The sequence below is a fragment of the Catellatospora coxensis genome (assembly GCF_016862635.1).
In the GTDB taxonomy this organism is placed as follows: domain Bacteria; phylum Actinomycetota; class Actinomycetes; order Mycobacteriales; family Micromonosporaceae; genus Catellatospora; species Catellatospora coxensis.
The window spans coordinates 1-54,480 of sequence record NZ_BONI01000016.1 but is presented as its reverse complement, the minus strand read 5'-3'; the positions used below and the strand labels follow the sequence as shown (position 1 = coordinate 54,480).

Genomic DNA, 54,480 nt, shown 5'->3' with positions numbered 1-54,480 from the left:
TGCGATGAGGGTCGCGACACCGGCGATGTCGAGGTAGGTGACGGCGCTGAGGTCGACGGTGATCCGTACCGGGCTGAGCCGGGTCAGGGCGAGGTCGACGGCGGTGGTGACCTGACCGACGGTGCTGGCGTCGATCCTGCCCTCGGCGGTCAGGTACAGGCCGAGCGGGCTGGAGTACAGCCGCAGCCGCAACTGCCCACTCACCGGCGACACCGGCCCGCGCTCGCCTCGAACTTGATCACTGCTGGCCTCCTCGCCTCGGGTGGGTCAGACGATCTGCGCCGGGTGTGGCGGAAGTTCCGCGAACCCGTGACAGTTGTGTGACAAATCGCCAGATCGGCAGCTCAGCCCTGTCGTGGACACGGACGTCGGGGCATGATTCCGCGGTGGTTGCGGTACTGCTGATCGAAGACGATGACCGGATCCGCCTGTCGCTGAGCCTGGCGCTGGAGGACGAGGGCTACACGGTGCACACCGCCGCGACGGCGGAGGAGGGGCTGCTGCGTCAGCGGCGTGAACCCGCCGATACGGTGCTGGTCGACCTGATGCTGCCCGGTATCGACGGGTTTCAGGCCATCCGTGAGCTGCGCCGCGACGATGACGTGCCGATCGTGGTCGTCAGCGCCCGTGACGACACCCACGACATCGTCGCAGCGCTCGAGGCCGGGGCCGACGACTACGTGGTCAAGCCCGTCGCGGTCAAGGAGCTGTCGGCGCGGCTGCGGGCGCTGCGCCGACGCGGCCGCAGCGGACCGTCCGCAGCGCCGCAGGCGCAGCTGGACCTCGGCGACCTGCAGGTGCGCGCCCAGGCCGGCGAGGTGCTGCTGCACGGGCAGCCGCTCGCGCTGACCCGCACCGAGTTCCGGCTGCTGTGCGAGCTGGCCGAACACGCAGGCCAGGTCCTGTCGCGCCAGCAGCTGCTGGCACGGGTCTGGGAGTACGACTTCGGCGACGAACGCCTCGTCGACGTGCACGTCGGCCGCCTGCGCCAGAAGATCGAAGACGACCCGGGCTCCCCGCGGCGGCTGGTGACCGTACGCGGCCTCGGCTACAAGATGCCGCGATGAAGCGCCCCGGTCTGCGCGCCCGGGTCACCGCCGGGTTCGCCGTCGGCGCCCTGCTGGTGTCGGCGGCGATGGCGCTGCTGTCCTACCAGCTGACCGAACGGTTCCTGCTCGACGAACGCGAACGCACCGCCAAGCGGGCCGTGATGTCCGACGCCCGGATCGTACGCGCCGGCCTCGACGTCGACGATCCCGAAGTGCTGCCCGTGCTGCGCTCACTGGACACCGGGGCGAACCGCCGCGCGCTGCTGTGGCACGACGGCGACTTCTACTCCCGCACCGTGGTCGACAACACCCTCACCGACAGCCTGCCCGACAGCGTCATGACCATGGTCAGCCAAGGCAAGGCCGGTGTGCAGCGAGTGCGTATCGGCGACCGTCCCGCGATGGTGTTCGGCGTCCCGCTCGGCCCCGACACGGCCCTGTACGAGATCGACTACATGGGCGAACTCGACGGCAACCTCAAAGTCCTCGGCCTGGTTTTGACCCTCGTCGCCGCAGGCACCGCGGTTGCCGGAGCGCTGATGGGTATGTACGCCAGCCGCCGCGTGATGCGCCCGTTGGCCACTGTCGCCGACGCCGCCCGCGACATCGCCGCCGGCAACCTCGCCGCACGCCTGGACCCCGCGACCGAACCCGACCTGGCCCGGCTGGCGACCTCGTTCAACCACATGGTCGACCAGCTGTCGGCCCGGATGGAACGCGACCGCAGATTCGCCGCCGACGTCAGCCACGAACTGCGCTCCCCGCTGCAGACCCTGTCCGCCGCCGCCAGCGTCCTGGAACGCCGCCGTGACCAGTTCGACCCGCGCACCGCCCAAGCCACCGGCCTGGTCGTCGAAGAGGTGCAGCGTTTCCAGGAACTCGTCACCGACCTGCTCGAACTCGCCCGCAGCGACCAGCCTGCCGACAGCTCCCCCGTCGACGTCGCCGCCATCGCCCGGCAGCTGTGCCGCCAGCGCGGACTACCCACGTCGCTGGTCACCGTCGAAGCCGACACCAGCCCGGTGTGGCACGTCGACCGGCGCCGCATCGAACAGGTCCTGGCCAACCTCATCGACAACGCCCAAGCCCATGGCGGCGGCGCCGTCGCCGTCCGGCTGACCCGCCACCACAGCCTGCAGGTCCTCGAAGTCGACGACGAAGGCCCCGGCGTCAGCCCCGACGACCGCGACGCGATCTTCGACCGGTTCGTCCGCGGCCGCTCCGCCGGAGCCCGCGGCGACAACGACGGCACCGGACTCGGCCTGGCCCTGGTCGCCCAGCACGTCACCGCCCACGCCGGCACCGTCCAGGTCCTCGACCGGCCCGGCGGCGGCGCCCGCTTCCGCATCGAACTACCCCCGGAGCGCACGTGAGACGCCACCGCATCGCAGCAGCCGTCGCAGGCCTGACCCTGCTCGCGCTTGTCGCCGGATGCGGTGTGCCCGTCGAGGACACCGCCCGCGAAGTCGAACAGACCGGTAACAACGCCCCCACGGCCGCCCCGACACCCGCGGTCGCGGCATCCGGGCCGATCACCGAGACGCTGTACCTGCTCAACGACGGCCACCTCGTCGCCGTCGAACGCAAGGCACCCACCCCACCCGACGCCCAGCAACTACTCGCCGACCTGCTCGCCGGGCCGATCCCCGCCGAGCAGGAAGCCGGGCTCACCAGCGCCCTGACCGGCACCACCGCGATCAACTCCGCCACCGACGCCGCCGGATCGGCCACCGTCGAGCTGTCCACCGCGCTGGAAGGCACCGGCCGCAGCGACGACGTCCTGGCCTTCGGGCAGCTGGTGTGCACCCTGTCCAGCCGCCCCGACATCAACCAGGTCGTCTTCACCCGCCAAGGGCAACGGGTAGGCGTGCCGCGCGGCAACGGCGCTCTCACCGAAGACCCGCTGACCTGCGCCGACTACGCCAACCTCGTCACGCAGTGAACCCACCCGACAAACAGCTACGAGAAGAACGCGACACCGCTGCGACGTCACGGCTGGTGGCGGGCTCCGGCAGACGAGAGAACGTCGCACGCCGAAGCCCGCCACCCGCTACCGCGGCAGGTACGTCGTTCCCAGGGACACATCGAGCTTGTTGACGACATAGTCGAGGGCCTCGGCCAGCGCTTCCTTGATGTCATCGGCATCGACGTCGGCGTAGGTGTCGGCGCTGACGCTGACATGCACTACCAGACTCTTGGTCGGGTCGAAGGCGGCGGCGACCCCGTAGCGGAAGGACTCACTGTTCTCCCAGCCGGCGATCCCGACCCGGTAGTCGGTGACGCTGCCGTACTGCCTGCTGTCGTAGTTGTCCAGCTCGACGATGTCTCCGTCGGCGCGGTGCTCGCATCGTGCCGTGCTGCCCGCCAGGTAGGTGAACAGGTCCCGTACGGCCGCCTTGTGTTCGGGCTTGATGTAGGCCACCTGCACCGACACGGCGTAGACACCGTCGCGGTCGTAGCGGCCGTAGGCGGCGGCGTGGGTCCAGGCCGCCCACGACTGGGGCCGTTCGTCGGCGATGCACGGCGTGCCGGCGAACGTGAGCTGTCCGCCGTTCGCCGGCCCGGCCGAGGGGCCGTATCCACGCCGGAATCCGCCGGACCCCGGCGTGGGCAGCGCCCGGTACAGGGCGTCCACCGCCGGGTCCTGCAGAGTCATCGCCAGTGTGAACGTCGTCCGGCCGCTGCGCGCCGCCAGCATCGTCGCCACTATCTGGGTCAGCGCCGGGGCGTTCTCGATGATCGCGACCACCCGGCGCACGGCGGTCCGCAGGGCCTCCTGCAGTGCCTGGTCCTCGTTGTACACCTGGTGCTGGAACTTGGCGTAGACCGACACCGCCCGCACGATGAGCTCGGTCGACATGCACGCCGCGGCTGAGTACGACAGCTCCCGTGCCAGCTGACCGGCGCTCATACCGCTGATCCGCTTGGCGATGCCCTCGCTCTGGTCCATCACACACGCGACCGCGTCGGCGAATTCCTGGGCCTCGCCCATCGCCTTGATGACCTCGTCGTTCCACTCGTATCCGGTGACCAAGCGGATGATCGCTACGCCGGTGTCCAGCACGACGCCGGTCAGGTCCAGCGCACCGGAGATCCGGGCATCCTTGGGCAGGTCGAGCGCGTTGACCGTCAGCACCAGTTCGCCTCCGCCGGGGAGGACCGCCATGCCGTGGCGGGCCCCTACATAGGCCAGCAGCTGCGAGATCGGGTTGGCCGCCTGCGGCGTCACCGCGTGCGCAGTGACGCCGCGGGGCAGCCGCATCATCACCGGGAACCCGCGAAGGTTGCTCAGATGCAGCCGGTAGGTGTGCCGCTCCCTGTCGTCGGGCAGGAACTTCGGGCAGGCGATCGCGTCGTCGACGAACGACGACAGATCAATCTGCAGCGTCAGCGCCGGGTAGCGGCATTCGGTGATCGGAGGGTTGACCGCGAACTTGCCCACGGAGCCCAGAATCCACCACCCGCCGCTGCTGAGCAGGTTCCGGGAGCCGGCCAGGAAGTCGGCAGCGGCCTGCTCGACGTCCCAGGTGCTCAGGCTCCAGAGGGAGAACGCATTTGTGGTGACCTTCACCTGGCGCCGGTCTATGTCGATCTGCTGCGGCACGATCGCGCCCCAGGCCTTGCCGTCGTGGCGCATCACCCGCAGCTCGGGCAGTTGCGCCGCGCCGACCTCCGGGGGGATCGGTAAGGTGATGGTGACGTAATCCTTGAGCCTGCCCGCGATGTGGGTCACCTTGCCCACCTGCCGGAAGCCTGGCGGCATCGACGGCGGGTCCGCCGCCTCCGAGATCTTGAGGTCGCCCCCGCGGGCCCGGTTAGGCCCTGAGACGACGACTCCGGTAGCGGTACCCGACTCCGCGAAGTCGCCGTCGTCGGAACATGCGGCCGCAATTGCGGTGACGAGAGCCACGACCAGGGTCGCAGCGACGGCACGGTGACGGGTCACCAGCCCTCCTAGGTTAGTGTCCGATGTCCATTTCGGATGCGATCTGCGCATCCGAGATCGGTGCGGTACACAGCAGATCACCCGCAGTGGCGATGGCAACATCCGCCCATATGGCAGAGCGGATTTCCGACAGCTCCGGTCCCGCCTGAGCACCCGCATCACGTCTGGCTTCGGCGAGCGATCGGAGGTGCCGCACTGTTAGCGCGCCGGCATGTGGCAGCCACCAGAGTGCCGGCGCCGAGAAGTCCGCACCGGCTGATCCAGACTCCGGCGTGCGCGGCACCGTGCCTGTCGCCACCGCAGCGGGCCAGCCGATCGCACGGCTGCCGCCAGCATGCCGCTGCCGCTGGCATCGATCATGGCGCGGACCGCGCTGCTGGGCCGGAGCACGCGCAGCGGCACGCCCAATCGGCTCGCCGCGGCGTGAAAGAGCGTGAGAACGCCCACCCCGGCCACGCTGATGGAGTCCAAGCCGCCGACGTCGACGATGATCGCCGTGCGGCAGTCGTGGCGAAGCCGTTCGCCGAGCAGTCGGGCCAACGTCCCAGCCGTGGTGGCGTCCAGCCGTCCCGTCACGGTCAGGACCGTGCCCGCCGGTCCGTGTCGAGACCAGACCCTCAGCAACTCGGCTCCACTATGAAGCACTCCCGTCGACTCCGACCGCTACGGCGAGGATGTCGGGCTGACCCGGCGAACACGCAGCAGAACCATGACAGTTCCGTGACAGCCCAACGCCCCGCGTTACGCCGGAGCGGTGAGAACGGCCAGTGCGAACCCCGGTGCGATTAATGTCCATCATTTATGTCGAGGTCATGAAAAATACGCACAAGGTTTCCATGATCGGTCTCATCAGGATACGGTGCTGCGGTCTGATGATCAAATGGGCGACGGCGCCCTGATCGCACCACCCCCCGAAACGGAGCAACACCGTTGCGCGCACTGCAACGCGTGCTCGCCACCACGGTCAGTGCCTGCCTGGCACTGGCCGCCGCCGTGGCGATCGCGTCCCCCGCACAGGCCGATCCGACCTTCCCGCTGTACGGCCCGTACCCGGCCACCACGGCGATCGACGGCCGCGGCAGCATGGACCCGAACAACCGCACCGCGACCGATCTGTACACCACGGGTGAGCAGGTCTATGTACGCTGCCAGGACACCGGCCTGTCCGCCGGCGGCAGCACCATCTGGGACTACACCCGCGAGGGCTACTGGATCCCCGACGCCTACATCCGCACCGGCACCAGCGGCTTCGTCGCCGGCGTGCCACGCTGCCTGTCCATCGGCATCAACGGCACCCCGACGACCGGCGGCTCCAACTCCGGGCCGTACCCGGTGAAGTTCGCCATCGACGGCCGCGGCAGCGCCGACCCGGCCGACCGCATCCGCGTCGACGCCTACCCCGACGGCAGCTCCCTGTACGTGCGCTGCCAGGACTACGGTGTCAGCACCGGCGGCTCCACGCTGTGGATCTACACCACCGACGGGTACTGGGTGCCCGACGCCTACGTCACCACCGGCACCAGCGGCCGCATCAGCGGGGTGCCGCTGTGTTCGTCGCTGGGCATCAGCGGCGGCAGCGGCACCAACCACAGCGGCGGCACCCAGTTCAAGGTCCGCACGACCCTCAACGGCTACTTCGAGAAGAGCCTGACCTCGGGCAGCGTCACCGACAAGTACCGCGAGGGCTCTTACGTCACCGTCATGTGCCAGGCTTACGGGCAGGTCAACTACGGCGGCTCGGCGGTCTGGGACCTGACCAGCGACGGGCTGTGGATCGCCGACTTCTACGTCATCACCGGATCGTCCGGCCTGGTGATGCGCCAGTGCGACAGCGACGGGCCCTCCGGCGGCGGCGGCAACCGCTTCCTGGCCAAGACGACCCTCAACGGCTACTACGGCAAGAGCCTGTCCTCCGGCAGCGTCGCCGACAAGTACGCCGGTGGCAGCTACATCACCATCACCTGCCAGGCCTACGGCGAGTTCAACTACGGCGGCTCGGCGGTCTGGGACAAGACCAGCGACGGGCTGTGGGTCGCGGACTTCTACGTCTCGACCGGCTCGGTGGACATCATCCTGCCGCGCTGCGACAGCGACCCCAAGCCGACCGGCGGGCCGGGCAACCCGACCGTGCCGTCCACGCCGAACCCGGGCAGCGTCGCCTCGGCGAACATCCGCTCGGCGATCGTCAACGCCGCCTACAGCCAGCTCGGCACCGACGAGTGGGGCGACAACTGCAACCCGTACGGCTACCACGGCGCCGTCAAGTGCGGCGACCCGTGGTGCTCGATGTTCGCGTCGTGGACCTGGCAGCAGGCGGGCATCGACGTGTACTTCCCGTACTCGGGCAGCTTCGAAACCTGGGGCCGCAACAAGGGCCTGCTGCGCTCCAAGACCAACATCCGTCCCGGTGACGTCGTGCTGTACGGCTACGACTACTACTCCAGCAAGCACATCGGCGTCGTCGTCGACGTGCTGCCCGACGGCCGGATCACCACCATCGAGGGCAACTACGGCAACACCGTCAAGAAGGTCGGCCCGTTCAACCCGTCCAGCCCCGCCGGCGTGCACACCTACGACAACATCTACGCCGTCGTCGCGCCGGTCGCCGACCCGACCACGGACAAGAAATGGGGCACCAACCTCGTCTCCGACCAGGACGCCGAGAACGACGGCCTGGACACCGACGAGGAGATCTGCGCCGTGTCGTCGTACCCGGGCGTGGTCTACACCGGCTGCCTGGAGTACTCCGGCAGCACCGTCAAGCCGCACCTGTACACGCAGCCGCTGAGCACCTCCGCCGTCATCCGGGGCAAACTCACGATGATCGACGCGACCGGCACGCTGACGCTGCAGACATGCCAGGCCGCGTACTACGCCGGCGACAGATCCTGCGACGGGCCGGGATTCGTCTCGACCAGCGGCCGGGTCGCTACGCTGCGCACCGACATCGAGATCAACGGCGGCTGGAGGCACACCCTGCGGCTGGCCACCATGAACGTCGACGGTGAGGAGCAGCAGACCGGCACCTGGTGCGGCCCGACCGCGACCCAGGCCATCCTCAAGTCGCTGGGCAAGAGCCCGCTGGGCAGCCAGGCCGACTACGCCGCGAAGCTCGGCACCGACTCGCTGGGCACCAACCCGTGGGACGTGCGTGACGTGCTCAACGCCGAACTGGCCGGGAAGTCCGGGGTCTTGGACTACGTCTACCACGACTATGCGGCCGAAGGCGCGGGCAGCGACAAGTGGAAGCTGGTCATGAACAAGCTCGCCGGGTCGGTCGACCGGGGCCAGCCCGCCGCGATCGTCGTGCAGGCCAAGGACATCCCGTGGTGGGACAACGACGACACGTACACCATGCACTACCTGGTAGTGCAGGGCTACGCCGGCATCGACAACGGCAACGGCGTCTACAGCATCGACAAGTTCGTGCTGTGGGACCCCGCCCGTGACGACCACTACCTGGCCACCGCGAGCGAGATGTACAGCATGACGAACATGGACGGCATCCCCGGCCAAGGCCACATGATCGTCGTCGCGGAGTGACCCGCGCCGGGGCCCTGCACACGGGGGTAGGGCCCCGCCGCGGCAGCGCTGCGCACGTGACCGAGCGCCGAGACGTGAGTTCTGCCGCTTCACGCGCTAGCATCGGGCTGACCCTGGTGAACCGAATCCCTCGCGCCCGTGCCCAGGGCAGGAGCCCAGACTGATGACACTCTGGCCGCGATACGCGCACGTGAGGTGGACGCCCTCCGGCGTCGGCTGCAGACACGGCGCAGCGGCGATGGCTGCGGTCACCATCCTGGCTGCCGTGGTCACCGACGACACCACGGCGCAGCTGGTCGTGATCGCGGTGGCCGTCGCCGCGTTCGCCGCCGTCGTCGCCGACACCCGCACGAGCGCGTTCACCACGACAATCGGCTTCGTGCTGTTCGAGGCGCTGCTCGCCGACCGGCACGGCTTCCCGATGCTCGACGGCACCACCACCGGCTGGCACCTTTCGGTGCTGCTGGCAGCGTTCGGCCTGGGGCTGGGTCAGCGGTGGCTGCGCCACGTACGCGACGACGCGGCACTGGACCGCGAGATCGAGGACCTGCTCCACCGCCCCGGACGACCCGCCTCTCCCGACGAGTGACCGGACACCGGCCAACCCGGCCCGTTGCCGTGCTCAGGCACGGAAGAGCCGGCCACCGGGGCCTATCGGACGTGGTCGTCACGCACGGCGTAGACGTCGGGGATGCCATCGTGATCGGCGTCGGCTGCTTCCGCCTCGGCGATACGGCGATAGGCGCGGTCGCGGAACCGCAACACGACCGCGGCGAGCACCGCGGCGCAGACCGATCCGGCCAGTACGGCGATGGTGGCCTGGGTGGCGGTCTCGGTGCCGGGGCCGAACGACAGCTCACCGATGAGCAGCGACACGGTGAAGCCGATGCCCGCGAGCATGGCCAGGCCGAGCACATCTGTCCAGGCGAGCCCTTCGTCGAGCCTGGCGGCGGTGAACCGGGCGACCAGCACCGTTGCCAGCAGTACGCCGATGGTCTTGCCGAGCACCAGCCCGGCGGTGATCCCGACCGCGACCGGTGAGGACAGGGCGGTGGTCAGGCCGCTGAGCCCGCCGATCGTGACTCCGGCGGTGAGCAGGGCGAAGACCGGAACGGCGAATCCGGCCGACACCGGGCGGAGGCGGTGCTCGAAGTGCCCGGCCAGGCCGGGATCGTCGGCGTCGGGTTCGCCGTTGCGGGGCCGCACGGGCACCGTGAAGGCCAGCAGCACTCCGGCCACGGTGGCATGGACGCCCGAGGAGTGCACGAGCGTCCACGTGGTGAAGGCCAGTGGCACCAGCAGCCATGGCGTGCGGCATCGGCGCTGCACGAGGACGCCGAACAGCGCCAGCGGCACCAGCGCGGCCAGCAGCGGCAGCACCAGCAACTGCTGGGTGTACACGATGGCGATGATGACGATGGCGATGAGGTCGTCGACGACGGCGAGGGTGAGCAGGAACGTGCGCAGCGCCGATGGCAGGTTGCGGCCGACGACGGCCAGCACCGCCAGCGCGAAGGCGATGTCGGTTGCGGTGGGGATCGCCCAGCCCCGCAACGCGGCGGGATCGCCGCGGTTGACCATCGTGTAGATGAGCGCCGGGAGGAGCACGCCGCCGGCGGCGGCCGCTATCGGGACCACCGCGCGGCTCGGCTCGCGCAGGTCACCGGCGACGAACTCTCGCTTCAGTTCGAGCCCGGCGACGAAGAAGAAGATCGCCAAGAGCCCGTCGGCGGCCCACACGCCCAGCGGAAGGTGCAGGTGCAGGCCGGCCGGGCCGACCTCGTAGGCACGCACCGCCTCATATGACGCGGCCCAGGGAGAGTTGGCCCAGATCAGCGCCACGACGGCCGCGGCCAGCAGCAGGGCGCCGCCCACGGTCTCCAGCCGCAGAATGTCCGCCAGCCGGCGGCGCTCGGACCAGGAGCCCCTTCCGAAGATCACAACCTTGCGGGTCGACGGGTCCATGCGATTCCTTCCGTTCGTCACCGATGTCCGCCGACCAGGCTTCCCGGCACTCCACCACCACCGTACCCAAGAAATCCCCGGTGCCGGGCCGCAGATCCGTACCCTGAGCTGCGCTAACCTGGCGGCTAAGCTACGCGGCTTGGAGGGGGCACCCCATGCGCGCACGTGATCTGGCCACCGCCTGCCCGACCGTCACACTGGCCACACCGGTGATCGAGGTCATCACACGTGTCGCCGAACGCGGGTTGCTGGGCGTCGTCATCGTCGACGACGCCGGACGCCCCCTACGGGTTCTGCCCGGAGCACGGGTGCTCCAGCTGGCGGTGCCGCCCTACTGCCTGGAAGACCCGATCCTGGCGCAGATAGCCGCGGACACTCCCGCCGCGCTCGCCGACGTGCTCACCTGCAGAAACGTCGGGCAGTGCCTGGGCGAGACCGCACCCCGCCTGGTCGCCGTCACCTCCGACGCCACCGCGCTGGAGATCGCGTCATTGATGGCGTCCACCGGCAGCGAACTGGTCGCGGTCATCGACGACGGAGTCCTGCACGGTGCGGTGAGCCTGCACGCGGTCATGCGAGACCTCGTGCACGCCTGACACCGTGCCGGCATCCCGCGACGCCGCGGCTCAGAAGAAGCGCAGCCACAGGTACGGAATGCAGATCGCCACCGTGATCACGGTGACGACCAGGCCGTACTTCGTGAACTCCCAGAAGCTGATCTTCTTGCCGGCGCGTTCGGCGATGCCGAGCACGACGACGTTGGCCGACGCGCCGATCGCGGTCGCGTTGCCGCCCAGATCGGCGCCGAGGGCTAGGGCCCACCACAGTACGTTGCCCTGCGGCGTGCCGTCGGCCTTGACCAGGTCGGCGACGATCGGGCTCATCGTGGCGACGTACGGGATGTTGTCGACGATCGCCGACAGCACGGCCGAGGCCCCGACCAGCAGCACCGTCGCGCCCCACAGCTTGCCCTCGACCGCCTCCGTCGCGGCCTGGGACAGCTGCCCGATGACCCCCGTGTGCACGAGCGCGCCGACCATGATGAACAGCCCGGCGAAGAAGACGAGGGTGTGCCACTCGACGTCCTTGGCGACCTCGTCCGGGTCGAGCCGCGAGGCGGCCAGCAGCATCAGGCCGCCGACCATCGCCACCACCGACGGCTCCAGATGAAGCGCCGAGTGCAGCATGAACGCACCCAGCACCGCCGCGAGGAACACCAGACTGATCATCAGCAGCCGCGGGTCGCGGATCGCCTCCCGTTCACGCATCGCCATCACCGCGGCGACCTTGGCACTGTCGTGGCGGAACGCGTCACGGAACAGCCACCGGCACAACCCGAGGAACACCACCAGCAGGACCAGCACGATCGGGCCCATGACGTTGAGGAAGTCGTTGAACGTCAAACCGGACTTGCTCGCGATGATGATGTTCGGCGGGTCGCCGATCAGCGTGGCCGCGCCGCCGATGTTGGACGCCATCACCTCGGCGATCAGGAACGGCGCCGCCGGCAGCCCGAGCTTGTCGCACACGAACAGCGTCACCGGCGCGACCAGCAGCACCGTCGTCACGTTGTCCAGGCCCGCCGACGCCACGGCGGTGATCAGCACCAGGATCACCATCACCGGGTACGGCCGCCCGCCGGCCCGCTTGACCGACCAGATCGCCAGATACTCGAACAGGCCCGTACGGCGCAGCACCGCCACGATCAGCATCATGCCGATCAGCAGGAAGATGACGTTCCAGTCGATGCCCGACTCTTCGGAGAAGAACGCGTGCTCGGCGTCGGTCGCGCCGATCAGCAGCATCGCCACCGCACCGCCGAGCGCGACGGCGACCCGGTGGATCCACTCGGTCGCGATGAACACGTACGCGACAGCGAACACCGCCACCGCCAGCCACGCCTGCACGCTCATGCGGGCATCACCCGGTCGAGCAGGCCGTGCAGGGTCACCGCGCCCAGCAGCCGACCGTCTTCCATGACGGCGACCAGCGGGCTGCGGGTGCGCGCCATCAACGCCGCGATCTCCAGCGCCGTCGCGTCGGACGCCACCACGGGCAGCTCCGACGGCTGCGGCGCAAGCAGCTCCCGCACGGTGCGGTCACCGAGTTCGCGGATGAACACGTCGGCGGCGGCCTCGTCGACCATCCGCGCCAGCAGCGGGTCGTCCTGGCAGTAGGACGGCACCGCCAGGCGCAGCACCTGGGTGCCGGGCAGCACCGCGAACGGAGCCCCCTGTCCGTTGACGACGATCAGGCCAGGCAGATCGGCGTCGGCAAGGGTTTTGGCGGCCTCGATGGCAGGGGTGTCGAGGGTGACACTGGGCCAGGGCACGAGAAGATCGGCAGCACGCACGGGAGGGTCCGTTTCCGAGGTCGACGATGTTGTTGCCGACCAGACTTCCCGGCGCTCCTGGCCCAGACCCTATCCGAGATGACACTGCGAGATCAAACCTCGGTCGCGTACCGCATCGCGGTCCGCTACGGCCAGGCGTGGCACCATCCGCGGTCTCATGCCCGTTCCTCAGGTGCGGGTTTGGGAGTGGCCATCGCCTTGAGTGCACCGCGCCAGCCGCCTCCGGCACGTTCGAAAGTCCTGGCGACCAGGATGTCGGTGGAGGAGTGCGCCAGGACCGACAGCACGATGGTGAGGGCCACCAGGTGGAAGACGTCGTCGGCGCCGGGGATGGCGGCTTCCAGGACGAGCAGGCCGTAGACGACCGAGGCGAATCCCTTCGGGCCGAACCACATCGCTGCGGCCTGCTCCCGCAGGGACAGCCCCGAGCGCAGGAACGACAGCCACAGCGCGACCGGCCTGGCGGCGACCAGCGCCAGCACCGCGAAGACCCACCCCGTCCAGGGGATCTCGCCGAGGAACTGCACCGAGATCAAGGCACCGAACACCAGCAGCGCGGCAAGTTTCAGCAGCTCGGAGATGAGCTCGCCGAAGTGCTCGAACGCCTCGCGCTGCCGGGGTCCGAAGGTGGCCACGGTGATGCCTGCGGCGAACGCGGCCAGGAACAGGTTGGCGTGGGTGGCGTAGCCCAGCGCCAGGACGAGCAGGCCGATAGCGATCGCGTTGAGCGGCTCGTACTGGGTGGAGGCGGAGAAGAAGCGGCGCCGTTCCAGCCACAGCGCCAGCCACGGCACGGCCACGCCGATCGCCACGCCCAGAGCGAGTTCGGTGCCGAGCTCGCCCAGATGCAGGTCGTCGGATCCCGCGGCGACGGCCAGGAACAGGATCACGAAGGGTAGCGCCAGGCCGTCGTTGACACCGGACTCGACGTTGAGCAGGTGGCGTAGCCGGGCAGGGACCTTGTCGTTGCCGACCAGGGCGGCGGCGAACACCGGGTCGGTCGGGGCAAGGATCGCGCCTAACAGCAGCGCTTGCGGCCACGCCAGCCCGGCGACGTAGTGGGCCAGCAGCGCGGTGATCAGCAGGGTCAAGGGCAGACCCCAGCCCAGCGCACGGCCGGGCAGCTTCCACGCGCTGCGCAGGTCGGCCCAGCCGACGCGCATGCCGTCGGAGAACAGCACCGCGAACAGCGCCAGCTCCGCCAAAGTCGCCACGATCGGCGACTCGGCGGTCAGGTCGAGCACGCCGAGGGCGCCGGGGCCGAGCACGAACCCCGCGACCAGGAACAGCACCGCTGTGGACAGGATGGTGCGGTGGGCCAGGCTGGACAGCAGCACCGCTGCCAGCAACACGGCGGCGAAGCACAGCAGCAACATGTGGAACTCCTGACAATCGGGCTGGTGCCGGCGAGGCTGCGAGCGGGCCGCTGCGATGCTGCCGCTGCTGCCGGACTGGGGCTTGCCGCCGGGTGGGTGGAGGGCGTTCAGGCGCTTTCGGGCCTGCTACGGGGCGATCTACGCCTATGTGGCTGGGCTGGCACGTGTGCTCGGGCATCAGGTGACGGGCGTACATCCGTCTTGCACTGGACCGTGCCGGGACGCGGGCTCCTCGGCCGCGAACGACCCGGCCGGTGACCCTGGCCGGGCTTCGAGCTGCTCGCGAAGTTGTGCGACCTCATGCCTGAGGTTGCCTATTTCAGCGAGCACCTGGGCGATGTCGTCCTTGGTCGCGTCGCGGGCGGTGTTCTCGGCGACCGCGATCCGTTCGACGATCCAGCTGGCCAGTGAGCCGGTGACGAAACCGATGAGGCCAATACCGCTGATCATGAGGATCAGTGCCACGAGCTGGCCGGTCGGAGTCACCGGGTAGTGATCTCCGTAGCCGACGGTGGTGATGGTGACCACCGCCCACCACAGCGCGTCGGGGTAGGTGTCGATGTTCGTGGCGGGATGGGCGCGCTCGGCGTCGAGCGGGCAGTGTACTCCTTGAGCGGCACGTCGGCGATCATGCGCATGATGAGCTGTGCCTGGCGGCGGCTCGGTGCCTGTACGTTGCGGCTGGGCGGGACGTTGCGGTCGAGCACTACGAGACGGATCGCCTGGCCGCCCTCGACGAGCAAGCGCGGAATTGGGCTGGCCCCGACTTCGACGCCTGCGGCGAGCTGTCGGGGGATGAGGTGCTGCTGGAAAGGATTAATGATCTGCAGGTGGGTAGGCGTCACCCGGACCGACGCGGACAGGGTCGCCAGATACAGCAGCGAGAGGCCAGCTGCGGCCCAAACCAGCAGGGCCACGACGTGAGCGGTGCCATCGGAGCGCCTCGCAGAAGCCGCCACGGTCATGCCGACGACCCACAGCACGGCCAGCGCGACGTGGACGGGCTCAAGCCGGCGCAGGACCGCAGAGGTCGTAGGCATCCGTGCACCGTACCTGATCATTGCTGGGATCTCCGCAGGTCGCGCAGCCGGGTCAGGCGCTGGGATACTCCGGATCGGCGGGCCAGCCGAGCAGCCGCGCGCCGAGTACAGCGGTGTGCAGCGTGAACCGCTGGGTGGGCTCCCCGGGGTGGTATCCAGTGAGCGCGTGGATGCGGTCGAGGCGGTAGGTGACCGCGCGGACGCTGATGTGCAGCTGCCGAGCGGTGGCGGTGTGGTTGCCCTCGTTGTCGAACAGGGCAGCCAGCGTGTCCAGGTAGTGCTCGGCGCCGCCGCGGGCGCCGGTCAACGGCCCCAGCACCGTGGTGACCAGGTCGGTGATCGCGTCGCGGTCACGCAGCAGCACGGGAAACACCAGCAGGTCCGAGGCGTGCAGCACCGGCGCGGAAAACCCCAGACGGTCTGCCAGGTGCAGGGCGTTGCGTGCTTCGTCCAGTGACGTGGCCAGGCCGGACAGGCCGTGGTGGGTGCGGCCGACCGCGACCTGCCACCCGGTGCTGAAATGGGACTGCAGGTGCCGGGCCAGTTCGGCGGGCACACCGCGCAGCCCGCCGGCGCAGACGCAGATCAGCTCGCCGTCGCGGGCGGTGGTGAGGATGTTGGCGCCGCCGAATCGTGCCGCCAAGGTCTCATCGAGGATGTGTACGAGGTTTCCGACAGAGGCCGGCACGCGGGCGACGATGACGGTGTGCCGGCCGGACAGGCGGATGCCGTAGCGCTGGGCGCCGGCGGCGAGCCGTCCAGGGTCGGTGTGCGGCGCGAGCAGGTCGTCGACGAACGCGGCGCGGTCGGAGTCGCGCTGGTTGGCTTCGTCGTGGGCGCTGCGGTGGTAGCCGTCGAGGACGGCTGCGGTGACCTTCCGAAGCCGGGTGAGCAGGTCGAGCCCTGCCGCTGAGGTTTCCGGCGCAGCCGTGGCGAGCCAGTGGGCGGCCGCGGCCTGCAGGAGCGCGTCCACGGTGTCGGCGACCGTCAGCGAACCCGCAGCCGCTGCCGTGCCCAGCGCCGAGGCGTCGGCGTGAACCTCGTCGGAGCGGGCGCCGGAGCTGACCACGCGTTCGCAGGCTTCGGTCAGCCAGGTGGGAGGTGTGGGTGGCATCGCGTGTCCTGTCGGCTGGAGGTCGAGCCGACCGGTAGGGGCAGGGCCGCCCCTACCGGTCCGCTTCAGACGCCTACGTCGCGGCGGTCGAACATGACGATTCCGGCTGCCGCTCCGACGACGCCGACCGCCACCAGCGCGAGCAGGTGGGCCGGGTGCCAGCCGGTGTGCAGGGGGTCGGTGCCGATGAAGTAGTGGAACGGCGACAGCCACTTCAGCCAGTCGCCGCCGTCGATGATCCCGGAGATGCCACGCAGGATGTATCCGGTCACCGCGAGGCCGCCGCCGACGGCGAGAGCCAGGCCGCGCCGGCCGGTGGCCGCGCCGACGGCGAAGGTGATGCCCAGGTAGCACCAGGCCAGCCCGACCAGCCCGACCGATGCCGAAGCGATGTTGCCGGCGGGCACGTCGATGCCGACGCCGGGCGCGATCGCCAGCACCAGCACACCGGGGATGGCGGCCAGCGCAGTGACACCGATGAACGTGGCCAGCAGCCGCTGAGCGGCGAACGCCCGCCGGGACAGCGGGTTGACCATCAGCAGTTCGATGCCACCGTCCTCTTCGGGCCGGGGAATGGTGCGCACCGTGAGGACCAGCGCGGCCATCACGACCAGCAGCGGCCCGACGAGGCTGTAGACGGTCGCCTGCAGGTATCCGGCAGGGGAGGTCATGTCCTGCACGGACAGGAAGTTCTTCATGCCCTCGGGCAGCGCGTCGTCCTTGAGCTGCGCGGCGCCGGCGAAGCTGGCGTAGAACGAGGTGTAGATGGTCGTGAACGCGGCGATGCCCAGCGCCCAGCCGATGATGGCGCGGCGGTCGTCGCGCCAGGTCTTACGCACCAGCGGCGACATCGCCTGCTCCTTCGGAGTGGTAGTAGAAGCTGAGGAACGTCTCTTCGAGGTCGGGTTCGGCCGAGAGCAGGTCTACGACGTCGTGCCGGGCGGCTGCCTTGATCAGCGGGTCGAGGCGGCCGTCGACGGTGCAGCGCAGCACCGGCCCGGACGCGGTCACGTCGCTGACGCCGGGCAGCGCCGCGAACTCGGCGGCGTCGACCGGCCCGTCGAAGTGGATCTCGACGGTGCGCACGGCGCGCCGACCCAGCGACTCGACCCGCTCGACGGCCGCGAGGTGCCCGTCGCGGACGATCGCCACCCTGTCGGCGGTCTGCTGTACCTCGGCGAGCACGTGCGAGGACATGAACACCGTCTGGCCGGCGGCGCGGGCCTCGCGGACCAGTGCCAGGAACTCCTGCTGCATGAGGGGGTCCAGGCCGCTGGTGGGCTCGTCGAGGATCAGCAGCGCGGGGGAGTGCATGAACGCCTGGACCAGGCCGACCTTCTGCTTGTTGCCCTTGGACAGGGTGTGGATCGGCCGCGACAGGTCCAGCTCCAGGCGCTCCGCCAGGCCGGTGACGGTCTGCCAGGCGACCCCGCCTCGGGAGTCGGCGAAGAACTTCAGCAGGTCGGCGGCCTTCTCCCGACCGGGGAACGCCAGCTCGCCGGGCAAGTAGCCGATTTGGGCGTGCAGGGTCGCTTTGTCACGGCGGGGGTCCATGCCGAGCACGGTGGCGTGGCCGCGGGTGGGGCGCAGGAAGTCCAGCAGCAGCCGGATGGTGGTGGTCTTGCCGGCCCCGTTGGGGCCCAGGAAGCCCATCACCTCCCCGGTGCGGACCTCGAGGTCGAGGCCTTCGATGCCGCGTCGGGTGCCGTAGAACTTGGTCAAGTCCTCGGCTCGTACGGCGATGTCGTCTGTCATGCTCCACAGCATCTGCTTGCTCCCGGTGTGGGTTCCAGGTCGAGACTCGGCCGACTTCGGCGGGGCCACACTGCCGGATGTCGGCAACGTGGCCGTTGCGCTGCTGCTCAGGAGGTGAGCAGCAGCGGCAGGGTCAGGGCGTAGACGGCGAGCAGGACGGTGCCGTCGGGCCGGGTCAGGCGCAGTCCTCGGCGTAGCAGCGCCCAGGCCAGCAGGGCGGTGAACACCATCGCGGTCAGCAGCACCACCGACGCGTGTGCGACGTTGTCGGAGCCGGCGGCGAAGCCGATGAACGCGCCGCCGGCGAGGCTGTTGAACAGGTTGCTGCCGAACAGGTTGCCGACGACCAGGTCGGTCTCGCCCCGCCGTTGCGCCTGGATGGTGGTGACCAGCTCCGGCAGTGACGTGCCGAGCGCGACGAGGGTGAACCCGATGATGATCTGGGGGACGCCGAGCTGCTCGGCGATCGCGGAGGCGTTGGCGACCAGCAGTTGCGCGCCGCCCAGGACGCCGGCCAGGCCCAGTACGGTGCGCACCGGCTCGAACCAGGCCGGGGCCTGCTTGGCAGGCGCGACTACCACGGCGCCGCCTTCGGCCTCGAACTCGGCGACCTCGGCGGTCAGTTCCTGATTGCCGCTGCCCCTGGCCCAGCGGACGAGGACGAACAGCGCAGCTGCGGCGCAGACGGCCAGCAGGATCGCGGTCTGCGGCGACAGTCCTGCGTAGGCCAGAACGGCGAAAACGAGCACTGATCCGACCGCGAGCGGCACCTCGCGCCGAATGACCTTCGAGTCGACCGCGAACGGTGTGATCAGCGCCGCGATGCCGAGGATCAGCGTCAGGTTCAGGATGTTCGACCCGACGATGTTGCCGACCGCGATGCCGGTGTCGCCACGTGCGGCGGCCAGCGCCGAAACCAGGAACTCCGGTGCGCTGGTGCCCAGGCCGATGACCACGACGCCGACGACGACCGGGCTGATGCGCAGCCGGGTGGCCAGCCGCGACGAGCCGAGCACGAGATGGTCGGCAGCGAAGGTCAGCAGCACCAGGCCGGCGACGGCAAGCAGGATCTGCATGGGCATGGGGTGGGCTCCTCGGCCTGGTAGACGACGTGGGACCTGCTCGCCGACCAGACTTCCCGGCACACCGGCCCACACCGTAGCGCACGCCCGCCGCCCGGCGAACAGGCGTCACCGGCAGATCCTGTGGCGGGGAGGGCCCGGCTGTCGAGGCTCGGGCGTCGAGCAGGCCTGCGCGGTGGCGACCTGTTCGTCTTCTGGGAACCCGGCGTGTCGGTCGGAGGGGCGCAGGTCACGGCTGTCGGCGCCGACGGGTCCGCGCTTGCCGGCCGGAACGCGCCGGCCGAGCACCGGCCGTGAGATGGCGGGACAAGTTTTCGCCGCCGTCGCATACGGGACGTGCCAGGTGCGGCTCATGGCCATACGTCGGTGTGCAGCCGCCCGGGAAGGTGGGGATTGTCCGAGGCGACGAAGGCGGGTTCGGTGCCTGCGCGCAGGCTGTCTTCGAAGTCGTGCAACAGGCCGAACGCCCACCGGCCGAGCAGCACGATTGCGGTGAGGTTGACCAGCGCCATGAGTGCCATGGCGACGTCGGCGAAGTCCCACACCGCCTGCAGCGCCAGCACCGAACCCAAGGCCACCGCCGCCAGCACTACGACCCGGAACGCGATCTCCAATCCGCGGCCCGCTCGTAGGAAGTCGAGGTTGACCAGGGCGTAGGAGGTGTTGCCGAGGATCGACGAGAACGCGAACACGGTCACCAGCCCGGCCATCAGCCAGGTGCTCCAGCCGCCGAACTGTGCCGACACGGCGGCCTGGGTCAGCGACGCGCCGGTGTCGGCTGAGGGCTGGCCGGGCCGGTAGACGTCGTCGCCACCCAGCATGATCATGAACGCGGTGGCGGTGCAGATGACGATGGTGTCGACGAAGACGCCCAGCGACTGGATCAGACCCTGCCGGGCTGGGTGGCTGGTGGTCGCGGTGGCGGCGGCGTTGGGTGCGCTGCCCATGCCGGCCTCGTTGGAGAACAGTCCCCGTTTCGCGCCGTTGAGCAGCGCGGCGCTGAGCCCGCCGGCCAATCCGGCGGCAGCCGGGTCCAGGCCGGACGCCGACCTGACGATCGTGGCCAGCATGCCTGGCACCTCGCCGAGGTTGAGCAGCACGACGGCAAGGGCGAGCAGGATGTAGACCGCGGCCATCACCGGCACGACGTATTCGGCGACGCGGGCGATGCGGCGGATGCCGCCGAAGATCACCGGGGCGGTGAGCACAACCAGGACCAGCGCGACGAGCTCCGGCCCGCCGCCGGAGCGCAGGCTGGCGACCACGTCGACGATCGTGTTGGCCTGGACCATGTTGAACGCGATCCCGAACGTGAAGATCAGCAGGACGGCGAACACCGCGCCCCAGCCGCGAGAGCCCAGGCCGCGCTGGATGTAGGTTGCCGGTCCGCCCCGGAACGCACCGTCGGGCCCGCGCACCTTGTACAGCTGCGCCAGCGACGACTCCACGAACGCGGTCGCCATCCCCACCAGCCCGACGACCCACATCCAGAAGATCGCGCCCGGCCCGCCCAGGGTCAGGGCGATCGCGACGCCGGCGATGTTTCCCGTGCCGACGCGTGAGGCCAGCCCGACGCAGAACGCCTGGAACGGCGACACGCCGGACCGCTCGTCGCGCGAACCGCGCACCGCCGTGATCATCTGGCCGAACATCCGGAACTGCACGAACCGGGTGCGGACTGTGAAATAGAGCCCGGCCCCGATGAGCACGTAGATGAGCACGTAGTTCCACAGGAACCGGCTGAGCGGGTCGATCAGTGACTGCTGGATGAAGTCCACGGCGCCGCCTCCGGCCGTTCGAGATCAGCTCGATTATCGGCCACCAGCGTTAGAACATGTCCAGAGATGAGTAATTTGCCGTGGTGGCCGATCCGGAGGCGGATAGGCCGGCCGGTCAAGGGCGCGTTCGCTGCCCCCGCTGTTGTCTGGCAAGAGGGCGGCTTGGCGGCCGCAGGCCACCGAAGCTGAAGGACGTCCTTGCGCGAGGACCTCGTCTTCGCCGCTGTGAACCCGGAGAAGCCGGCGAAGTGCCAGCACGCTCGAACAGGTCCGCAAGCATCACCCTGGATAGATTGACCAGCTGGAAGTCGATACCCTGATCGCCGGCCCGGCGTCCGCAATCCGCGATGGCCGCAACACCTTCGTCATCGACGGATGTCACACCTTTGAGATCGACGACCAGTTGCGCAATGCGCCGCGTCAGCAGGACGGCCTGCGCGACACGCCGCAGCGTGTCACCGGCAAGGTGATCGACATCGCCGTGCAGGATCAAACGCCACGACCCGCCGTCAACGCTCAGCCGGATATGAAGATCATCACTCATCTGTCGACTCTCAGCCAGCGGCGGCGTACAAGCACCATCGTCTCCTGACGATCGCAAGTTCCCATCCCGCCGACCAGACTTCCCGGCACGCCGAGGCCACGATAAGACCAAGGTGAACTCGACGGCAACAGGCCCTGCCGCCGCGCCACACCGTCACCAAGGCCAAGTGCCGGTCCGCCCCACGGCGTCGGTCGATGGCCGAACAACTGCGGTTCTGGCCACCTCCAGCCCGCTGCTCGGTGATGATGACGCAGGTGGAGGTCACCGAAGTGCTTCTTCCCGGGGTCGGGGTGCGTTACGACTTCACCACCGCCCGCGGCGAGCGGTTCGCCGTCGTCACCCGCCGCAGCGGCGACGTCGAGTTCATGGACTACGGCGACGACCCCGACGCGCCGAGACCGCTGTGGCGCCTGGACGCGGAGGAGGCCGAGGTCGTCGCCGAGGTGCTCGGCGCACCACGCATCGCCGAACGCTTCGCCGACCTGACCAAGGAGATTCCCGGCCTCGGCGCAGGGCAGGTGCCCGTCACCGCAGCCTCGCCGTACGCCGGACGGGCCCTGGGCGACACCCGTGCCCGCACCCTGACCGGCGCGTCGATCGTCGCCGTCGTCCGCGACGACACCGTCGTGGCTTCGCCGCGCCCGGACGAGGTCCTGCAGCCCGGCGACATCCTGGTGGTCATCGGCACCCACGAAGGCATCGCCGGGGTCCAGTCCATCATCAGCGGCTGACCGATGCACGGATCCTCGGCCCTGCTGATCGAACTGGGCATCGTCCTGGCAGCGCTCGCCACACTGGGCGCGCTGGCCCGCCGCTTCGGCTACTCCCCGGTCCCGCTGTACCTGCTCGCCGGACTCGCGCTCGGCCCGGGCGGCATCGCCCCGGTGCCTGCCGCGGGCGCGTTCGTGACCACAGGCGCGTCCATCGGCGTCATCCTGCTGCTGCTGACCCTCGGCCTGGAGTTCACCGTCGGTGAGTTCACCGCCAGCGCCCGCCGCCACGTCCCGTCGGCCTGCGTCGACTTCGCGCTCAACGCCGCACCGGGTGCGGTCGCCGGTTGGCTGCTCGGGCTCGGCTGGATCGGTGCCCTGGCCATGGGCGGCATCACCTGGGTCTCCTCGTCGGGGATCGTCGCACGGCTGCTCGAGGACCTGCGGCGGCTTGCCAACAGGGAGACACCCGCGGTGTTGTCGGTGCTGGTTCTCGAGGACGTCGCGATGGCGGCCTTCCTGCCGCTGCTGGCAGTGCTGGCCGCCGGTGGCGCCTGGTGGCAGGCCGCACTCAGCGTCGCGGCGGCCGTCGGCGCGCTCAGCCTCGCCTTCGCCGCCACCCACCGCCTCGGCGGGCCCCTGGCCAGGATCGTCGACACCGACGATCCCGAACTTCTTCTGCTGCGGGTGCTCAGCCTCACCCTGCTCGTCGCCGGGATCACCGAACTGATGCAGGCCTCCGCCGCGGTGGGTGCGTTCCTGGTTGGCCTGGCGCTCACCGGCCAGGTCGCCGACCGCACCCGTCGTGTCGTCGCACCGCTGCGCGACCTGTTCGCCGCCGTGTTCTTCCTGGCCATCGGCCTGGCCATCAATCCACGTGACATAGTCCCGGTCCTGCCCGCCGTACTCGCGCTGGCCGCCGTGACCGCCGCAACGAAGGTCGTCACAGGTTGGTACGCCGCCGCCCGCGACGGAGCCGCGCGCCGCGGACGGCTTCGCGCCGGCACCGTGCTGATCGCCCGCGGGGAGTTCTCACTGGTCATAGCCAGCCTCCTCGCCACAGCGCAGCCGGGCCAGCTCAGCGCTTTCGCCGCGGCCTATGTCATCGTGCTGGCTGTCGTCGGACCGCTGGCGACGCGCCTGGCCGACCGCGTCCCGGCGCCGAGGCCGGCCGCGGCGACCCGGGCCGAGTCCGGTGGGCGGGCGAGTGGTTGAGCCACCACCGTCGGCCGCGTATCCGAACGATTCGGCGATGCGACGAGCCGCCGACTCGGCCGGGTCGTGTAGGTCAGGGGAGTGCGTACCCGGGGTGCAAGCCGTCCAGCGTGTTCGGGCACGGGCAGGTGCGCTCTGTGGGTAGGTTCGCGATCGCGGCGAGCAGCAGGGTGCGCATTAGCTCGGTGTTGTCCTTGAAGACGCGGAAGACCTCCTCCTGGGTGACGCCGTGCTCGCCTTCGACGCCGGCGTCGAGGTCGGTGACCAGGGCGACGGTGGTGTAGCACAGCGCCAGTTCGCGGGCCAGCGCTGCTTCGGGGGCGCCGGTCATGTTGATGACGGTGCCGCCGGCGGCGGCGTACCAGCGGGACTCGGCGCGGGTGGAGAAGCGGGGCCCGTCGACGACGACCATGGTCCCGGTCGGGATGAGCGCCAGCCCGGTAGCCCCGGCGGTGGCGCGCACGGTGTCGCGTCCGGCGGGGCAGTAGGGGTCGGCGAAGTTGACGTGCACCGCGCCGGAGTCGACATAGGTGCGCTCGCGTCCGCTGGTGCGGTCGATGAGCTGGTCGGGCAGGACGAAAGTGCCGGCGCCGAGGTCGGGACGCAGGCCGCCGACGGCGCAGGGTGCGAGGATCTGCCGGGCTCCGAGCGCCCGCAGTGCCCACAGGTTGGCGCGGTAGGGGATCAGGTGGGGTGGGTGGCGGTGGTCGCGGCCGTGGCGGGGCAGGAACGCGACTCGGCGTCCGGCGACCTCGCCGACCGTGATCGGGTCGGAGGGCGGGCCGTAGGGGGTGTCGAGCTGTGCCTCGTGCGCGTCGTCGAGCAGGCTGTAGAGGCCGGAGCCGCCGATGACGGCGACGTCTGCGGTGCTGTTCATGTCTCCTCCTGATGCTGGGTTGCGGATGTGCGGCGGCTGCGGGCGGCACGCAGGGCGAGCAGCGTGGCGGTGGTGAGCCAGATGGCGGCGACGGCGATGAGGTAGCCGCGGTGGTAGTCGCGGGGCAGGGCCGAGGGGTCGTCGGGGCGGCGGCCGTACCCGAGTACGAGCGGCAGCGCGACGGCGGTGAGCGTCGCGGTGACCAGCAGCGCGCCCTGCACGGCGGGCCGCGCCCACTGCGGCAGCCACCGGGTGGCGAGCAGGCCGATCAGGATTGCCAGCGGCATGACGAGCAGGTCGTGCCCGAGCAGGACGGTCAGGGTGTAGCGCAGGTATGGCTGTTTGGCGACGCTGGGGTCGGTGACCAGGCCGGCGACGCCGTAGCCGGCGGCCAGCACGCCACCGGCGACGAGCAGGCGCTGCAGCCAGGTCGTGGTCCGAGAGGTGGTGCCGTGGCCGGTCACGTCAGCACCTGCACTCGGGAGACCCACTTGGTCTGCAGTACGCCGGGCCGGTTCGGGGCGATCAGACGGCACGGGTGGCCGTGGTCGAGGTCCAGCGGTTCGCCGTTTACGGTCAGGGCGAGCAGGGTGAGGGGGTCGTCGGCGTGCGGTGGGGGCAGCGTCGACGTGCTGTAGGGGCTGCCCCGTTCGAGCGATTCGACGCGTACGCTCGCGCCGGGCTGTCCGCCGACGGCCGCGGCCAGGTCCCGGATGCGCACCCCGGTCCAGGTCGCGGTGGCGCTCCAGCCCTCCACACAGGTGATGGGCAGTTGTGCCGTGTGCTGGGGGAGCGCGGCGAGGTCGCCCAGGCTCAGACGCAGGATGCCGCTGGGGCCGACGACCTCGAGCCGGTAGCCGGGGCCGGCGGCCGCGGTGGTGACACCCGCGCCGGCCGCGGTCTTGTTGACGGGCAGGCCCTGCGGCCCGACCCGCGGATCGCGCGGGCCCAGCACTGAGATCCCGGCCAGTGGCCGCAGCGTCTGCCCGACGGTGGCGACGGTGATCACACCGATGGCGGAGGCGACCGCGGTCAGCAGCCCGCGCCTGCTCAAGCCGGCAGCTTCGGTCGGGCGCCGGCTGGGGGCGGCGAGCGCGCGGCGCACGACCGGCAGCTTGACGCCGATGTGGATCAGCAATGCGCCGGCCAGGATCCACGCGGTCCAGTAGTGGGCGGTGGTGAAGAAGAAGCTCATCGGGGAGTACCACAGGGCGATGTTGAGGATGCCGGTGGTGACCTGGAACAGTGCCGCGGCGACGAGCAGGAACAGGCTGAGCCGCTCGACGGCGTGGGCGGCGTCGCGAAACGGCGGCCAGCGGAACAGCTTGGGGTAGACCGACCACAGCTTGACGGCCAGCAGCGGCACGATCGCGAGGCCGGTGGCCACGTGCAGGCCCTGGGTGATCCGGTAAAGGTTCACCGGCCTGGACGGCCAGTAGAACCAGGCGGGCGGGTGCTGGATGGCGTGGCTGAGGTAGCCGGTCGCGAAGCATACCGCGACGGCCGCACCCAGCAGCATGCCGAGCCGGCTGGTCAGCTGCGGAGAGCGCAGCCGTGACGTGAACAGCCGCGACAGGCGGGTCGGGTGCAGGCGGGTCAGCGGCTCAGGCAGGCGAACCATCGGCCCTCCTCGCTCCAGGTCTCGGCCGGCCGCAACCCGGCCTGCTCCGCCAGCGGCGGGAGCTCGTCAGCCCCGACGACCGCCCAGGGGAACGTGTCGCTGCTGTGGCGGGTGTCGGTGAGCGACACCGCGCCGCGCCAGCCGCGTACGCCGGGCGGTTCGACCTCGGCGACGATGGTGCCGCCGGGTTCGAGCAGGTCGCGGCAGCGGCGCAGCAGGCGGGCCGGGTCGCCGCCGATGCCGATGTTGCCGTCGGCCAGCAGCGCGCCGCTCCAGCGGGCAGGTGCGGACAGCGGTGTGAAGACATCGTGGACGACGGCTCGGGCGCCACGCGAGCGGGCCAGCCGCACCGCAGTGGCGCTGACGTCGATGCCGAGGGCGGGCACGCCGCGGCGGGCGAGTGCGGCGGCCAGCCGTCCCGGACCGCAGCCCACGTCGAGGGTCGGCCCCGTGCAGCGGTCGAGCATGCCGTGGTCGCCGGGAACGGTGTCGCCGTGCCAGGCGGCGGTGTCGAGGCGGCGTAGCAGGCGCCCGGACGGGTCGACCAGCCGCAGCGCGCCGTCACCGCCGCGCTCGGCGCGCCGCAGCGCTCCGGCGTACACGGCCAGCGCGCTGGTCAACGGGTTGCTCCGGTCAGGACGGGCAGATGCGCCCGCACGGTGGCGGCGAACCGGCCGTGCGGGTGTGCCGCGGCAACGGCCAGCGCGTCGGTGGCCGTGTCGACGTCGCGCAGCGATTGCAGGCGGGTCACCCGCAGGCCGAGCCGGTGCAGCGCATCGAGCGTGGCGGCACACGTGTCGGGGGTCGACATGGGCACCTCGGACAGGATTGCGGCATGGCGGGGATCGCGCAGCGCCAGCAGCCACCAGCCGCCGTCGTCGGCCGGCCCGATGGTCGCGTCAACGGCGTCGAGCGCTCGCGCCGCGGCGGCGAGCAGGGGCGGGGTCAGCTGCGGGGTGTCCATCCCGACCAGCACCGAGCCGACGCCTGGCAGGGCGCTGTCGGCGAATGCGTTGGTCAGGCGCTGCCCGAGCCCCACGCCGCGCTGCGGCAGGGTCGTCCACCCGTCGGGGGCGGGATGGTCGCCGTCGAGGACGAGGACCCGCCTGCGGGCGGGGGCGTCAGTGACGGCGTCGAGGGTGTCGGCGAGGGCGGCTGCGGCCAGGTCGGCGGCCTGCCGCGGGGTACAAGGCGGGCACAGGCGGGTCTTCACCCGGCCGGGCACCGGCGCTTTGGCGATGACGAGCAGCTGGGCGCTCACCGGGCGAGCACCTTGGACATGTCGCGTACGGCACGGGCGGTCCCGACGACGGTGCCGGTCACCTTGGACCGGGTTCCGGCCGCGCGGGGGGCGTAGCGCACGTCGGTCTCGGTCACCCGCCAGCCCGCACGGGCCGCGTTGACGATCATCTCCAGCGGGTATCCGAAGCGCCGGTCGCGCAGTCCGAGCGACAGCAGCGCCTGCCTGCGGGCGGCACGCATGGGGCCGAGGTCGTGGATGGGCAGCCGCAGGCTGGTGCGCAGCCGCCAGGCCAGCAGCGCGTTGGCCATCCGGGCGTGAGCGGGCCAGGCGCCGGGACTGCTCGGGCGTCGCCGTCCGAGCACGAGGTCGGCTTCGCCGGCGGCCACCGGGTCGGCGACCAGCGGCAGCTGGCGCAGGTCGAAGGAGCCGTCAGCGTCGGCGAAGCAGACCACATCGGCGGTGGCGGCCAGCAGTCCCGCGTGCGCGGCGGCGCCGAAGCCGCGCTGCGGCACGGTCACCACCTGCGCGCCGTAGCCGAGCGCGACCTGCGCGGAGCCGTCGGTGGAGCCGTTGTCGGCGACGATGGCGCGGTAGCCTGGCGGCAGCCCGGACAGGACCGCGGGCAGCGCCGCTGCCTCGTTGAGGCACGGCAACACCACATCAATCATGATCTCGACCCTAAGGCCGGGCGCGGGTCCAAATTATTATCAAACGCTGACAAGTCCTTACGAATTACGAACGCCGCACCGTGACGGCCCGATGCCCGCCTAGGTTGTCTGGTCATGCGAGTACTCGTCACCGGCGGAGCCGGCTTCATCGGGTCCCACGTCGTCGCCGCGCTGGCCGCCGCCGGACATGACGTGTCCGTGCTGGACAGCCTCCACCCGGCCGCCCACCGCGGCGAGCGGCCCGCCGCCGATCTCGACGGTGTCACCGTCCGGTTGGGCGACGTCCGCGACCGCGACACCGTCGACGCCGCGCTGGACGGCGTCGACGCCGTCGTGCACCAGGCCGCGATGGTAGGCATGGGCGTCGACCTCGCCGACCTGCCCGAATACGTAGGATGCAACGACCTGGGCACCGCCGTGCTGCTGGCCGGCATGGCCCGCCACAGCATCCGCCGTCTCGTGCTGGCCAGCTCCATGGTCGTCTACGGCGAAGGCGCCTACGCCTGCGACGAGCACGGTCCGGTCCGGCCCACAGCCCGGCGGCGCGACGACCTGAGCGCCGGACGGTTCGAACCACGCTGCCCGCGCTGCGACTCACCGCTGCGCCCCGGCGTCGTCGACGAGGACGACCGCCTCGAACCCCGCAGCGTGTACGCCGCGACCAAACTCGCCCAGGAACACCTCGCCGACGCCTGGGCCAGGGAGTCAGGCGCGAACGCCACCGCGCTGCGCTACCACAACGTCTACGGTCCCGGCATGCCACGCGACACCCCCTACTCCGGCGTCGCCGCGATCTTCCGGTCCGCTCTGGAGCGAGGCGCGGCCCCGCAGGTCTACGAGGACGGCGGGCAGCGGCGTGACTTCGTCCACGTCCACGACGTCGCCGCCGCCAACCTCGCCGCCCTGCACGCCCTCGACGACCGCGACACGCCGGGCATCCGCGCCTACAACATCGCCTCCGGCCGGCCGCAGACCGTCGCGGACATGGCCACGACCCTCGCCTGCGCGATGGCCGGACCCGCACCGCGCGTCACCGGGGCGTTCCGGGCCGGCGACGTGCGCCACATCGTCGCCTCCCCACGCCGCGCCCACGACGAACTCGGCTTCACCGCGACCGTGCCACCGGCTACCGGGCTAGCCGAGTTCGCCACCGCACCACTGCGGGCCTGACATGCTCACCGCCCACCCGCCCACCACCCGCACCGAGCAGGCCTTCCCCCGCGCCGACCGCATCGCCGCCGCGGCTGCCGCCGTCCTGCTCATCACCGCCGTCGTCGCCGGCGCGGCACTCAACCTCACCGGCTCACCGGTGCAGGCGCAGACCGCGCCCCTGTACGCGCTGTGGCACCCGCACCTGGGCCCCGGCACGCCCGCGGCACTGACCGTGGCCGCAGCGGTGCTGCTGCACGGCGCCCGCCTCGCGGCCTCCATGCCCTGGCGGCGTCTGCTGATCGCCTGCTACACCGCCGCGGCGGTCTGGACACTCAGCCTCGCCTTGATCGACGGGTGGCGGGTCGGGCTGGCCGGACGCCTGACCGCCCAGGCCGAATACCTCACCGAGGTGCCAGGCGTCACCGACATCCCCGCCATGCTGCACGGATTCACCGACCGCATCCTCGACTTCCAGCCCGACTCGTGGACCACCCACGTCTCCGGCCACCCGCCGGGCGCCCTGCTGATGTTCGTCTGGCTCGACCGCATCGGCCTCGGCGGCGGCGGTCCCGCCGCAGTCGTCTGCGTGCTGGCGGGTGCAGCGGCCGCCGTCGCGGTGCCCGTGACACTACGGGCGCTCGGCGACGAACACGCCGCCCGCGCGAGCATGCCGTTCCTGGTGCTGCTACCCGGCGCAGTCTGGGTCGGCGTCTCGGCCGACGGACTGTTCGCCGGACTCACCAGCACCGCGCTCGCCCTGCTCGCGGTCGCGCTGACGACCCGCCGCAGATCGGCCGCAGCTGGGGGCGCCGTGGCGGCGGGCACGCTGCTGGCATTCTCCTGCTACCTGTCCTACGGCCTGGTGCTGATCGCGCCGCTGGCCGTCGCGGTCATCGTCTGCGCGTGCCGGGGCGGCAGAGCCCCGGCCGCCGGGCCGGTGCTCGGCATCGCTGCGGCAGCGGGCGTGCTGACCGTCGTGGGCTTCACCGCGGCCGGGTTCTGGTGGCTCGACGGCTACCACCTCGTGGTGCAGCGCTACTACCAGGGCATCGCATCGGAGCGCAGCTACGGATACTGGGTGATGGCGAACCTTGCCGCATTCCTGCTGTCGGCCGGGCCACTGGCCGCCGTGGTCGCCCGGCGTGTGATCACCGCCCTGCCGAGCCGAGCCCCGTACGTGCTGCTGCCCGCCGCCGCGCTGCTGTCGGTGGCCGTCGCAGACATCTCCGGGCTCAGCAAGGCCGAAGTCGAACGCATCTGGCTGCCCTTCGCCGTCTGGATACCCGCTGGAGCGGCACTTCTCCCGGTCCCGTCCTGGCGAGGCTGGCTCGCCGCGGGCACCGCGGCCGCTCTGGTCGTCAACCACCTTCTCCTGACGATCTGGTGAGGTGGCCGCGGCGGCACTCTGTGTCGCCGGTCAGCGGTCGAGTTGCAGGCGATGCCAGGAGCGCAGCGTCAGCAGGCAGAAGGTGACCGGCAGGCTCGCGGCGACTAGGAGTTGGACCGGGCCGACCGTGTCCGGTGCCAGTGCCCAAAGCGCCGGTGCCGCGGGTGGGAACCAGCCGCCGGTGGCGCCGGCGACGACGACGATCTGGGTGACGGCCATGAGGCCGACTGTCACGGCGATGGCGGGCAGTAGTCCGCGCCCGACGGTGGCCGCCCACGCCGCGGGGACGGCGAGCGCGGCGGTCATCACGGTCAGGGCGAGCAGCCGACAGAGGCCGGCCCACCCGTCAGCGCTGGGCAGATGTCCGATGGTGGCGAGGCCGACTGCGGTGACGGCGATGGTCACCGCGGTCGCGACGGCGCCGGCCCAGATCAAGTACACGATGAGTTTAGCCAGGGCGAGGGTGGGTCGGCTGATGGGGATGGCGAACAGGCCGGTGATGGTGCCGTCGGCGAACTCGCGGCCGAACATCCAGCTCAGTGCGACCCCGCAGGCCAGCAGCCCGGCAGCGGCGGTGACCTGCGTGGCGACGTTGAGCACGCCGGGCCAGCCGCCCGCGGCGGCGATCGGACCGAGTTTGGCCGTCAGCTGCGGGTTGCCGCCGGTCGCGGCGGCCGTGGTGGCGGCGGCGAGTGCGGCCACACCCGCGACGAGCAGTACTGCGGTGCTGGTCAGTACGCGTGACGCGGTTGCCTTGCGGGCTTCGACGGCGACGGCTGCCGCCAGCAAGCGCATGCTCATGACGTGCTCCGGTGGGTGTCGTCGGCGTGGACGAGGGCGAAGAAGGCGCGTTCGAGGTCGGCACCGTGCGGGTCGAGTGCGCCGATGACGCGGCCGCCGTTGATGACGGTGATCCGGTGGGCGACGCGGGCGACCTCGTCGAGGTGGTGGCTGGACACCAGGATGGCGGCTCCCGCGGCTGCGCGGCGCAGCAGTGCTTCGCGCAGTGCGATGACTCCGGCGGGGTCGAGGGCGTTGGTGGGCTCGTCGAGGACGATGACGTGCGGGTGGTGCTGCAGGGTGGCGGCCAGGCCGAGGCGCTGGCGGTTGCCCAGCGACATGCGACGGGCTCGCACGGTGGCGTAGGCCCCGAGGTTGAGCTCTGTCAGGACCGCCTCGACCTGTTGCGCGGCTTTGGCCTTCGGCACGGCGTGCAGGCGCGCCGCGAGCAGGAGGTTGGCTCGTCCGTCGAGTTCGGCGTAGGCGAGCGGTGCTTCGACCAGGTGACCCACCTGGGCCCAATCGGTCTCGGCCAGGGCGCAGCCGGCGATGCGGACGTCGCCTTCGTCCGGGCGCAGCATGCCCAGCAGCACCCGCATGAGCGTGGTCTTGCCCGCACCGTTGAGCCCGACCAGCGCGTGGATCTCGCCGGCGGCGACGTCGAGGTCGATGCCGCCGATTCCGGCGCCGCCCGGGAACCGGCGGGTCAGTCCGCGGGCTTCGATAAGCGCGCCGGTCATCGGCGGGCCTCGAGCGTGTCGAGGGCGGCGGACACCGCGTCGGCCAGGGCGGCGCCGTCACGCTGCGACCACCGCAGCAGCGCCGCGGTGATACCGGCCAGCACCGCGGCCGCCGCCACGCTCGCGGCGTCGGGATCGGCTCCGTCGCCGACGAGCTGCTCGACCAGGATCTGCTCGGTGGCGGCGTTGTTCGCGGCGATCGCGGCCCGCAGCGATGGGGTGGCCGCGGCGATGCGGACGCGGCGACGGACGTCGTCGCTTGCGGGTTCGGGCAGCCGGGCCCAGGCGGCGCGCAGTCCGCCTACGGCGCGGGTCAGTGGCGGCAGGCCGCGGGGTTGGGCGGCGACGGCGTCGGCGATCAGCGGGTCGTAGGGGTCCTCGACGACGAGCCGGTCCTTGGTGGCGAAGTGGCGGAAGAACGTCATCTCGGTGACCCCGGCGGCGCCGGCGATCTGCGCCGCGGTCGTCTGGTCGTAGCCCTGCCGTTCGAACAGGTCCAGGGCGCACTCCTGCAGCCGTGCACGCGTGCGGGCAAGCCGTCCGAGCCGTTGGTCGTTGTCGCTCACCACTAAATGTTAGCCACTAACATTTGTTCAGGGCAAGGGCGGTCGCGGGAGTGGCCAGCCTGAGCCAAGCAACCAGCCTTCTCGCCGCTACCATTGGCACCGGTGTGCCGGGAAGGCTGGTCGGCGTTGTCCGCATCGACCCCCGACCCGAAGGCCAGAGCATGCGCATCGGTTCACCGGATCGCCCATATCCTGGGTTCGCAGCCGCCGCAGTTGCTGCCACATGACGAACACCCTCGCCGTCACGGTGGTAGTCGGCGTCGTGCTGGGCTTGTGGTGCTGGGCAAGATTGCGGCTGCGGTGGCGGCTTCCCCGGCTGGCAATCGACGACAACGCTCGATCCATGATCAATTCAGTCGGCGAATGGCCAGCCGTACGCGTGATCGGGCTGGAACCGCCCCCGGGCGGTCGCCAACCTTCCTCCGGGCATGGTCAACAACCGGCCGTCGGTGTCATCTACATCGAGGTGACGGTCGTGCCGGCATGGCAGGCAGTCGCGAGCGTACGCGGCGAGATCGACCACGGGCATCACATCCTGGCTGTCCATGCACCCTCGGTCGCACCCGCCATCGCCGGAGTCCTACTCGCCATCCGCGACACCACCGAGCACGCGCCGACCGCCGAGTTCGCCTGGTCGCGGCACAGCCTCGCCCTCGAGGCAGCACACCTACTGGCGGACGGACACGGCCTGACCGCCGCCCGTGTCAGACACCTACTGGCAGTCGCCGAGCGTGATCCGGCTCGACGCCCCAAGGTCAGGTTGCGCTCTTGACTACTACGCGCTCAAGTACTGCACCAGGCCGTCGCGAGTAGAGACTGTAACGGTCCTGAACAGCGATAATGCCGACCAGCTCGTGCTCGACGGCTACGCCCGCCCCGACCTGGACCAGAACGCCGCCGCGCCGTCGGCCCATACCGCGCGGTGCTGCTCGCCCTGCTCTACCTACGCCACAACCTGGCCCAGGCGCAGCTGGCAGAACTGTTCGACAGCCACATCCAGGTCATCACACCTCAAGAACTGGCGGCTGCCAGCCACCGGCTACCACGGCCTGCTCGACCGACTCCCGGTGTACCTCGACACCATCACGGAGCTTGAGATCAACGGAGCCTCATGATCGCTGCCGAGTAACGGCCGTTTCGCTGCTCCTGCGCCGTCGTCGCCATGCCCATGTTGCGCGAGCCGACGGATGAGCTGTTGGCGGCGGCGCTCACGATCCCACCGGCCGCCACTGCGCAGGCTCCACAGTGCATACCGGCGAAGCGGGCGCGGGTATCCGCTTCAGGCCACGATCGCATCAGGGTCGCGCACCCGCAGCGCCAGTCCGGTGCCGTCACTGTGGACCGGTCCCATGGCATGCACGGCAACTACGGGCACTACGAGGACGGCCGGTGGCCCGAAGACCTGCTCGACGTCGACCCGGCCGGCGCGAACCGGGCGACGCCGCCGCGATGATCGGCTGGAACGGCTTTTGCCCGGACGGGATGTGAGACCTGCTCGACACGCCGTGTGGGAGTGGTGCGCCGACCACCACCACTCCACCTATTACCGGATTGCCCCGCGCGACAACCCGACCGGCCCGTCGCAGGGCACGACCCGGGCGCTGCGCGGGGGTTCCTACCTGTGCCACGACTCGTACTGCAACCGCTACCGCAACTCCGCCCGGTCCGCCGACACGCCTGACTCGTCCACCGGCAACACCGGCTTCAGGACTGTCGCAGGCGTCGCAAGCACCACGCCGTAAAGATCATTGTATTTCCTTTTTTGTCATCTGTTCAGCGTCGGAATCAGGTTCCCTGGCTTGGCCACAGACGGGGCGCAACCGCTCACCAAGGTCAGAAGTGCGGTTTTGAGGGCGTGCTGCGAGCGTCGCACCCGCCGGTCAGATGGTGTGGTCACCGTCACGGTCCTTTCCCGAACTGCCGGTCCGTACCCGTGCGTTAGCGGACATCCGCCGCGGATCTGTTCCTGGTGGCGTCATCGTAGCGAACGTAGCGTTCGTTTCCGAACGCAGTGTTCGGAAAGAAGGGGGCTACATGAACCGACTGCTGGGAAGGTCCCAGGCCGCAGTCACCGCCGCCATGATCGCGACCGGTGCGCATCACGTGTTCCGTCTGGGCACGGGGGTGCTACTTGCTGCGATCGCGCTCGCGCTGGTGCCGACTCTGCTTGCCGCGGCCTACCGGTGGCGTGCCAACCGGTGGGCGCTCGTCGCGTACCTGATCTACAACGCGTTCGTGATCTGGTCGTTCGGCGTTGTCGACGGGTTCCTCGACCATGTCCTCAAAGCGGTCGGTCTGTCGAATCTGACGTTCCTGCCCGGCGGTGACCAGCAGCAGGTGCCCACCGCCTTCGCCTTGTGGTCAACGCGGGCAACCGGGCTGTTCTACGAAGGCACCGGCGTCCTCACCGCGGTCGCCAGCGGGTTCGCCTTGTTCTACGCCTGGCGCATCGGCGTATTTCTGGTGCGCCGCTGGAAGAAGCCTGCGACGCACATCGCTGCCGGGTAGTCGCGACGGCTGCCCGGCAGCGAGGAAATCCCGCATCGGTAGGGCCGGCGGGCTTGAGAACAGCCCGCGGCCCTGCCGGAGTGCCGCAGGGGCACATGGCGGCCAGCAGCTGCTTGCAGGCGGCTTCGCAGTCTCGGCAGGCCTGCGCGCAGATACGGCAGTGCTCGTGCATGTCGGCGTGGCGCTCGCACTCTTCGGCGCACGACCGGCACGCCATCACGCAAGCCTCCAGCAGCGTGCGGCTGATGTTGGCGTCGTAGCCGGTGTGCCGCGACAGCACCCGCGCGGTCGCCGAGCAGATGTCGGCGCAGTCGAGGTTCGTGCGGATGCACTTGGCCAGCTCGGCGATCATCGGTTCGCTCAGGCAGGCGTCGGCGCACGCCGTGCACGCCTCACTGCACGCGATCAGCGAGTCGATCGCAGCGGCGAGTTGGCGCCGATCGAGGTTGATCTCCAGCGGGTAGGTTTCGAGCATGGGCATGGTCACGTTGGTCATCGTGGTCTCCCTCGGTTGCTACGCCAGCGGGTATACCCGTGCGCAGAGATCTCCATGCGGTCCAGGGGGAGCTTGACAGGGCCACCGCCGGTAGCCGATCTTCACCGCAGTAGGTCGGCGTGGGAAGGGTCATCGAGTGGGAGTGGGTGTGGCGGCTAGCATCTGGCGCATCTGCTCGATCTGCGCGTTCTGACTGGATTGGATCTTCTCCGCCAGCTGCTTGACCGCCGGGTTCGCTCCACCGGCGATCTCGGCTTTCGCCATGGCGACCGCGCCCTCGTGATGGGCGATCATCAGCTGCAGGAACATCTGGTCGAACTGCTCGCCGGTCATGTTCTGCATCTGGCCCATGTCGGGCATCGGGCCCATCGACGGCATCATGCCGTGGCCCATGGGCGGTGACATCGACGGCATCGCCATGCCGGGGCCCATCGACGGCACCGGTTTGCCCCACTGCTTCAGCCAGGTGCTCATCTGGTCGATCTCAGGCTGCTGCTCCTGCTCGATTGCCGCGGCGAGCTGTTTGACGTCGGCGCCGGCTGCTTTCTGGGCGGCCATGGCCGCCATCATGAGTGCCTGCTGGTGGTGGGGGATCATCTGCTGGAGGAACTGCACGTCGGTGTCGTTGAACTGCTGCGTCGGGCTCGGCTGCGCCACCGCTGGGACCTGTGGCGGCTGGGCGGTCTGCGTGCCTGCGCAGCCGGCTGAGGCGCCTGCGGCGATCAGTACTGCAGTCAGTGCTGCGGTGCGTACGGCGTGAGCCATGTCGGCCTCCCTGGGACGAGCCACCTCGACCACCGTAAGTCCGGAAAGACTTCGTTGTTGCCGGTTTGCGCCAGTCGCGAAACCGCGGGGTGGTGGCACGGTGCCGGCGTGTGTTCCGGCGCCGTGCCACGGTGCGGCAGTCAGGTCTTCGATGACAGGGCTGCCTGGTATCCCGCCGTGGTGATCGCCGCGGCGATGACGGCCGGGTCGACGGTGTCGTCGGCGGTCACGACGGTGCGGCCTCTGCGGACGCTGGTCTCGGCGCGCTGCACGCCGACGACCTCCTCTTCGAGGGTTTCGTCGATGAGGATCCCGCAGCTGGCGCAGTGCATCCCGGTGACGGTGAAGACGTGCGTGGCGCTCATGAGGACGGCTCCGTGACGGTCAGGCGGCCGGTGTACATGCCCATGCCGCACGAGTAGGCCAACCGCCCGGGTTCGAGCACGCCGAAGTCGATGCGGGTGTCGCCGTTGATGGGGAGGATCTCGTCGATGGCCAGGCTGGGGATGACGAACGATCGCACGCAGCCGGTCGCCTTGTCCGACCGGACGATCAGGGTGGTGGGCAGGCCTGCGGCGACTTCGAGGTCGTCGGGGGCGTAGGCGCCACGAACAGGGTCTGCGACATTACCCGGCACCGCAGTAACGAGGCGCCATGTACGTCGCCGCCGACGGCCAACCGGCCGGTGTCGTCGCCGTCGCCGACCCGATCCGCGACCAGGCCCGCACCGCGATCACCGATCTGCACGAAGCCGGTGTCCGCACGGTGATGCTCACCGGCGACCAGCGTTCCACCGCCGAAGCAGTAGCCCGGCAACTGGGCATCGACACCGTCATCGCCGAGGTGCTGCCCGAAGACAAAGCCAGCCACATCGACCGGCTGCAGCAGTCGGGGGCGAAGGTCGCGATGGTCGGCGACGGCGTCAACGACGCACCCGCCCTGGCCAAAGCGGACATCGGCGTCGCGATCGGCGCGGGCACCGACGTCGCCGTCGAAACCGCCGACGTCGTACTGATCCGCGACAACCCCGCCGACGTCGGCTACGCCCTGCGCATCGCGCGCGCCGTCCGCAAGAAGATCAAGCAGAATCTGTTCTGGGCCGCGATCTACAACCTGCTCGCGATCCCGGTCGCCGCCGGTGTGCTCTACCCGAGCCTGGGTCTGCTGCTGCGTCCGGAGTGGGCGGCGCTGCTGATGAGCGCCTCAACGATCATCGTCACCTTCAACGCTCTGCTGCTGCGCCGTCATCGTCCGGCTGCCTCGCCGACTCCGGCGACCGCCGTATCCGCCTGAGGCGAGCACCGGTCGCCGCCGGTTACCCACCCGCCAGCGCGGGCGGGTGGGTAACCGGCGGCGACTTGCTCAGGCGCGATCCGATGCGGACGGAATACAGACCTGGCGGCAGGCGGTGCGCCTACAGTCGTGGCACCGGGTGTGCGGGCTACTGCGGGCGCGGGGCGCGTCGATCGCGGCGGCGTTCCAGCTCATCATCATCGACATAGGTGAGCATGGGCTGGCCGGGAACCATGTGCATGACGACCACGAACCGGCTCGTCGCGTCGGGCAGGTTGTTGGCGTCCTGGTAGTGGATGACGTCTCCACCGGGCTCGAAGAACGCATCACCGGCCTTGACGACACGCTCGGGCTCGCCTTCGAGCTCGAAGAGCATCTCACCCTCGATCATGTATCCGAAGATCGGGCCGGAGTGCTTGTGCGGCGGCAGACCCTTGCCGCCGGGCGGAATCTCCACCAGCAAAGTCATGACCTCGACCGGCTGGGCGACGTCAGACAGCTGTTTGCCGAACAGCGGAGTCAGCACCGAGGTGCTGCGGTTTTCTACGGTGGTCATACTGCTCACCTCCACCTGGGCGACACGGTGGTTCGCTCGCCAGCCTCGGCCGGGTCCTGCTTGACCCGGCTTGAATGAGTCTGGCGACAGCGGGACGTGCTCGGCTTAGCGCACCTCAGCTCGCCGCGACTCTGCGCTTCAACCGCCTGCAGCCTCCGTCGGCCCCGGCCGGAGCAGGATGCCCCTTCCGCTAGATGTAGCACTCACGAGCGTTGTTGACACCAGGCCTTGAGCAAAAGAAGACCGCTGGCGGGGTATGAGTTGGCTGACGCCCACCACCGACCTGAGGTCCTCGTGCACCATCGTAACGCCCGCCTGACCTGCACGGACGCCGCCTGCTCATCACTCGCGTCGTCCACGACCGCCGGCCAGCCACCCACGTCGTCAAAGAACTGGGCCGCTCCCGCGCCACCGGCTACAAATGACTGGCCTGCTGGCGGGCCGAAGGCGGCGCCGGCCACGCCGACCGCCCCAGCGCCGCCCACCGGCTGCCCGCGCAAGACCACCGCCGAACCCCGCAGGCTGCACTGTCAGGTCCTGCACGTCGCCGCCCGCATCACGCGCCGCGCGCGACAGGTCCATCTGCGCATCCACGCGACCTGGCCATGGGCATTCGAGCTGGCCACCGCGTTCGCCCGCCTGGCGGCACTACCCAGACCTGTGACCTGATCAAGCTATTCATCCAGCAGTCCTGCGACTGGCTACAAAGAGACCCGGCCCATGCCGGGCTGAGCATTCACGCGACCAGCCGCAATCGACAGATCTCACCGCGCGAGCTGACTCAGGCCAAGATCCGAAACTTCATGAATGAGCGAAGCTAGTGTTCTGCTGCTGTTCATAAGCGGTCCGTACGATCGGCGACCGAGATCACCAGAACGGGGCGCGGGCAGGCCATGACGAACGAACGGACCAGTGGCGACGGGCCTACGCCAACCCGATCGGGGAAATCGCCGGGCCGCCCGCCGGGTCGGTACGCGAGGTGGCGCTGCTGTTCCTCAAGCTCGGGGTGATCGCGTTCGGTGGTCCCGCCGCGCACACCGCGATGATGCGCGACGAGATCGTGCGCCGCCGAGGCTGGGTGACCGACGAGCGGTTCGTCGACCTGATGGGCGCCACCAACCTGATCCCAGGCCCCAACTCCACCGAACTTGCCATCCACCTGGGCTTCGACCGGGCCCGCCGGCGCGGCCTGATCGCGGCCGGAATCTGCTTCATCCTCCCGGCCGCGCTCATCGTCACCGGCCTGGCCTGGGCGTACGTCACCTACGGCGACACCCCGGCCGTGGAAGGGCTGCTCTACGGGATCGTCCCAGCAGTGATCGCGATCATCGCCCACGCCCTGTTCGCCCTGCTGCGCACCGCGGTCAAAAGCGTGTGGCTCGGCCTGCTCGCCGCCGCCGGCCTGGCGGCATACCTGCTCGGCGTCAACGAACTGCTCATCCTCGCCACCGGCGCGGTGCTCGCCGCCGCCGCACACCTGATCCGCCACCCACTCCGGCCCCGGATCGGCGCCTGGATCGGCGTGCCGATGCTCGGCGGGCAGCCGCTGATTCCCGACCCGACCGGCAACCAGCTCTGGACCCTGTTCCTGACCATGTTCAAGATCGGATCGGTGCTGTACGGCAGCGGCTACGTGCTGCTGGCGTTCCTGCAAGGCGACTTCGTCGCCCGGCTGCACTGGATCACCCAGCAGCAGCTCATCGACGCGGTCTCCATAGGCCAGGTCACCCCCGGGCCGGTGTTCACCACCGCTACCTTCATCGGCTACCTCGTCGCCGGACCCGCCGGCGCGCTCGTCGCCACCGTAGCGATCTTCCTGCCCTCGTTCGTGTTCGTCGGTCTGCTCACCAAGCTCACCGACCGGCTGCGCGCCTCGCCGTGGACCTCGGCCCTGCTCGACGGCGTCAACGCCACGGCGCTGGCGCTGATGGCCGGGGTGTCCTACCAGTTGGCGCGGACCTCGATCATCGACCCGCTCGCCGCCGCCATCGCCGCGTTCACCCTGCTGCTGTTGTGGAAGACCAAGCTCAACAACGCCTGGTATATCGCCGCAGGTGCCGCCATCGGCCTGGGCCACACCCTGCTCACCTGACCATAGGACACCCGAGCCCGACGCGATCGGCGTGCTCGAAGGCCTGCGGGCAACCGAGGTCCTGGTCAATCAGGTCGGGTTACTGCACGATCTGCGCGCCGCGCAGACCGCCCGGCGTAGCTGACCGCAGCACCCTCGACCGGGCGGGCGCGGCAGCGGAGATTCCATCTCCCGTGCTCGTCGACACGCCCGACTCGGCAACACGATCCCGCCCATGGGCCTGGGCCTGGTCCGGTCCTGCGGTCGGTGCCGCGGCAGCCGGACCACCCGACCCCGCCTTGCCGAAGATCGCTACCATCCCTGCCGTGACCAAACCACCACCGCCCTGGGACGGCGGGGCATACCGAGGCTGGATGAGCCTTTTGACCATCGCGTGCGCCCTCGCGGCGGCGATATGGCTGACCAGTCTCGCCGACAGTGTCGAACTGCTGGGATCGGCCCGGCAGCGCTGGAAGGGCTACGGCTACGGGTTGATGGTCTTGTGCGTGGCCGCGGTGGTGCTCGGCGCTGTGCTGCACGCTGGCTGGGCCCGCAAAGCGGGGCGGTCGCTAGCCCAGGGCTGGCGCAACACTGCCCTGGTCCTGGTTCACCTCGCCGTGGTGGGTCTGGTGGCATGGTTCGTGGGACCCGGCATCAAGGGTGGATTCTCGGCCCCTGGCGGTAACTGGTACTTCATCTGGCTCACGACGATCGTGTTGTCGGTGGCGTGGGCCGGCAGCCGTGGATCCTTCTTCCGCCCGGCGGCCCCGGCAGCGGACGCTGCGCCGAACCCGAGCGTGGCATCGGCGGCCACGCCGCGGCTGTTCTCCCGAAACGCGGTCTTGCACGTCGGCCTCAGCTGGGCTGTCACCTCGCTGCCACTCATCGGGGCGGCGGCGATCGCAGCGGCGAGCAGCCGCTGACGCCGCACGGGTGCGGTCCCCCGTACATCGAGCTGGACGTGCACCTGAGGGAGCAGTACTACGGGTCGCCCATCACCTGGCCGATCGGCGTACGCGCTGGGTCTCGATCCCGCGGCGGTCCGTGCTCTCACCCTCCCGCTGTCCGCCGTGCTGAACCTCCATGCCCCGTTCGCAGACAGCGGCTCGACGTCCTATTACGGGCGAAAGTCCTGGCCTAGGCGGACCGGAGACCCTTCCGGCACGGGTGCCGCGGTCGTCGAATGAGCATGCAGGCATCACCCGGAGGGAGAAGATCATGACCGCATTGATGCCGCGGCTGTTCGGCGATTTCACCGACTGGCTGGAGAGCGACCGTCCCCTGCTGCCCGGGCATGTCATCCGCTTGGAGGACTCGCTGACCGACCAGGAGTACCGGATCCGGGCGGAGCTGCCCGGCATGGACCCGGACAAGGACATCCAGGTCTCCGTGGACGGCGCGGTGCTCAGCATCCACGCCGAGCGCCGGTACGAGGAGCAGGTCAAGGGCCGCTCGGAGTTCCGGTACGGGATGTTGCAGCGTGCCGTGCGGCTTCCGGGCAACGCCGATGCCGACAACATCAAGGCTTCCTACGACAAGGGCATCCTCGAAGTCGTCGTGCCGCTGAGGTCCGCCGAAGCCGCCGGTCGGCAGATCCCGATCGCGGGGAGCTGACCTGCCGGCCCGGCAGGGCGCGGTGTGACCGGTGCCGTGCCCTGCCGCCACAAATGGCGACCTGCGGCGGACCTGCGCATCGCGGTCCGTCATCGGCAAAGGGGAGAAGGCGATGGTCACCCGTAGGGCGGTGCTGGCAGACGCGGCGCTGTCAGCCGCGGGTCTGGCCGGGTGCACCGGCCATGCCAGTCCGACGGTGGCGCCGGACGGGCGGCAGGTGCGCGAGGCCGAGCTGGCCCGGCACCCGGGGACGGTGCGCGAGTTCCGGTTGGAGGCGGTGGACGCCGAGGTCGATCTGGGCGGTCCGGTGGTGCGCCGTGGTGCTACGGCGGGCGCGTGCCCGGTGCGGTGATCCGGTTGGACGCCGGTGATCAGCTCCGGGTGGACGTGTCGAACCGGCTGCGCGCTGACACCAGCGTGCACTGGCATGGTGTGGCGCTGCGTAACGACGGTGACCCTCGGTGACGGCGTGTTCCCGCTGGTGGCGCTGGCGGAGGGCAAGGACGCGGCCGCGTATGCCGTGCTCCGCACCGGCGGCGGACGGCCGCCGCCGGTGTCGGTGCGCCCGGCCGAGCTGGACCGGCGTGTCCTCGGATACGACACCTTGGTCCCGGCCGCATCCGTCGCGCTTCCCGAGCGTCGCGAGGACCGTGTGGTCCGGTTGAGCCTGACCGGCGGCATGATGGGTTACGACTGGCGCATCGACGGAGCGCGCTTCGACCACACGTCCGTGGCGCACGTCGTCGCCGCTGGACAGCGGGTCCGCCTCGACTACGTCAACGACACCAGGATGTTCCATCCGATGCACCTGCACGGGCACACCTTCGCACTGGGCGGCCCGTCCGGTTCCCGCAAGGACACCGCGCTGGTGCTGCCCGGCAGGACGGTCTCGACGTGGTTCGACGCCGACAGCCCCGGGCGCTGGATGGTCCACTGCCACAACGCCTACCACGCCGAAGCCGGCATGATGACCCTGCTCGGTTACCAGGCTTGACCGACCTTCGCGGATCGGTCCCGGTACGGCGCGGGGGCCGCGCGACGCGGTGTCGACCGGCGGGGTGCCAGGCGGCAGACCGCCATGCCGGCGGCCTGCCGCAGCCGGGTCGGCCTGCTCCGTCCTGCGGGACCGGGCCTCGGAAGGCGGAGGCAGGCGGCTCCTGTCCCTGAAATGCCGGTCCGGGCCGGGCGGGTCAGCCAGTCATCTGCCGGGCGAGCACGCCTAGGCCCATGACGACGACGAACCAGCCGAAGGCGCGTCGTAGCAGTGCCGGGTCGATTCGGCCGGCCAGCCTGCTCCCGGCGAGGCTGCCGAGCACGGCGATCGCGGTAACGGCGGCGGTCAGCGGCCAGTCGATCGTCACGGTGTGCAGGTATCCGGCCAGTCCGGCGGTGGACTTCATGGCGATGACCAGCAGCGAGGTGCCCACGGCGACGGGCATGGGCAACCCGCCGAGCAGGACCAGCGCGGGGACGACCAGGAACCCGCCGCCGGCTCCGACCAGCCCGGTGGCCAGGCCGACCGCGGCCCCCTCGGCGAGGATCTTCACGACGGGAAGGCGGCTGCCGGGCACCGGTTCGGCCGCGGCGCTGTCGCGGCGGGTGCGCAGCATCGCGACCGCGGTGACCAGCATCATGGCCGCGAACGCGATGAGCAGGACGCTGCCGGGGATGTGCCCGGCAGCGCGCCCGCCGAAGTAGGCGCCGGCCATGCCGGCCGTCCCGAACAGCACTCCGGTGCGCCACCGGACCCGGCCGGCGCGGGCGTGCGGGATCAGGGCGACCGCGCTGGTGGCACCGACCACGACCAGGGACATGGCGATCGCCGGCTTGGGGTCGACCTCGGCGAGGTAGACCAGGACCGGGACGGTCAGGATCGAACCTCCGCCGCCGAGCAGGCCCAGCATGAGACCGATGAGGACCGAGGCTGCCAGGACCAGGCCCGCGACCGCGGTCACCGGTGTGCTCCGGCGCTCATACGGCCGGGCGCCGACGCGGCCGCGCCGCCGCGCCGGTTGTAGGGAATCCGGGACAGTGCCATGCCCATGGCGCAGGTGTCGGTGAGCGCCGCGAACACCAGCCCCGCGCCGATGAAACCGGCGACGTAGCGGGCAGCGGGAAGCCAGACGCTGGCGATGATCGAGACGAGAACGATGCCACCGGCGACAAGTCGAACCTGGCGCTCAAGGCTCCAGCGCTGCCGACCGCGCACGACCGGCCCTCCGGCGGCGAGCCACGCGTTGAGCCCGCCGGTGAGCACCCGGCTGCCGCGCAGCCCGGCGGCGTCCAGTTTCGTTTGACACTGCCGGGCCCGGTTGCCGGACTGGCAGGCGATGACCACCGTGGTGCCGGCGGCGACCGTGACGTGAGGCAGCTGCGCGTCGAACTGGTCGAGGGGCAGGTTGACGGAGCCCTCGATGTGGGCCGTCTCGTACTCGCCGGGTGTGCGCACGTCGAGGAGCAGGACGTCAGGGCTGCTCCCGAGAAGAGCACGGGCTGAGATGACGTCGATGGCGGATGCGGTGTGGGACATGACTGGACTTCCTCTGTTCACGGGATGGTCGAGGTATACGGAGCGGAATCCGGCCCGACGCAGGCTGGCGCGTGACGCGGCCCGGGTCAGGCGTCGAGGGCGGATATCAGGTCGGGCACGCCCGCGCCGTCGAGCACGACCGGCCGGTAGCCCTCGCGCAGCAGCACGGTCGCGGCGATGGCGGCGCGACGGCCGGAACCGCAGGCCACGAACACGGGCCGATCGCGATCAAGTTCGGCGGGGATGCCGCCGGTTAGCAGGTCGGGCAGGAAGCGGTGCACCGCGCCGGCCAGCGCGGCGGCGGCGTGCTCGCCGGGCATCCGCACGTCGAGCACCTGCTCGCGGTCGGCTGCCGCGCGGCGGGTGAACTCGGCCAGGTTCAGGGCGGGAAAGTGCGCGGTGGCCCGGTCGGTGAGGTCGTATACGACGCCGGTGACTGCGTCGGCGCCGATCCGCGCCAGCTGGGTGACGGCCTCGGCGACGTCCTGGCCACGCTCGGCGACCAGGGCGATCGGCTCGCCGTGGGGCAGCAGCCAGCCGGTCCACGAGCCGAAGTCGGCGCTGAGCTCGATGCCGAGCGAACCGGGCAGGTGCCCGGCCGCCATCGTGGCGCGCGGACGGATGTCGACCACGTGCGCCGCTTCGGGCAGCCGGTCGAGGTCCAGCTCCGGCACCGCCAGTGCGGGCATGGGCGGCACGCCGAGCGTGTTGGCCGGCCCCATGTGCCGGTAGAACGCGGGGATCGGCATCGGCGCGGCCAGCAGCCGGTCGGCGAACTCCTCCGGCCCGCCCACGGCCAGCAGCGGGTTGGTGTCGATCTCGTCGCCGACGGTGGAGGTGAACCGGCCCGCTCCCGTGGCGGTGCAGAACGAGCCCTCGCCGTGGGTGGGCAGCAGTTCGACCCCGCGCGGCAGCCCGGCCAGCCGGTGCAGCGAGCCGTACTGCAGCCGGGCCAGCGAACGTGCCCGGGCGGGGCCGAGCAGGTCGGGGCGCCCGGCCGAGGCGACCAGCAGGCTGCCGCCGGAGAAGACCGCCACCGGTTCGCCGTCGATCAGCACCAGGTAGCTGGTGTGCTCGGGCGTGTGGCCGGGTGTGTGGATCGGGCGCAGGCTCAGACCGTGCCCGCCCTTGATGTCCTCCAGGTGGAACGCCGGGGTGTGCGGGTACGCCGGAGCCGCCGCGGCGGGCAGCACGAGTTGCGCCCCGGTGCGCAGCGCGGCCTGTTCGGCGCCGGACACGTAGTCGTTGTGCAGGTGCGTCTCCAGCACGAACCGCAGGTCCACGTCGCGTTCGGCGGCGGTGTCGAGGAAGCGGTCGATGTCGCGCTGCGGGTCGACGAGCACTCCCTGCCCCTCGTGGACGAGCAGGTAGGTCTGGTCGCCCAGGCCGGGCGTGCGGAACGAGACGATCTCCATGACAGGTTTCACCTCTCTCAAATGATACCCCCGGGGGTATTACATGATTACAAAACGGTGTTTCATATACCCCCGGGGGTATACGGCGAGCCGAAAAACGCCGCCACCCGGTGGGGCAGGTGGCGGCTACTTGATCAGGCGAGTGCCAGGAACAGCTTCTCCAGCTCCTCCTCGGTCATCGGCGGCTCCTCGCCCCGCTCGCGAGCGCGCTGGCAGTGGCGCATACCGGAGGCGACGAGCTTGAAGCCGGCCCGGTCCAGGGCCCGGGACACGGCGGCGAGCTGGGTGAGCACCTTCTCGCACTCCTCACCCTCCTCGATCATCGAGATCACGGAGGCGAGCTGGCCCTGGGCCCGCTTGAGGCGGTTGAGGCCATCTCCGGCGAGCGCTTCGTTCAACTGCATGACCCGAAGGTACCCCCGGGGGTATGGGCGCGGCAAGCCGTGTGGCTCACGCCACCGGTCGGACGGCTCGGCGGCGGATGGCGGCAACCTGCAGCTGGTGGCAACGTGGTTGTAGGCGCCTTCAGCGGAGGCCGTGGCGTTCACGAGGCGACAAGCCTGATCAGGTCACTGCCGGCGAGCATGCCTATGGGGCTGCCAGCACCCCGACACGGCATCCCTGCGCGTCCGCGACCGCCAGATGGCGGAACCCGCCGTCGAGCATCTGCCGCACCGCGTCGTCCAGGGCCAGTGCCGAGGGCGCTGAGCTACCGGACTGCATCACCTCGACCGCTGGCCGCCGTGACCAGCCACAACGTCGCGCCGTCACTGGCAACGGCACCGGCGGTGACGCGCTAGCCCACCTGCTGTAGGTCACCGCGCCACGGCGGATGCGGCGGGTCAACCGGCCTGGCTGACCACGGACCATGGTCCCTGCCTGCCACGGCGCGACCGTGGCAGCGTGGGAGGCGAGGTGGGATATCTCATGATTCTGACCTGGCGCGATGCGCTGTCCACGACCCTGCTGGGCGCGGCAGCGGCGACCTACGGCTTTTACGGCCCGAGCATCCTGCAGGTGAAGCCGGTAGCCGCGGGCGTACTTGTCCTCGGCGCGGTGACGGCGGCGATCGAACACAGCAGGCTGCTGCTGGAACGCCCGCGCAAACCGACGCTGGTCGCAGGTTTCGTCCTCGCCACGGCCGGCCTGGTTGCCGCAGTGACGGCATCGGTCACCGGCGAAGTGGCCGCGCTGGTGGTAGCGGCCGCCTGCGTCGTCGCGCTGTGGCTGCTGGCGCTCACCCGTCACATGATCGCAGGGCGGGTGAGCGACCGTGAACTGCGGCAGTTCCTGAACCGTCAACGAATCCGCGACCGGCCCACATGACGGCAGCAGACCCTTGCGCGCCAGCCGGGCCGTATTCGCCCAAGGCAGCCACAAGCGCAGCCGGGCCGGCGCAGGATCTCATCATGACCACCGCACGTGCACGAGGCTGTACGCCAATCCGGCTGGCACCTGCTCCGGGTGCCACATCAGCGCCATGGTGACGCTCCGGTTCCTGGGCGCCGCCGAGACGGTGACCGGCAGCAAATTCCTGCTCACCACTACCGCGGGCGGCAGGCTGCTGGTCGACTGCGGCATGTTTCAGGGCGAACGCGAACTGCGCCGCCGCAACTGGCAGAGCCCTGCCGGGCTGGACCAGCCGCCGGATGCGGTCGTGCTCAGCCACGCCCACCTCGACCACTGCGGCTGGCTGCCACGCCTGGTCCGCCAAGGGTTCACCGGGCCGGTCTACTGCTCGCCATGGACGGCCGAGCTCGCCCCGATCGTCCTGCGCGACGCCGCACACCTGCAGGAAGAGGACGCCGCTTTCGCCGCCCGGCACGGCTACAGCCGCCACCGCACGCCGCTGCCGCTGTTCGACACCGCGGACGCCGACCAAGCGATCAAGCTGCTGCGGCCGGTGCCGTTCGGGCACCGCCGGCACACACCCGCCGGAGTCGACGTCACACTGCACCGCGCCGGGCACATCCTCGGCTCGTCGACCGTGCACGCGGCCGCCGACGGCCGCTCGGCGCTGTTCTCCGGCGACCTCGGGCGCAGCGACCATCCGCTGCTCAACCCGCCGGAAGCAGCACCTGGGTCGGACGCGGTCGTCGTCGAGTCGACCTACGGCGACCAGACGCACCCGCCGCGCCGCCTGGAAGACCTCGCCGACCCGATCAGACGTGCCCTGAGCCGCGGCGGCGTCGCGCTCATCCCGGCGTTCGCCGTCGATCGGACCCCGGTGCTGCTGATGGCCCTGCGTCAGCTGGTCCGTGACGGGTACCTTCCGCCCGTGCCGGTTTTCGTCGACAGCCCCATGGCGCTGGCCGCACTCGACGTCTACCGCAAGGCCGTCACCGAAGGCGGACCTGAGATCCGCGACGAGGTCCGGGCGCAGGCCGGTGACCCGTTCGACCCAGGCGAACTGAGAATGATCCACACGCCGGAGGAGTCGAAGAAGATCAACCAGCCGGCGTACCCGTGCGTGATCATCTCCGCTTCGGGGATGGCCACCGGCGGCAGAGTCGTGCACCACCTGCAGCAACTGGCACCGAACCCCCGCAACCTGATTCTGCTGCCCGGATTCCAGGTCGCCGGCACCCGCGGCCGGGCGCTGCTGGACGGCGCCCGATCACTGAAGATGTACGGCGGCTACGTCCCCGTCCGGGCTGAGGTCGTCGGCCTGCCCGAGTTCTCCGCTCACGCTGACGCCCGCGATCTACTGACCTGGCTGAGCAGCGCACCACGACCACCAGCCACCTGCTACGTCGTACACGGCGAACCGCACGCCGCAGCCACCCTCGCCGAAAAGGCCGACGCCGAACTCGGCTGGTGCACCGTAGTGGCCCGACCCGACGAACAGGTGGTGGTCTGACCGGACTCGGCCAGCTGCCACACGAGGGACTACGCGGCCCGCTACCGGGCACTGGCCGGGCTCCGAAACCACCACCGATGCCGGTGCTCGTCGTGCCGCACCACTGCACTTGACGGTCCTGGCTGCGCCGGGCGCAACTGCTGTACCTGCATGCGCCTGATCTTCGTCCTGGCTGCGTAGGGCGGATTGCATGAATGCGGCTCGCCTGACGCGGCCGTCGGACCCGGCCATACTGGGCAAGTAGGCCCTGGGGACGACAGCCCATCGGTTGGAGGAATGATGAGCGGTGGTCAGCCGCCTCTCAACGACGTCGCCGCCGCCGACCGCCTGGCCGCAGCAGCCGCGGCCGCAGCGCAGGCGCCGTCGATTCACAACACCCAACCGTGGCGATGGCGCATCGGCAGCCGCACCGCAGACCTGTACCTCGAACCGAGTCGCCTGCTACCCGCAACCGACCCCGACCGCAGGCTGGCGACGCTCAGCTGCGGCACCGCCCTGCACCACGTCCAGGTCGCGCTCGCGGCAGCGGGGACCGCAGCCGAAGTGCAACTCCTTCCCCAGCCGGACGACTCACTCCACCTAGCCAAGATCACCGTCACCGATCACGCAGAACCGATGCCGAACGCCCAGCGGCTCCGCGAGGCGATCGACATCCGGCACACCGACAGGCGCCCTCCCCAGCAGCAGCCCCTGCCTGCCACGGTCATCCCGCTGCTGCAAACGACCGCTGCGAACCACCTCAGCGGACTGCAACCACTCGACCGCAGCAAGGTACTTGACCTCGCCGCGGCGGTCTCCCAAGCTCAGGCCGACGAGACGAGCGACCCCGCGATCCGTCACGAGCGGGACACGTGGACCGGCACCGACCGGCGCAGCGGGACGGGAGTACCCGACGCGGACATCCCCACCGGGCCGACCTCGACAGCGGTCCCCACCCGCGACTTCGGCCACATCGGCACGCTGCCCGTCAACGAGCAGCACGACGACGCCGCCACTTACGCCATCCTGTACGGATTCGCCGATGACCCGCGTGCGTGGCTACGCGCCGGACAAGCCCTGTCCGACATCTGGCTCGCCACCACCGCCATGGACATCGCGCTGCTGCCGCTGTCGGCCGCGGTCGAGACTCCCGGCACCCGACAACTGGTCAACCGACTGCTCGAGCACATCGGATACGCGCAGATCGCCGTGCGGCTCGCCATGCCCGACCGTGCACAAGGCGCCGCGCCGCGCACACCCCGCCTGCCGGCCGCGGAGATCATCGAGCGCGTGTGACCTGCTCGAAGAACCCACGCATCGACAAGCGTGCACCATAGTGCCGCGAAGACCTTCGGTAGAAGCGCTATGTGCCGGTCCGGGCCGAGGGCGTCAACCACGCACCGGTGTGTTGCCGATGTGGCTGGCCTGGCTGGCCAGCGTCGTACGGTGCTCGGGTCGTCCGGCGTCGCACCGGGCTCATCGCACCGGGGCGATCGTGATGCACGGGCGATCGTGATGCACAGCGTCACCGGGCTGCTGACCACGAGCTGGCAGCTGGTACGTGAATACCTGCCCGCAGGAACGTCGGCCACAGCCCGGGTGCGGCACGCCTGAGCGGCGCTCAGGCCGCCCGCCCGAGTGCCGGAAGGTGGTTGGCGAACCAGGCGCGGGCCAGCGCGGCGGCGGCCTGCAGGGTGCCGGGCTCCTCGAACAGGTGGGTCGCTCCGGGCACCACCGACAGGCGGTGCTCGCATCGCAGCATCGCGGCGGCGGCCTGGTTGAGCTGCAGCACCACGGTGTCCAGACCACCCACGACGAGCAGGGTCGGCGCCTGCACGTGGCTCAGCCGGGGCGCGGCGAGGTCTGGGCGGCCGCCGCGGGACACCACAGCGGCGATGCCGGCGTCGGGCTCGGCGGCGGCCCACAGTGCGGCCGCGGCGCCGGTGCTGGCGCCGAACAGGCCCACCGGCAGTTGCGCGGTGGCGGGCCGGTCGCGGAGCCAGGCCAGGGTGCCGCCGAGCCGGGCGGCGAGCAGCTCGATGTCGAACACGTTGCCACGGTCGGCCTCCTCCTGTGGCGTGAGCAGGTCGAACAGCAGGGTGCCCAGGCCGGCGCCGTTGAGGAAGGCGGCGACGTAGCGGTTGCGGGGGCTGTGGCGGCTGCTGCCACTGCCGTGGACGAACACCACCAGCCCGCCGGCATCGGCGGGTAACGTGAGCCGGCCTGCCAGGCGTGTGTCGCCTGCCATGACGGTGACGTCGGTGTCCAGGGCCGGCGGGTCGCAGACATCCCCGGGCGGATCGTCGGGCGTGGCCGGTGACCCGGCGGGCTGGTCTGCGGCCTGCTGGAGCAATGCCGCGACCTGGTCGTCGGTGGTGGCGCGGAAGTCGTCGTAGAACTGGCCGACCGCAGCGAAGTAGGCGGGAATTTCCACGCAGACCACGTCGTCGGCGACGTGGGACAGCTGCTCCACGGCCGACGGCGAGGCGACCGGCACGGCGAGCACCACCCGTGCGGCGCCGTGGGCGCGGGCCACCTCGCAGGCTGCGCGGGCGGTCGCCCCGGTGGCGATGCCGTCGTCGACGATCACCGCGGTCCGCCCGTCCAGCGGGACGCGGGAGCGCAGCCCGCGGAAGCGGCGGACCCGGTCGTCGACCTCGGCTCGTTCGTGCCGTTCGACGGCGGCCAGCTCGCGCTCGCCGACGCGGGCCGCGCGAAGGACGTCGGTGTTGAGCACGAGCGCGCCGTCTTCCCCGACGGCGCCCATGGCGACCTCGGGCTGGAACGGGACACCGAGCTTGCGCACCACGATGACGTCCAGCGGCGCGCCCAGCACGCGGGCGACCTCGGCGGCCACGGGCACGCCCCCGCGGGGCAGGCCGAGCACGACCAGATCCGTCCCGCGCAGGTGCTCCAGCCGCCGGGCCAGCCGCCGGCCGGCGTCGACGCGATGGCGAAACGACATCGGTCCCACCTCACCGCCACCTGGATTCGTCACCGTCCAGTGTCCTGCTCGCACCGCGGTAGCGGCCCGGGAATAGATGAGCATCAACGAAATCGCCGTGGTCCATACCCGCCGAGCCGTACGACCTGGCTGGGAGGCGAGTGTTGCCGCACGGGCTGGCCGGGCGGTGGCGCGGTCCTCCGCGGTCGCCTCCCGACGCGGTGGGAACCCGGTGATCTGACCCGGGACGACGCGTCGGGCGAGACCATGTGGGAAACGGCCAGGGGTGGACGATGAGCCAGCCGACAGGCCGCGACGGAGTGCCGCCACTGACACCAGAGGAGTGGAGATGCCCGACGACATCGAGACGATCGTCCGCACCGCGCTGCATGAGGTCGCTCCCGACGCCGACCTGTCCGCGCTTCACCCGGACGCGGACCTGCGCGAGACCCTCGGGCTGGACTCGGTGGACTTCCTGCGCCTGGTCGAACTACTGTCCACCCGCACCGGCCACCGCATCGACGAGGAGGACTATCCGTGTCTGACGACGCTGGCCGGCGCGGTGTCGTTCCTGACCTGGCCCCCGCGTCGATAACGCAGCTGACTCACCAACCGGCTGCGGGTCGTCATCGCCGGTTGTTCATCGCTGGTCGAAGCCGGCACCGTCAGCGGACGTCGCAGTCCGTGTCGGAGCCAACCCGTGCGAACGTCCACCGCCGGTGTGGCTTGGGCGAGATCATGGCAGGGGAGGTGAACCGGTGGACGGTCCTGTCGTGGTCGGAGTCGACTGGTCCGCGCACTCGAACTACGCCGTGCGGCTGGCCGCGGCGCAGGCACGACGACGCCGACGCCCGCTGCGGATCGTGCACGCCGCAGGTGCCGATGGCGACCTGGCGCTGCGCGCTGAGGACCTCAGGCTCGAGGATGCCGCGCGTCTCGCGGGCGAGACCGCGCCCGGGATCGACGTGAGCACGGCGACCGTCGCCGCGGAACCGGCGGCTGTCCTCATCCAGGAGGGCCGCGACGCAGAGCTGGTGGTGGTCGGCGACCGCGGGCTGGGCGGGTTCACCGGCCTGCTGATGGGCTCGGTGGCGCTGCACGTGGCCACACGCTGCCCGCAGCCCGTGCTGGTCGCTCGCGGCGAAGAGCACCCGCGTGGCCAGGTCGTGCTCGGCGTCGACGGAAGTCCCGGATCGGCGCGCGCGGTGGAGGCCGCGTTCACCGAAGCGGCGCTGCGCAGTTCGGACCTGTATGCGGCACACGCGTGGACCGGCCCGCCACCGGCCGGCCCCGGCGACCTGCTGCCCCTGGCCTATGAGGACGACGAGATCGAGGACCAGGAACGCCGCCTGCTGGCCGAGGCGCTGTCAGGCATGCGGGAGCGGTTCCCGGATGTCACCGTGCGGGAAGTGGTGGTCAGGGGGCGCACCGCACGCTCGCTGGTGCACCTGAGCGAGACGGCACTGCTGATGGTGGTGGGCAGGCGCGGCCGCGGCGGCCTCACCGGACTGCTGCTGGGCTCGGTGAGCCAGCAGTTGCTGCACCACAGTGCGTGTCCGGTGCTCATCGTGCCGACGGATGTCGATCAGGACGAGGCCATTGCCCCGCCGCCCGGGTAGCGCCGGTCGGATCGCGGTGGTTCATCGGCGGTCCTTTGAGGATGTCGCCGCCCACCGTGGTCTACGCCGCTGCCGGTAGGGGTGGCCTGACAATCTACCGTCCGCCCAACGAAGGGACCGTCCATGGACAAATCGTCGTTGACGGCATTGGCGACCCAGCTCATGGACGCCGCCCGCGGCTCATCCAGCGGGCGCAGCGTGCAGACGGTCTACGGCGGACACGCTCGCATACTGCGTCAGAGCATATTGGCCCTGCGTGCCGGCGAATCCCTGGCCGAACACGAAAGCCCAGGCGACGTCACCCTGTACGTGATGCAGGGGCGAGTGCGCCTTGCCACCCGGGTTGCCTCAGCTGAGGGCGTCACCGGTGATCCGCTGATCGTGCTGGACAGCCGTCATCGAATTGCTTCGTGGATACTCCGGCCTTCAGGCCGGAGAGGAAACGAAACCCCTGCGCAGCAGGACAGGCACAGCCGATCCGCAGCCAAGGCGGACCGGCGTCCACCCGCACCCCGCCGCAGGCTTACCGAGCGCCCAGATAGGATGCGAGCCGTGGCCAGGACGGTGAAGCGGGCGTTCAAATACCGCTTCTACCCGACCGACGTACAGGCCACGCAGCTGTCGCGCACGTTCGGGTGCGTCCGGCTGGTCTACAACATCGCCTTGGCCGCCCGGTCCGAGGCGTGGACCCTGCGCCGGGAGCGGATCGGCTACAACGCGACCTCGGCGCTGCTGACCGGCTGGAAGAAGACCGACGAGCTGGCGTTTCTCAACGAGGTCTCGTCCGTGCCGTTGCAGCAGGCGCTGCGGCACCTGCAGACCGCATTCGGCAACTTCTGGGCCAGACGCGCGAAGCATCCGAGCTTCAAGTCGAAGAGGCGTTCGCGCCGGTCGGCGGAGTACACCGCCAGCGCGTTCCGGTGGCGCGACGGTCGTCTCACCTTGGCGAAGATGACCGAACCCCTCGACGTCGTGTGGTCGCGGCCGCTGCCGGCAGGCTGTACGCCCTCGACGGTGACCGTGTCGCAGGATGCGGCCGGACGCTGGTACGTGTCCCTGCTCTGCGACGACGTGATCACGCCGACCGCGGCATCTGGCGCGGTGGGTGTCGACGTCGGCCTCGACAGCCTGCTGACCCTGTCCACCGGCGAGAAGACCACCAACCCGCGGCATGAACGCGCCGACCGGCGGCGGCTGGCCCGCGCCCAGCGTGACCTGGCCCGCAAGCAGAAAGGCTCGGCCAACCGCGCCAAGGCCCGGACCAGGGTCGCCCGGATCCATGCCCGCATCGCCGACCGGCGGCGTGATCACCTGCACCAGCTGACG

59 protein-coding genes and 3 pseudogenes (1 of these 62 only partly in view) are annotated in these 54,480 nt (G+C 70.5%); 27 read left to right on the top strand and 35 right to left on the bottom strand.

Annotated elements, in window-relative coordinates:
• On the bottom strand, positions 1 to 204 hold the start of the coding sequence (locus Cco03nite_RS11670; protein ID WP_203692070.1) for an STAS domain-containing protein. 231 nt of this gene lie to the left of the window's left edge; only the first 204 of its 435 coding nucleotides appear in the window; the start codon lies at positions 202 to 204; the stop codon falls past the left edge of the window.
• Positions 205 to 386: 182 nt separating this feature from the next.
• On the opposite strand from Cco03nite_RS11670, the gene Cco03nite_RS11665 reads away from it, so the two are divergent.
• From Cco03nite_RS11665 to Cco03nite_RS11655, 3 genes are read left to right on the top strand one after another with little or no spacing between them, the layout of a single operon-like run.
• The gene (locus tag Cco03nite_RS11665; RefSeq protein WP_203692069.1) at positions 387 to 1,067 is read left to right on the top strand and encodes a response regulator transcription factor; all 681 of its coding nucleotides are present in this window, start codon (positions 387 to 389) and stop codon (positions 1,065 to 1,067) included.
• Entirely contained in the window at positions 1,064 to 2,422 is a 1,359-nt protein-coding gene (locus Cco03nite_RS11660) for a HAMP domain-containing sensor histidine kinase (protein ID WP_203692068.1), read from the top strand. Before Cco03nite_RS11665 ends, Cco03nite_RS11660 begins: the two co-directional genes overlap by 4 nt.
• The gene (locus Cco03nite_RS11655) at positions 2,419 to 2,991 is read left to right on the top strand and encodes a GerMN domain-containing protein (RefSeq protein WP_203692067.1); all 573 of its coding nucleotides are present in this window, start codon (positions 2,419 to 2,421) and stop codon (positions 2,989 to 2,991) included. The genes Cco03nite_RS11660 and Cco03nite_RS11655 overlap by 4 nt, the downstream gene beginning before the upstream one ends.
• 108 nt (positions 2,992 to 3,099) lie before the next feature.
• Here the strand turns inward: Cco03nite_RS11655 and Cco03nite_RS11650 are convergent, their stop codons facing one another.
• Together Cco03nite_RS11650 and Cco03nite_RS11645 are read right to left on the bottom strand one after the other, a co-directional pair.
• Entirely contained in the window at positions 3,100 to 5,157 is a 2,058-nt protein-coding gene (locus tag Cco03nite_RS11650) for a hypothetical protein (RefSeq protein WP_203692066.1), read from the bottom strand.
• 36 nt (positions 5,158 to 5,193) lie between these two features.
• Positions 5,194 to 5,640, bottom strand: coding sequence for an STAS domain-containing protein (locus Cco03nite_RS11645; RefSeq protein ID WP_506272206.1), 447 nt, complete (start codon positions 5,638 to 5,640; stop codon positions 5,194 to 5,196).
• 285 nt (positions 5,641 to 5,925) lie between these two features.
• Between Cco03nite_RS11645 and Cco03nite_RS11640 the strand changes: the two genes are divergently transcribed.
• Together Cco03nite_RS11640 and Cco03nite_RS11635 are read left to right on the top strand one after the other, a co-directional pair.
• The gene (locus Cco03nite_RS11640; RefSeq protein ID WP_203692064.1) at positions 5,926 to 8,538 is read left to right on the top strand and encodes a CHAP domain-containing protein; all 2,613 of its coding nucleotides are present in this window, start codon (positions 5,926 to 5,928) and stop codon (positions 8,536 to 8,538) included.
• A gap of 238 nt (positions 8,539 to 8,776) precedes the next feature.
• Positions 8,777 to 9,127 carry a hypothetical protein gene (locus Cco03nite_RS11635; protein ID WP_203692063.1) on the top strand — a complete coding sequence of 117 codons (351 nt, stop codon included), beginning with the start codon at positions 8,777 to 8,779 and terminating at the stop codon, positions 9,125 to 9,127.
• A gap of 62 nt (positions 9,128 to 9,189) precedes the next feature.
• On the opposite strand, the gene nhaA is transcribed toward Cco03nite_RS11635, so the two are convergent.
• Positions 9,190 to 10,503: a Na+/H+ antiporter NhaA gene (nhaA, locus tag Cco03nite_RS11630; protein WP_203692062.1), complete on the bottom strand. Its 1,314-nt coding sequence runs from the start codon at positions 10,501 to 10,503 to the stop codon at positions 9,190 to 9,192.
• A gap of 155 nt (positions 10,504 to 10,658) precedes the next feature.
• Between nhaA and Cco03nite_RS11625 the strand changes: the two genes are divergently transcribed.
• Positions 10,659 to 11,099, top strand: coding sequence for a CBS domain-containing protein (locus Cco03nite_RS11625; RefSeq protein WP_203692061.1), 441 nt, complete (start codon positions 10,659 to 10,661; stop codon positions 11,097 to 11,099).
• Positions 11,100 to 11,129: 30 nt separating this feature from the next.
• Here the strand turns inward: Cco03nite_RS11625 and Cco03nite_RS11620 are convergent, their stop codons facing one another.
• The 11 genes and pseudogenes from Cco03nite_RS11620 to Cco03nite_RS11570 all read right to left on the bottom strand — a co-directional run bounded on the left by Cco03nite_RS11620 (position 11,130) and on the right by Cco03nite_RS11570 (position 21,545).
• Complete coding sequence (locus tag Cco03nite_RS11620) at positions 11,130 to 12,416, bottom strand: ArsB/NhaD family transporter (RefSeq protein WP_203692060.1); 1,287 nt, start codon at positions 12,414 to 12,416, stop codon at positions 11,130 to 11,132.
• A complete protein-coding gene (locus tag Cco03nite_RS11615) occupies positions 12,413 to 12,835 on the bottom strand; it encodes a CBS domain-containing protein (protein ID WP_239167305.1) in 423 nt (140 codons plus the stop codon). The genes Cco03nite_RS11620 and Cco03nite_RS11615 overlap by 4 nt, the downstream gene beginning before the upstream one ends.
• A gap of 176 nt (positions 12,836 to 13,011) precedes the next feature.
• Complete coding sequence (locus tag Cco03nite_RS11610; RefSeq protein WP_203692058.1) at positions 13,012 to 14,232, bottom strand: cation:proton antiporter; 1,221 nt, start codon at positions 14,230 to 14,232, stop codon at positions 13,012 to 13,014.
• A gap of 177 nt (positions 14,233 to 14,409) precedes the next feature.
• Positions 14,410 to 14,826: pseudogene (locus Cco03nite_RS11605) on the bottom strand (potassium channel family protein); the annotation flags it as partial.
• Complete coding sequence (locus Cco03nite_RS11600; RefSeq protein ID WP_203692057.1) at positions 14,715 to 15,272, bottom strand: hypothetical protein; 558 nt, start codon at positions 15,270 to 15,272, stop codon at positions 14,715 to 14,717. The gene Cco03nite_RS11600 and the pseudogene Cco03nite_RS11605, both read right to left, overlap by 112 nt.
• 52 nt (positions 15,273 to 15,324) lie before the next feature.
• Positions 15,325 to 16,386, bottom strand: a complete 1,062-nt coding sequence (locus Cco03nite_RS11595) for a PucR family transcriptional regulator (RefSeq protein ID WP_203692056.1) — start codon at positions 16,384 to 16,386, stop codon at positions 15,325 to 15,327.
• Between the two features lie 65 nt (positions 16,387 to 16,451).
• Complete coding sequence (locus Cco03nite_RS11590) at positions 16,452 to 17,237, bottom strand: ABC transporter permease subunit (protein WP_203692055.1); 786 nt, start codon at positions 17,235 to 17,237, stop codon at positions 16,452 to 16,454.
• On the bottom strand, positions 17,218 to 18,141 hold the full coding sequence (locus Cco03nite_RS11585; RefSeq protein ID WP_239167304.1) for an ABC transporter ATP-binding protein: 924 nt from the start codon (positions 18,139 to 18,141) through the stop codon (positions 17,218 to 17,220). Before Cco03nite_RS11585 ends, Cco03nite_RS11590 begins: the two co-directional genes overlap by 20 nt.
• A 107-nt stretch (positions 18,142 to 18,248) precedes the next feature.
• The gene (locus Cco03nite_RS11580) at positions 18,249 to 19,223 is read right to left on the bottom strand and encodes a calcium/sodium antiporter (protein ID WP_203692053.1); all 975 of its coding nucleotides are present in this window, start codon (positions 19,221 to 19,223) and stop codon (positions 18,249 to 18,251) included.
• Positions 19,224 to 19,573: 350 nt separating this feature from the next.
• On the bottom strand, positions 19,574 to 21,001 hold the full coding sequence (locus Cco03nite_RS11575; RefSeq protein ID WP_203692052.1) for an alanine/glycine:cation symporter family protein: 1,428 nt from the start codon (positions 20,999 to 21,001) through the stop codon (positions 19,574 to 19,576).
• A gap of 115 nt (positions 21,002 to 21,116) precedes the next feature.
• Entirely contained in the window at positions 21,117 to 21,545 is a 429-nt protein-coding gene (locus Cco03nite_RS11570) for an STAS domain-containing protein (protein WP_203692051.1), read from the bottom strand.
• Positions 21,546 to 21,799: 254 nt separating this feature from the next.
• Here Cco03nite_RS11570 and Cco03nite_RS11565 point away from each other — a divergent pair, with 254 nt between their 5' ends.
• Both Cco03nite_RS11565 and Cco03nite_RS11560 read left to right on the top strand, forming a co-directional pair.
• Positions 21,800 to 22,276, top strand: coding sequence for a cation:proton antiporter regulatory subunit (locus tag Cco03nite_RS11565; RefSeq protein WP_239167303.1), 477 nt, complete (start codon positions 21,800 to 21,802; stop codon positions 22,274 to 22,276).
• Between the two features lie 3 nt (positions 22,277 to 22,279).
• Positions 22,280 to 23,470, top strand: a complete 1,191-nt coding sequence (locus Cco03nite_RS11560) for a cation:proton antiporter (protein WP_239167302.1) — start codon at positions 22,280 to 22,282, stop codon at positions 23,468 to 23,470.
• A 73-nt stretch (positions 23,471 to 23,543) separates the two neighbouring features.
• On the opposite strand, the gene Cco03nite_RS11555 is transcribed toward Cco03nite_RS11560, so the two are convergent.
• The 6 genes from Cco03nite_RS11555 to Cco03nite_RS11530 are packed head-to-tail and all read right to left on the bottom strand — an operon-like array spanning position 23,544 to position 27,879.
• Positions 23,544 to 24,347, bottom strand: a complete 804-nt coding sequence (locus Cco03nite_RS11555; RefSeq protein ID WP_203692050.1) for an S-methyl-5'-thioadenosine phosphorylase — start codon at positions 24,345 to 24,347, stop codon at positions 23,544 to 23,546.
• Positions 24,344 to 24,811, bottom strand: a complete 468-nt coding sequence (locus Cco03nite_RS11550; RefSeq protein ID WP_203692049.1) for a hypothetical protein — start codon at positions 24,809 to 24,811, stop codon at positions 24,344 to 24,346. The genes Cco03nite_RS11555 and Cco03nite_RS11550 overlap by 4 nt, the downstream gene beginning before the upstream one ends.
• Positions 24,808 to 25,968 (bottom strand): molybdopterin-dependent oxidoreductase, encoded by a 1,161-nt coding sequence (locus Cco03nite_RS11545; protein WP_203692048.1) that lies wholly within the window; start codon positions 25,966 to 25,968, stop codon positions 24,808 to 24,810. Before Cco03nite_RS11545 ends, Cco03nite_RS11550 begins: the two co-directional genes overlap by 4 nt.
• Positions 25,944 to 26,588 (bottom strand): class I SAM-dependent methyltransferase, encoded by a 645-nt coding sequence (locus tag Cco03nite_RS11540; RefSeq protein WP_239167301.1) that lies wholly within the window; start codon positions 26,586 to 26,588, stop codon positions 25,944 to 25,946. Before Cco03nite_RS11540 ends, Cco03nite_RS11545 begins: the two co-directional genes overlap by 25 nt.
• Entirely contained in the window at positions 26,585 to 27,229 is a 645-nt protein-coding gene (locus tag Cco03nite_RS11535; protein ID WP_203692047.1) for a TIGR04282 family arsenosugar biosynthesis glycosyltransferase, read from the bottom strand. The genes Cco03nite_RS11540 and Cco03nite_RS11535 overlap by 4 nt, the downstream gene beginning before the upstream one ends.
• A complete protein-coding gene (locus tag Cco03nite_RS11530; RefSeq protein ID WP_203692046.1) occupies positions 27,226 to 27,879 on the bottom strand; it encodes a glycosyltransferase family 2 protein in 654 nt (217 codons plus the stop codon). Before Cco03nite_RS11530 ends, Cco03nite_RS11535 begins: the two co-directional genes overlap by 4 nt.
• Before the next feature lie 114 nt (positions 27,880 to 27,993).
• On the opposite strand from Cco03nite_RS11530, the gene Cco03nite_RS11525 reads away from it, so the two are divergent.
• Together Cco03nite_RS11525 and Cco03nite_RS11520 are read left to right on the top strand one after the other, a co-directional pair.
• A complete protein-coding gene (locus Cco03nite_RS11525) occupies positions 27,994 to 29,049 on the top strand; it encodes an NAD-dependent epimerase/dehydratase family protein (RefSeq protein ID WP_203692045.1) in 1,056 nt (351 codons plus the stop codon).
• A 1-nt stretch (position 29,050) separates the two neighbouring features.
• Positions 29,051 to 30,418, top strand: coding sequence for a hypothetical protein (locus Cco03nite_RS11520; RefSeq protein ID WP_203692044.1), 1,368 nt, complete (start codon positions 29,051 to 29,053; stop codon positions 30,416 to 30,418).
• A gap of 30 nt (positions 30,419 to 30,448) precedes the next feature.
• Here Cco03nite_RS11520 and Cco03nite_RS11515 read toward each other — a convergent pair whose 3' ends face one another.
• Genes Cco03nite_RS11515 through Cco03nite_RS11505 form a run of 3 tightly spaced genes read right to left on the bottom strand, consistent with a single transcriptional unit; the run spans position 30,449 to position 32,504 of the window.
• A complete protein-coding gene (locus Cco03nite_RS11515; protein ID WP_203692043.1) occupies positions 30,449 to 31,219 on the bottom strand; it encodes an ABC transporter permease in 771 nt (256 codons plus the stop codon).
• On the bottom strand, positions 31,216 to 31,938 hold the full coding sequence (locus Cco03nite_RS42835; protein ID WP_203692042.1) for an ABC transporter ATP-binding protein: 723 nt from the start codon (positions 31,936 to 31,938) through the stop codon (positions 31,216 to 31,218). Before Cco03nite_RS42835 ends, Cco03nite_RS11515 begins: the two co-directional genes overlap by 4 nt.
• Positions 31,935 to 32,504: a TetR/AcrR family transcriptional regulator gene (locus Cco03nite_RS11505; protein WP_203692041.1), complete on the bottom strand. Its 570-nt coding sequence runs from the start codon at positions 32,502 to 32,504 to the stop codon at positions 31,935 to 31,937. Before Cco03nite_RS11505 ends, Cco03nite_RS42835 begins: the two co-directional genes overlap by 4 nt.
• 223 nt (positions 32,505 to 32,727) lie before the next feature.
• Here Cco03nite_RS11505 and Cco03nite_RS11500 point away from each other — a divergent pair, with 223 nt between their 5' ends.
• The 3 genes from Cco03nite_RS11500 to Cco03nite_RS11490 all read left to right on the top strand — a co-directional run bounded on the left by Cco03nite_RS11500 (position 32,728) and on the right by Cco03nite_RS11490 (position 35,012).
• Positions 32,728 to 33,276 (top strand): hypothetical protein, encoded by a 549-nt coding sequence (locus Cco03nite_RS11500; RefSeq protein ID WP_203692040.1) that lies wholly within the window; start codon positions 32,728 to 32,730, stop codon positions 33,274 to 33,276.
• Positions 33,277 to 33,988: 712 nt separating this feature from the next.
• A complete protein-coding gene (locus Cco03nite_RS42310; protein WP_239167300.1) occupies positions 33,989 to 34,246 on the top strand; it encodes a formylglycine-generating enzyme family protein in 258 nt (85 codons plus the stop codon).
• 292 nt (positions 34,247 to 34,538) lie between these two features.
• The gene (locus tag Cco03nite_RS11490) at positions 34,539 to 35,012 is read left to right on the top strand and encodes a hypothetical protein (RefSeq protein WP_203692039.1); all 474 of its coding nucleotides are present in this window, start codon (positions 34,539 to 34,541) and stop codon (positions 35,010 to 35,012) included.
• On the opposite strand, the gene Cco03nite_RS11485 is transcribed toward Cco03nite_RS11490, so the two are convergent.
• The 4 genes from Cco03nite_RS11485 to Cco03nite_RS11470 all read right to left on the bottom strand — a co-directional run bounded on the left by Cco03nite_RS11485 (position 34,909) and on the right by Cco03nite_RS11470 (position 36,910).
• On the bottom strand, positions 34,909 to 35,508 hold the full coding sequence (locus Cco03nite_RS11485) for a four-helix bundle copper-binding protein (RefSeq protein WP_239167299.1): 600 nt from the start codon (positions 35,506 to 35,508) through the stop codon (positions 34,909 to 34,911). The two genes, Cco03nite_RS11490 and Cco03nite_RS11485, sit on opposite strands and share 104 nt — an antisense overlap.
• A gap of 129 nt (positions 35,509 to 35,637) precedes the next feature.
• The gene (locus Cco03nite_RS11480; protein WP_203692038.1) at positions 35,638 to 36,273 is read right to left on the bottom strand and encodes a DUF305 domain-containing protein; all 636 of its coding nucleotides are present in this window, start codon (positions 36,271 to 36,273) and stop codon (positions 35,638 to 35,640) included.
• 140 nt (positions 36,274 to 36,413) lie between these two features.
• Positions 36,414 to 36,638, bottom strand: a complete 225-nt coding sequence (locus tag Cco03nite_RS11475; RefSeq protein ID WP_203692037.1) for a cation transporter — start codon at positions 36,636 to 36,638, stop codon at positions 36,414 to 36,416.
• On the bottom strand, positions 36,635 to 36,910 hold the full coding sequence (locus Cco03nite_RS11470) for a cupredoxin domain-containing protein (RefSeq protein ID WP_203692036.1): 276 nt from the start codon (positions 36,908 to 36,910) through the stop codon (positions 36,635 to 36,637). Before Cco03nite_RS11470 ends, Cco03nite_RS11475 begins: the two co-directional genes overlap by 4 nt.
• Before the next feature lie 17 nt (positions 36,911 to 36,927).
• Here Cco03nite_RS11470 and Cco03nite_RS11465 point away from each other — a divergent pair, with 17 nt between their 5' ends.
• Positions 36,928 to 37,566 (top strand): HAD-IC family P-type ATPase, encoded by a 639-nt coding sequence (locus Cco03nite_RS11465; protein WP_203692035.1) that lies wholly within the window; start codon positions 36,928 to 36,930, stop codon positions 37,564 to 37,566.
• Between the two features lie 148 nt (positions 37,567 to 37,714).
• On the opposite strand, the gene Cco03nite_RS11460 is transcribed toward Cco03nite_RS11465, so the two are convergent.
• Positions 37,715 to 38,122: a cupin domain-containing protein gene (locus Cco03nite_RS11460; protein WP_239167315.1), complete on the bottom strand. Its 408-nt coding sequence runs from the start codon at positions 38,120 to 38,122 to the stop codon at positions 37,715 to 37,717.
• A 294-nt stretch (positions 38,123 to 38,416) separates the two neighbouring features.
• Here Cco03nite_RS11460 and Cco03nite_RS43250 point away from each other — a divergent pair.
• The 7 genes and pseudogenes from Cco03nite_RS43250 to Cco03nite_RS11420 all read left to right on the top strand — a co-directional run.
• Positions 38,417 to 38,616: pseudogene (locus tag Cco03nite_RS43250) on the top strand (leucine zipper domain-containing protein); the annotation flags it as partial.
• Positions 38,617 to 39,101: 485 nt separating this feature from the next.
• Complete coding sequence (gene chrA / locus Cco03nite_RS11445) at positions 39,102 to 40,214, top strand: chromate efflux transporter (RefSeq protein WP_203692033.1); 1,113 nt, start codon at positions 39,102 to 39,104, stop codon at positions 40,212 to 40,214.
• 353 nt (positions 40,215 to 40,567) lie between these two features.
• A complete protein-coding gene (locus tag Cco03nite_RS11440; RefSeq protein ID WP_203692032.1) occupies positions 40,568 to 41,116 on the top strand; it encodes a hypothetical protein in 549 nt (182 codons plus the stop codon).
• A 295-nt stretch (positions 41,117 to 41,411) separates the two neighbouring features.
• The gene (locus Cco03nite_RS11435; protein ID WP_203692031.1) at positions 41,412 to 41,807 is read left to right on the top strand and encodes an Hsp20/alpha crystallin family protein; all 396 of its coding nucleotides are present in this window, start codon (positions 41,412 to 41,414) and stop codon (positions 41,805 to 41,807) included.
• 112 nt (positions 41,808 to 41,919) lie between these two features.
• Positions 41,920 to 42,159 (top strand): hypothetical protein, encoded by a 240-nt coding sequence (locus Cco03nite_RS11430; protein WP_203692030.1) that lies wholly within the window; start codon positions 41,920 to 41,922, stop codon positions 42,157 to 42,159.
• Positions 42,144 to 42,272: a multicopper oxidase domain-containing protein gene (locus Cco03nite_RS43130; RefSeq protein ID WP_203692029.1), complete on the top strand. Its 129-nt coding sequence runs from the start codon at positions 42,144 to 42,146 to the stop codon at positions 42,270 to 42,272. Before Cco03nite_RS11430 ends, Cco03nite_RS43130 begins: the two co-directional genes overlap by 16 nt.
• Positions 42,259 to 42,801, top strand: a complete 543-nt coding sequence (locus Cco03nite_RS11420; RefSeq protein WP_203692028.1) for a multicopper oxidase domain-containing protein — start codon at positions 42,259 to 42,261, stop codon at positions 42,799 to 42,801. The genes Cco03nite_RS43130 and Cco03nite_RS11420 overlap by 14 nt, the downstream gene beginning before the upstream one ends.
• Positions 42,802 to 42,997: 196 nt before the next feature.
• Here the strand turns inward: Cco03nite_RS11420 and Cco03nite_RS11415 are convergent, their stop codons facing one another.
• The 4 genes from Cco03nite_RS11415 to Cco03nite_RS11400 form a co-directional block, all read right to left on the bottom strand.
• A complete protein-coding gene (locus tag Cco03nite_RS11415) occupies positions 42,998 to 43,762 on the bottom strand; it encodes a sulfite exporter TauE/SafE family protein (RefSeq protein ID WP_203692027.1) in 765 nt (254 codons plus the stop codon).
• Positions 43,759 to 44,337, bottom strand: coding sequence for a rhodanese-like domain-containing protein (locus Cco03nite_RS11410; RefSeq protein WP_203692026.1), 579 nt, complete (start codon positions 44,335 to 44,337; stop codon positions 43,759 to 43,761). The genes Cco03nite_RS11415 and Cco03nite_RS11410 overlap by 4 nt, the downstream gene beginning before the upstream one ends.
• An 86-nt stretch (positions 44,338 to 44,423) precedes the next feature.
• Positions 44,424 to 45,752: an MBL fold metallo-hydrolase gene (locus Cco03nite_RS11405; RefSeq protein WP_203692025.1), complete on the bottom strand. Its 1,329-nt coding sequence runs from the start codon at positions 45,750 to 45,752 to the stop codon at positions 44,424 to 44,426.
• A 134-nt stretch (positions 45,753 to 45,886) separates the two neighbouring features.
• Positions 45,887 to 46,156: a metal-sensitive transcriptional regulator gene (locus Cco03nite_RS11400; RefSeq protein WP_203692024.1), complete on the bottom strand. Its 270-nt coding sequence runs from the start codon at positions 46,154 to 46,156 to the stop codon at positions 45,887 to 45,889.
• Positions 46,157 to 46,679: 523 nt separating this feature from the next.
• On the opposite strand from Cco03nite_RS11400, the gene Cco03nite_RS11395 reads away from it, so the two are divergent.
• The 3 genes from Cco03nite_RS11395 (at position 46,680) to Cco03nite_RS11385 (ending at position 49,887) form a co-directional block, all read left to right on the top strand.
• Entirely contained in the window at positions 46,680 to 47,078 is a 399-nt protein-coding gene (locus tag Cco03nite_RS11395) for a hypothetical protein (protein WP_203692023.1), read from the top strand.
• Positions 47,079 to 47,232: 154 nt separating this feature from the next.
• Complete coding sequence (locus Cco03nite_RS11390) at positions 47,233 to 48,612, top strand: MBL fold metallo-hydrolase RNA specificity domain-containing protein (protein ID WP_203692022.1); 1,380 nt, start codon at positions 47,233 to 47,235, stop codon at positions 48,610 to 48,612.
• Positions 48,613 to 48,891: 279 nt separating this feature from the next.
• Positions 48,892 to 49,887, top strand: a complete 996-nt coding sequence (locus Cco03nite_RS11385) for an Acg family FMN-binding oxidoreductase (protein ID WP_203692021.1) — start codon at positions 48,892 to 48,894, stop codon at positions 49,885 to 49,887.
• A 325-nt stretch (positions 49,888 to 50,212) separates the two neighbouring features.
• On the opposite strand, the gene Cco03nite_RS42305 is transcribed toward Cco03nite_RS11385, so the two are convergent.
• Complete coding sequence (locus Cco03nite_RS42305; protein ID WP_373314228.1) at positions 50,213 to 50,839, bottom strand: dienelactone hydrolase family protein; 627 nt, start codon at positions 50,837 to 50,839, stop codon at positions 50,213 to 50,215.
• 87 nt (positions 50,840 to 50,926) lie between these two features.
• Positions 50,927 to 51,556: pseudogene (locus Cco03nite_RS42300) on the bottom strand (phosphoribosyltransferase); the annotation flags it as partial.
• A 328-nt stretch (positions 51,557 to 51,884) separates the two neighbouring features.
• Between Cco03nite_RS42300 and Cco03nite_RS11375 the strand changes: the two are divergent.
• From Cco03nite_RS11375 to Cco03nite_RS11365, 3 genes are all read left to right on the top strand, one after another.
• Positions 51,885 to 52,130 carry an acyl carrier protein gene (locus Cco03nite_RS11375; RefSeq protein WP_203692019.1) on the top strand — a complete coding sequence of 82 codons (246 nt, stop codon included), beginning with the start codon at positions 51,885 to 51,887 and terminating at the stop codon, positions 52,128 to 52,130.
• A gap of 178 nt (positions 52,131 to 52,308) precedes the next feature.
• Positions 52,309 to 53,154, top strand: a complete 846-nt coding sequence (locus Cco03nite_RS11370) for a universal stress protein (RefSeq protein WP_239167298.1) — start codon at positions 52,309 to 52,311, stop codon at positions 53,152 to 53,154.
• A gap of 552 nt (positions 53,155 to 53,706) precedes the next feature.
• Positions 53,707 to 54,480, top strand: a 774-nt coding sequence (locus Cco03nite_RS11365; protein WP_203692017.1) for an RNA-guided endonuclease InsQ/TnpB family protein, incomplete at its 3' end; no start/stop codon positions are given.

Coding starts and splice junctions, on each gene's coding strand:
- Cco03nite_RS11660 (WP_203692068.1), top strand. CDS start 1,064: ATGAAGCGCCCCGGTCTGCGCGCCCGGGTCACCGCCGGGTTCGCCGTC.
- Cco03nite_RS11635 (WP_203692063.1), top strand. CDS start 8,777: ATGGCTGCGGTCACCATCCTGGCTGCCGTGGTCACCGACGACACCACG.
- nhaA (WP_203692062.1), bottom strand. CDS start 10,503: ATGGACCCGTCGACCCGCAAGGTTGTGATCTTCGGAAGGGGCTCCTGG.
- Cco03nite_RS11625 (WP_203692061.1), top strand. CDS start 10,659: ATGCGCGCACGTGATCTGGCCACCGCCTGCCCGACCGTCACACTGGCC.
- Cco03nite_RS11620 (WP_203692060.1), bottom strand. CDS start 12,416: ATGAGCGTGCAGGCGTGGCTGGCGGTGGCGGTGTTCGCTGTCGCGTAC.
- Cco03nite_RS11610 (WP_203692058.1), bottom strand. CDS start 14,232: ATGTTGCTGCTGTGCTTCGCCGCCGTGTTGCTGGCAGCGGTGCTGCTG.
- Cco03nite_RS11600 (WP_203692057.1), bottom strand. CDS start 15,272: ATGCCTACGACCTCTGCGGTCCTGCGCCGGCTTGAGCCCGTCCACGTC.
- Cco03nite_RS11595 (WP_203692056.1), bottom strand. CDS start 16,386: ATGCCACCCACACCTCCCACCTGGCTGACCGAAGCCTGCGAACGCGTG.
- Cco03nite_RS11590 (WP_203692055.1), bottom strand. CDS start 17,237: ATGTCGCCGCTGGTGCGTAAGACCTGGCGCGACGACCGCCGCGCCATC.
- Cco03nite_RS11585 (WP_239167304.1), bottom strand. CDS start 18,141: ATGACAGACGACATCGCCGTACGAGCCGAGGACTTGACCAAGTTCTAC.
- Cco03nite_RS11580 (WP_203692053.1), bottom strand. CDS start 19,223: ATGCCCATGCAGATCCTGCTTGCCGTCGCCGGCCTGGTGCTGCTGACC.
- Cco03nite_RS11570 (WP_203692051.1), bottom strand. CDS start 21,545: ATGAGTGATGATCTTCATATCCGGCTGAGCGTTGACGGCGGGTCGTGG.
- Cco03nite_RS11560 (WP_239167302.1), top strand. CDS start 22,280: ATGCACGGATCCTCGGCCCTGCTGATCGAACTGGGCATCGTCCTGGCA.
- Cco03nite_RS11555 (WP_203692050.1), bottom strand. CDS start 24,347: ATGAACAGCACCGCAGACGTCGCCGTCATCGGCGGCTCCGGCCTCTAC.
- Cco03nite_RS11545 (WP_203692048.1), bottom strand. CDS start 25,968: ATGGTTCGCCTGCCTGAGCCGCTGACCCGCCTGCACCCGACCCGCCTG.
- Cco03nite_RS11530 (WP_203692046.1), bottom strand. CDS start 27,879: ATGATTGATGTGGTGTTGCCGTGCCTCAACGAGGCAGCGGCGCTGCCC.
- Cco03nite_RS11525 (WP_203692045.1), top strand. CDS start 27,994: ATGCGAGTACTCGTCACCGGCGGAGCCGGCTTCATCGGGTCCCACGTC.
- Cco03nite_RS11520 (WP_203692044.1), top strand. CDS start 29,051: ATGCTCACCGCCCACCCGCCCACCACCCGCACCGAGCAGGCCTTCCCC.
- Cco03nite_RS11515 (WP_203692043.1), bottom strand. CDS start 31,219: ATGAGCATGCGCTTGCTGGCGGCAGCCGTCGCCGTCGAAGCCCGCAAG.
- Cco03nite_RS42835 (WP_203692042.1), bottom strand. CDS start 31,938: ATGACCGGCGCGCTTATCGAAGCCCGCGGACTGACCCGCCGGTTCCCG.
- Cco03nite_RS11500 (WP_203692040.1), top strand. CDS start 32,728: ATGACGAACACCCTCGCCGTCACGGTGGTAGTCGGCGTCGTGCTGGGC.
- Cco03nite_RS11490 (WP_203692039.1), top strand. CDS start 34,539: ATGAACCGACTGCTGGGAAGGTCCCAGGCCGCAGTCACCGCCGCCATG.
- Cco03nite_RS11485 (WP_239167299.1), bottom strand. CDS start 35,508: ATGACCAACGTGACCATGCCCATGCTCGAAACCTACCCGCTGGAGATC.
- Cco03nite_RS11480 (WP_203692038.1), bottom strand. CDS start 36,273: ATGGCTCACGCCGTACGCACCGCAGCACTGACTGCAGTACTGATCGCC.
- Cco03nite_RS11475 (WP_203692037.1), bottom strand. CDS start 36,638: ATGAGCGCCACGCACGTCTTCACCGTCACCGGGATGCACTGCGCCAGC.
- Cco03nite_RS11465 (WP_203692035.1), top strand. CDS start 36,928: ATGTACGTCGCCGCCGACGGCCAACCGGCCGGTGTCGTCGCCGTCGCC.
- Cco03nite_RS11460 (WP_239167315.1), bottom strand. CDS start 38,122: ATGACCACCGTAGAAAACCGCAGCACCTCGGTGCTGACTCCGCTGTTC.
- Cco03nite_RS11440 (WP_203692032.1), top strand. CDS start 40,568: ATGAGCCTTTTGACCATCGCGTGCGCCCTCGCGGCGGCGATATGGCTG.
- Cco03nite_RS11435 (WP_203692031.1), top strand. CDS start 41,412: ATGACCGCATTGATGCCGCGGCTGTTCGGCGATTTCACCGACTGGCTG.
- Cco03nite_RS11430 (WP_203692030.1), top strand. CDS start 41,920: ATGGTCACCCGTAGGGCGGTGCTGGCAGACGCGGCGCTGTCAGCCGCG.
- Cco03nite_RS11410 (WP_203692026.1), bottom strand. CDS start 44,337: ATGTCCCACACCGCATCCGCCATCGACGTCATCTCAGCCCGTGCTCTT.
- Cco03nite_RS11405 (WP_203692025.1), bottom strand. CDS start 45,752: ATGGAGATCGTCTCGTTCCGCACGCCCGGCCTGGGCGACCAGACCTAC.
- Cco03nite_RS11400 (WP_203692024.1), bottom strand. CDS start 46,156: ATGCAGTTGAACGAAGCGCTCGCCGGAGATGGCCTCAACCGCCTCAAG.
- Cco03nite_RS11395 (WP_203692023.1), top strand. CDS start 46,680: ATGATTCTGACCTGGCGCGATGCGCTGTCCACGACCCTGCTGGGCGCG.
- Cco03nite_RS11390 (WP_203692022.1), top strand. CDS start 47,233: ATGGTGACGCTCCGGTTCCTGGGCGCCGCCGAGACGGTGACCGGCAGC.
- Cco03nite_RS11385 (WP_203692021.1), top strand. CDS start 48,892: ATGAGCGGTGGTCAGCCGCCTCTCAACGACGTCGCCGCCGCCGACCGC.
- Cco03nite_RS42305 (WP_373314228.1), bottom strand. CDS start 50,839: ATGGCAGGCGACACACGCCTGGCAGGCCGGCTCACGTTACCCGCCGAT.
- Cco03nite_RS11375 (WP_203692019.1), top strand. CDS start 51,885: ATGCCCGACGACATCGAGACGATCGTCCGCACCGCGCTGCATGAGGTC.